General features: G+C 71.9%; 49 protein-coding genes and 1 pseudogene (1 of these 50 cut by a window edge). 20 read left to right on the plus strand and 30 right to left on the minus strand.

From position 1 onward, the window contains the following. Positions 1 to 166 precede the first annotated feature (166 nt). The 6 genes from ACIP94_RS17000 to ACIP94_RS17025 form a co-directional block, all read right to left on the minus strand. Positions 167 to 1,144 (minus strand): cation diffusion facilitator family transporter, encoded by a 978-nt coding sequence (locus ACIP94_RS17000; RefSeq protein WP_402425734.1) that lies wholly within the window; start codon positions 1,142 to 1,144, stop codon positions 167 to 169. A gap of 157 nt (positions 1,145 to 1,301) precedes the next feature. Continuing rightward, complete coding sequence (gene manA, locus ACIP94_RS17005; RefSeq protein ID WP_402425736.1) at positions 1,302 to 2,450, minus strand: mannose-6-phosphate isomerase, class I; 1,149 nt, start codon at positions 2,448 to 2,450, stop codon at positions 1,302 to 1,304. A gap of 67 nt (positions 2,451 to 2,517) precedes the next feature. Then, entirely contained in the window at positions 2,518 to 3,645 is a 1,128-nt protein-coding gene (locus ACIP94_RS17010) for an SIS domain-containing protein (protein WP_402425738.1), read from the minus strand. Positions 3,646 to 3,673: 28 nt separating this feature from the next. Beyond that, on the minus strand, positions 3,674 to 3,844 hold the full coding sequence (locus tag ACIP94_RS17015) for a Trm112 family protein (protein WP_381092520.1): 171 nt from the start codon (positions 3,842 to 3,844) through the stop codon (positions 3,674 to 3,676). A 145-nt stretch (positions 3,845 to 3,989) separates the two neighbouring features. Further along, positions 3,990 to 5,402 (minus strand): phosphomannomutase/phosphoglucomutase, encoded by a 1,413-nt coding sequence (locus tag ACIP94_RS17020; protein WP_402425740.1) that lies wholly within the window; start codon positions 5,400 to 5,402, stop codon positions 3,990 to 3,992. Positions 5,403 to 5,547: 145 nt separating this feature from the next. Further along, entirely contained in the window at positions 5,548 to 5,925 is a 378-nt protein-coding gene (locus ACIP94_RS17025) for a DUF3499 domain-containing protein (RefSeq protein WP_234511851.1), read from the minus strand. 379 nt (positions 5,926 to 6,304) lie between these two features. Here ACIP94_RS17025 and ACIP94_RS17030 point away from each other — a divergent pair, with 379 nt between their 5' ends. Beyond that, positions 6,305 to 6,754: a metallopeptidase family protein gene (locus ACIP94_RS17030; protein WP_402426233.1), complete on the plus strand. Its 450-nt coding sequence runs from the start codon at positions 6,305 to 6,307 to the stop codon at positions 6,752 to 6,754. Between the two features lie 151 nt (positions 6,755 to 6,905). Here the strand turns inward: ACIP94_RS17030 and ACIP94_RS17035 are convergent, their stop codons facing one another. The 3 genes from ACIP94_RS17035 to ACIP94_RS17045 all read right to left on the minus strand — a co-directional run bounded on the left by ACIP94_RS17035 (position 6,906) and on the right by ACIP94_RS17045 (position 12,539). Beyond that, a complete protein-coding gene (locus ACIP94_RS17035; RefSeq protein ID WP_402425742.1) occupies positions 6,906 to 8,423 on the minus strand; it encodes a DUF5719 family protein in 1,518 nt (505 codons plus the stop codon). Then, positions 8,420 to 12,058, minus strand: coding sequence for a glycosyltransferase (locus ACIP94_RS17040; protein ID WP_402425744.1), 3,639 nt, complete (start codon positions 12,056 to 12,058; stop codon positions 8,420 to 8,422). Before ACIP94_RS17040 ends, ACIP94_RS17035 begins: the two co-directional genes overlap by 4 nt. A gap of 217 nt (positions 12,059 to 12,275) precedes the next feature. Continuing rightward, complete coding sequence (locus tag ACIP94_RS17045; protein ID WP_003975777.1) at positions 12,276 to 12,539, minus strand: WhiB family transcriptional regulator; 264 nt, start codon at positions 12,537 to 12,539, stop codon at positions 12,276 to 12,278. A 703-nt stretch (positions 12,540 to 13,242) separates the two neighbouring features. Here ACIP94_RS17045 and ACIP94_RS17050 point away from each other — a divergent pair. From ACIP94_RS17050 to ACIP94_RS17065, 4 genes are all read left to right on the plus strand, one after another. Further along, the gene (locus ACIP94_RS17050) at positions 13,243 to 13,824 is read left to right on the plus strand and encodes a cysteine dioxygenase (RefSeq protein WP_402425746.1); all 582 of its coding nucleotides are present in this window, start codon (positions 13,243 to 13,245) and stop codon (positions 13,822 to 13,824) included. 234 nt (positions 13,825 to 14,058) lie between these two features. Then, positions 14,059 to 15,018 (plus strand): 2-phospho-L-lactate transferase, encoded by a 960-nt coding sequence (cofD, locus tag ACIP94_RS17055; protein ID WP_402425748.1) that lies wholly within the window; start codon positions 14,059 to 14,061, stop codon positions 15,016 to 15,018. 35 nt (positions 15,019 to 15,053) lie between these two features. After that, a complete protein-coding gene (locus tag ACIP94_RS17060) occupies positions 15,054 to 16,373 on the plus strand; it encodes a coenzyme F420-0:L-glutamate ligase (RefSeq protein WP_402426235.1) in 1,320 nt (439 codons plus the stop codon). A gap of 165 nt (positions 16,374 to 16,538) precedes the next feature. Further along, on the plus strand, positions 16,539 to 17,540 hold the full coding sequence (locus ACIP94_RS17065) for a DNA-3-methyladenine glycosylase family protein (protein ID WP_402425750.1): 1,002 nt from the start codon (positions 16,539 to 16,541) through the stop codon (positions 17,538 to 17,540). 137 nt (positions 17,541 to 17,677) lie between these two features. Here the strand turns inward: ACIP94_RS17065 and ACIP94_RS17070 are convergent, their stop codons facing one another. Together ACIP94_RS17070 and ACIP94_RS17075 are read right to left on the minus strand one after the other, a co-directional pair. Further along, positions 17,678 to 18,760 (minus strand): sugar phosphate nucleotidyltransferase, encoded by a 1,083-nt coding sequence (locus tag ACIP94_RS17070; protein WP_402425752.1) that lies wholly within the window; start codon positions 18,758 to 18,760, stop codon positions 17,678 to 17,680. A 305-nt stretch (positions 18,761 to 19,065) separates the two neighbouring features. Further along, positions 19,066 to 20,529, minus strand: a complete 1,464-nt coding sequence (locus ACIP94_RS17075) for an N-acetylmuramoyl-L-alanine amidase (RefSeq protein ID WP_402425754.1) — start codon at positions 20,527 to 20,529, stop codon at positions 19,066 to 19,068. A gap of 120 nt (positions 20,530 to 20,649) precedes the next feature. On the opposite strand from ACIP94_RS17075, the gene ACIP94_RS17080 reads away from it, so the two are divergent. From ACIP94_RS17080 to ACIP94_RS17095, 4 genes are all read left to right on the plus strand, one after another. After that, positions 20,650 to 21,417: a TIGR03089 family protein gene (locus tag ACIP94_RS17080; RefSeq protein ID WP_402425756.1), complete on the plus strand. Its 768-nt coding sequence runs from the start codon at positions 20,650 to 20,652 to the stop codon at positions 21,415 to 21,417. Between the two features lie 234 nt (positions 21,418 to 21,651). Beyond that, positions 21,652 to 22,869, plus strand: coding sequence for an LCP family protein (locus tag ACIP94_RS17085; protein ID WP_402425758.1), 1,218 nt, complete (start codon positions 21,652 to 21,654; stop codon positions 22,867 to 22,869). A 236-nt stretch (positions 22,870 to 23,105) separates the two neighbouring features. After that, the gene (locus tag ACIP94_RS17090) at positions 23,106 to 24,845 is read left to right on the plus strand and encodes an LCP family protein (protein WP_402425760.1); all 1,740 of its coding nucleotides are present in this window, start codon (positions 23,106 to 23,108) and stop codon (positions 24,843 to 24,845) included. 218 nt (positions 24,846 to 25,063) lie between these two features. Continuing rightward, positions 25,064 to 26,740: an LCP family protein gene (locus tag ACIP94_RS17095; protein WP_402425762.1), complete on the plus strand. Its 1,677-nt coding sequence runs from the start codon at positions 25,064 to 25,066 to the stop codon at positions 26,738 to 26,740. A gap of 76 nt (positions 26,741 to 26,816) precedes the next feature. Here ACIP94_RS17095 and ACIP94_RS17100 read toward each other — a convergent pair whose 3' ends face one another. Then, positions 26,817 to 27,845: a glycosyltransferase family 2 protein gene (locus ACIP94_RS17100; RefSeq protein WP_402425764.1), complete on the minus strand. Its 1,029-nt coding sequence runs from the start codon at positions 27,843 to 27,845 to the stop codon at positions 26,817 to 26,819. A 222-nt stretch (positions 27,846 to 28,067) separates the two neighbouring features. Here ACIP94_RS17100 and ACIP94_RS17105 point away from each other — a divergent pair, with 222 nt between their 5' ends. Then, positions 28,068 to 29,450 (plus strand): LCP family protein, encoded by a 1,383-nt coding sequence (locus ACIP94_RS17105; protein ID WP_402426237.1) that lies wholly within the window; start codon positions 28,068 to 28,070, stop codon positions 29,448 to 29,450. A gap of 36 nt (positions 29,451 to 29,486) precedes the next feature. Here ACIP94_RS17105 and ACIP94_RS17110 read toward each other — a convergent pair whose 3' ends face one another. After that, positions 29,487 to 30,059 (minus strand): acyl-CoA thioesterase, encoded by a 573-nt coding sequence (locus ACIP94_RS17110; protein WP_402425766.1) that lies wholly within the window; start codon positions 30,057 to 30,059, stop codon positions 29,487 to 29,489. Positions 30,060 to 30,179: 120 nt separating this feature from the next. Between ACIP94_RS17110 and ACIP94_RS17115 the strand changes: the two genes are divergently transcribed. Continuing rightward, the gene (locus tag ACIP94_RS17115) at positions 30,180 to 31,442 is read left to right on the plus strand and encodes an LCP family protein (protein WP_402425768.1); all 1,263 of its coding nucleotides are present in this window, start codon (positions 30,180 to 30,182) and stop codon (positions 31,440 to 31,442) included. 83 nt (positions 31,443 to 31,525) lie between these two features. On the opposite strand, the gene ACIP94_RS17120 is transcribed toward ACIP94_RS17115, so the two are convergent. After that, complete coding sequence (locus ACIP94_RS17120; RefSeq protein WP_402425770.1) at positions 31,526 to 31,885, minus strand: VOC family protein; 360 nt, start codon at positions 31,883 to 31,885, stop codon at positions 31,526 to 31,528. A 146-nt stretch (positions 31,886 to 32,031) separates the two neighbouring features. Between ACIP94_RS17120 and ACIP94_RS17125 the strand changes: the two genes are divergently transcribed. Beyond that, complete coding sequence (locus ACIP94_RS17125; RefSeq protein ID WP_402425772.1) at positions 32,032 to 32,532, plus strand: CGNR zinc finger domain-containing protein; 501 nt, start codon at positions 32,032 to 32,034, stop codon at positions 32,530 to 32,532. Between the two features lie 180 nt (positions 32,533 to 32,712). Here the strand turns inward: ACIP94_RS17125 and ACIP94_RS17130 are convergent, their stop codons facing one another. After that, on the minus strand, positions 32,713 to 34,056 hold the full coding sequence (locus ACIP94_RS17130; RefSeq protein WP_402425774.1) for a UDP-glucose dehydrogenase family protein: 1,344 nt from the start codon (positions 34,054 to 34,056) through the stop codon (positions 32,713 to 32,715). A gap of 174 nt (positions 34,057 to 34,230) precedes the next feature. Here ACIP94_RS17130 and ACIP94_RS17135 point away from each other — a divergent pair, with 174 nt between their 5' ends. Then, complete coding sequence (locus tag ACIP94_RS17135; RefSeq protein WP_402425776.1) at positions 34,231 to 35,388, plus strand: acyl-CoA dehydrogenase; 1,158 nt, start codon at positions 34,231 to 34,233, stop codon at positions 35,386 to 35,388. Positions 35,389 to 35,587: 199 nt separating this feature from the next. Here ACIP94_RS17135 and ACIP94_RS17140 read toward each other — a convergent pair whose 3' ends face one another. Continuing rightward, a complete protein-coding gene (locus ACIP94_RS17140; RefSeq protein ID WP_402425778.1) occupies positions 35,588 to 35,710 on the minus strand; it encodes a hypothetical protein in 123 nt (40 codons plus the stop codon). A gap of 2 nt (positions 35,711 to 35,712) precedes the next feature. On the opposite strand from ACIP94_RS17140, the gene ACIP94_RS17145 reads away from it, so the two are divergent. The 3 genes and pseudogenes from ACIP94_RS17145 to ACIP94_RS17155 all read left to right on the plus strand — a co-directional run bounded on the left by ACIP94_RS17145 (position 35,713) and on the right by ACIP94_RS17155 (position 36,946). Continuing rightward, positions 35,713 to 35,952, plus strand: a complete 240-nt coding sequence (locus ACIP94_RS17145) for a hypothetical protein (RefSeq protein ID WP_402426239.1) — start codon at positions 35,713 to 35,715, stop codon at positions 35,950 to 35,952. Next, a pseudogene (locus ACIP94_RS17150) lies at positions 35,924 to 36,223 on the plus strand (DUF6879 family protein); the annotation flags it as partial. The gene ACIP94_RS17145 and the pseudogene ACIP94_RS17150, both read left to right, overlap by 29 nt. A gap of 207 nt (positions 36,224 to 36,430) precedes the next feature. Next, positions 36,431 to 36,946: a CbrC family protein gene (locus tag ACIP94_RS17155; RefSeq protein WP_402425780.1), complete on the plus strand. Its 516-nt coding sequence runs from the start codon at positions 36,431 to 36,433 to the stop codon at positions 36,944 to 36,946. 41 nt (positions 36,947 to 36,987) lie between these two features. Here ACIP94_RS17155 and ACIP94_RS17160 read toward each other — a convergent pair whose 3' ends face one another. From ACIP94_RS17160 to ACIP94_RS17170, 3 genes are read right to left on the minus strand one after another with little or no spacing between them, the layout of a single operon-like run. After that, positions 36,988 to 38,169: a dipeptidase gene (locus ACIP94_RS17160; RefSeq protein WP_402425782.1), complete on the minus strand. Its 1,182-nt coding sequence runs from the start codon at positions 38,167 to 38,169 to the stop codon at positions 36,988 to 36,990. Positions 38,170 to 38,174: 5 nt separating this feature from the next. Beyond that, positions 38,175 to 38,705, minus strand: a complete 531-nt coding sequence (purE, locus tag ACIP94_RS17165; protein ID WP_402425784.1) for a 5-(carboxyamino)imidazole ribonucleotide mutase — start codon at positions 38,703 to 38,705, stop codon at positions 38,175 to 38,177. Beyond that, a complete protein-coding gene (locus tag ACIP94_RS17170; protein ID WP_402425786.1) occupies positions 38,702 to 39,841 on the minus strand; it encodes a 5-(carboxyamino)imidazole ribonucleotide synthase in 1,140 nt (379 codons plus the stop codon). Before ACIP94_RS17170 ends, purE begins: the two co-directional genes overlap by 4 nt. Before the next feature lie 253 nt (positions 39,842 to 40,094). Here ACIP94_RS17170 and ACIP94_RS17175 point away from each other — a divergent pair, with 253 nt between their 5' ends. Further along, a complete protein-coding gene (locus tag ACIP94_RS17175) occupies positions 40,095 to 40,625 on the plus strand; it encodes a GtrA family protein (RefSeq protein ID WP_402425788.1) in 531 nt (176 codons plus the stop codon). 54 nt (positions 40,626 to 40,679) lie between these two features. Here ACIP94_RS17175 and ACIP94_RS17180 read toward each other — a convergent pair whose 3' ends face one another. Together ACIP94_RS17180 and ACIP94_RS17185 are read right to left on the minus strand one after the other, a co-directional pair. Next, on the minus strand, positions 40,680 to 41,957 hold the full coding sequence (locus tag ACIP94_RS17180; RefSeq protein ID WP_402425790.1) for an ATP-binding protein: 1,278 nt from the start codon (positions 41,955 to 41,957) through the stop codon (positions 40,680 to 40,682). A 195-nt stretch (positions 41,958 to 42,152) separates the two neighbouring features. After that, positions 42,153 to 42,830, minus strand: a complete 678-nt coding sequence (locus ACIP94_RS17185) for a response regulator transcription factor (protein ID WP_402425792.1) — start codon at positions 42,828 to 42,830, stop codon at positions 42,153 to 42,155. A gap of 570 nt (positions 42,831 to 43,400) precedes the next feature. Here ACIP94_RS17185 and ACIP94_RS17190 point away from each other — a divergent pair. Next, positions 43,401 to 44,939: a peptide MFS transporter gene (locus tag ACIP94_RS17190; RefSeq protein ID WP_402425794.1), complete on the plus strand. Its 1,539-nt coding sequence runs from the start codon at positions 43,401 to 43,403 to the stop codon at positions 44,937 to 44,939. 74 nt (positions 44,940 to 45,013) lie between these two features. On the opposite strand, the gene ACIP94_RS17195 is transcribed toward ACIP94_RS17190, so the two are convergent. From ACIP94_RS17195 to ACIP94_RS17215, 5 genes are all read right to left on the minus strand, one after another. Continuing rightward, positions 45,014 to 45,211 carry a hypothetical protein gene (locus ACIP94_RS17195; RefSeq protein WP_402425796.1) on the minus strand — a complete coding sequence of 66 codons (198 nt, stop codon included), beginning with the start codon at positions 45,209 to 45,211 and terminating at the stop codon, positions 45,014 to 45,016. Positions 45,212 to 45,421: 210 nt separating this feature from the next. Then, complete coding sequence (locus tag ACIP94_RS17200; RefSeq protein ID WP_402426241.1) at positions 45,422 to 46,483, minus strand: hypothetical protein; 1,062 nt, start codon at positions 46,481 to 46,483, stop codon at positions 45,422 to 45,424. A 135-nt stretch (positions 46,484 to 46,618) separates the two neighbouring features. Then, positions 46,619 to 47,302, minus strand: coding sequence for an LPXTG cell wall anchor domain-containing protein (locus ACIP94_RS17205; RefSeq protein ID WP_402425798.1), 684 nt, complete (start codon positions 47,300 to 47,302; stop codon positions 46,619 to 46,621). Between the two features lie 166 nt (positions 47,303 to 47,468). Next, complete coding sequence (locus ACIP94_RS17210) at positions 47,469 to 48,008, minus strand: ATP-binding protein (RefSeq protein ID WP_402425800.1); 540 nt, start codon at positions 48,006 to 48,008, stop codon at positions 47,469 to 47,471. 256 nt (positions 48,009 to 48,264) lie between these two features. Continuing rightward, positions 48,265 to 48,633: an STAS domain-containing protein gene (locus tag ACIP94_RS17215; protein ID WP_402425802.1), complete on the minus strand. Its 369-nt coding sequence runs from the start codon at positions 48,631 to 48,633 to the stop codon at positions 48,265 to 48,267. 250 nt (positions 48,634 to 48,883) lie between these two features. Here ACIP94_RS17215 and ACIP94_RS17220 point away from each other — a divergent pair, with 250 nt between their 5' ends. Both ACIP94_RS17220 and ACIP94_RS17225 read left to right on the plus strand, forming a co-directional pair. After that, complete coding sequence (locus ACIP94_RS17220; protein ID WP_402425804.1) at positions 48,884 to 49,819, plus strand: RNA polymerase sigma factor SigF; 936 nt, start codon at positions 48,884 to 48,886, stop codon at positions 49,817 to 49,819. A gap of 198 nt (positions 49,820 to 50,017) precedes the next feature. Further along, positions 50,018 to 51,580 (plus strand): RICIN domain-containing protein, encoded by a 1,563-nt coding sequence (locus ACIP94_RS17225; protein WP_402425806.1) that lies wholly within the window; start codon positions 50,018 to 50,020, stop codon positions 51,578 to 51,580. 3 nt (positions 51,581 to 51,583) lie between these two features. Here ACIP94_RS17225 and hutI read toward each other — a convergent pair whose 3' ends face one another. The 4 genes from hutI to hutU form a co-directional block, all read right to left on the minus strand. Beyond that, complete coding sequence (gene hutI, locus ACIP94_RS17230) at positions 51,584 to 52,759, minus strand: imidazolonepropionase (RefSeq protein WP_402425808.1); 1,176 nt, start codon at positions 52,757 to 52,759, stop codon at positions 51,584 to 51,586. Positions 52,760 to 52,794: 35 nt separating this feature from the next. Then, complete coding sequence (locus ACIP94_RS17235) at positions 52,795 to 54,129, minus strand: formimidoylglutamate deiminase (RefSeq protein WP_402425810.1); 1,335 nt, start codon at positions 54,127 to 54,129, stop codon at positions 52,795 to 52,797. Next, the gene (locus ACIP94_RS17240) at positions 54,126 to 55,334 is read right to left on the minus strand and encodes an allantoate amidohydrolase (protein ID WP_402426243.1); all 1,209 of its coding nucleotides are present in this window, start codon (positions 55,332 to 55,334) and stop codon (positions 54,126 to 54,128) included. Before ACIP94_RS17240 ends, ACIP94_RS17235 begins: the two co-directional genes overlap by 4 nt. A gap of 68 nt (positions 55,335 to 55,402) precedes the next feature. After that, on the minus strand, positions 55,403 to 56,756 hold the 3' portion of the coding sequence (hutU, locus tag ACIP94_RS17245; protein WP_402425812.1) for a urocanate hydratase. Its footprint extends 311 nt past the window's final position; only the last 1,354 of its 1,665 coding nucleotides appear in the window; the start codon falls outside the window, past its right edge; the stop codon is at positions 55,403 to 55,405.

Raw genomic sequence — 56,756 nt, forward strand, 5'->3', positions numbered from 1 at the left:
GGTGCGCAAGAGGCGCGCCGCCGTGGCGGTGCGCAAGAGGCGCGCCGCCGTGGCGGTGCGCAAGAGGCGCGCCGCCGTGGCGGTGCGCAAGAGGCGCGCCGCCGTGGCGGTGCGCAAGAGGCGGGTCGTCCCGCCCGCACCGCCGTGGCCCTTCCACGGGTGAGGGTCAGTGGCCGGCGGTCCGGGTCGGGCCCCCGGGCGTCGCCTCGGGGTCCGGGCCCTTGGCCGCCTCGGCCGCGCTGTAGATGTCCGGCTCCAGGTAGATGACCCGCGCTATCGGGACAGCGGCACGGATACGGGCCTCGGCGGCGTCGATCGCGGCGGCGACCTGGGCGGCGGTGTCGTCGTGCCGGACTGCGATCTTGGCGGCGACCAGCAGCTCCTCGGGGCCGAGGTGGAGCGTGCGCATATGGATGATGCCGGTGACCGTCTCGCCGTCGACGGTCACCGACTCGATCTTCCTGACCACGTCCGGACCGGCGGCCTCGCCAAGGAGCAGGGACTTGGTCTCGGCGGCGAGGACGAGGGCGATCAGGACGAGCAGGACACCGATGCAGACGGTGCCGATGCCGTCCCAGATGCCGTCGCCGGTGAGCAGTGCGAGGCCGACACCCCCGAGGGCGAGGACCAGACCGATCAGCGCGCCGAAGTCCTCCAGCAGGACGACGGGCAGCTCGGGCGCCTTGGCGCGGCGGATGAACTGCGCCCAGGACAGCGTTCCGCGCAGCTCGTTGGACTCCTTTATGGCGGTGCGGAAGGAGAAGCCCTCGGCGAGCAGCGCGAAGACGAGGACGCCCACCGGCCAGTACCAGTGCTTCAGTTCGTGCGGGTGCTCGATCTTGTCGAAGCCCTCGTAGATGGCGAACATGCCGCCGATCGAGAAGAGGACGATCGAGACCAGGAAGGCGTAGATGAAGCGCTCGCGGCCATAGCCGAACGGATGCTGCGGAGTCGCCTCGCGCTGGGCCCGCTTGCCGCCGATCAGCAGCAGGAACTGGTTCCCGGAGTCGGCGAGCGAGTGGACGCCCTCGGCGAGCATCGAGGACGAGCCGCTGAAGGCGAACGCCACGAATTTCGATGCCGCGATCGCGAGGTTGGCGCCGAGTGCCGCCACGATCGCCTTGGTGCCGCCTGACGCGCTCATGTGTTCGCGTTGTCCCTTCGTTGCCGTCCCGCCCTGGCTGGTCGCACTCGCGTACCCCGCTCCAGGGCCTTTGCCCGTCCTTTGCCGGTGGGTCATTGTTGCAGCCGGGTCCGGCGGTGCTGCGCCGGACCGGCGTCGGACGGCATGCGGCTGTGGCTCAGGCGACGACCGTGGCCCGGAAGAGCGTGCCGCCTCCAAAGACCACGGTGGGTTCACCCGCCGGTACGAAGACCGACTCGCCCGGGGCGAGCGGATGTTCGCCGACGCGTACGGTTCCGGCCGTGCACAGCAGGATCTGCGGGGCCGGGCGGGTGAGGTCGTGCGTGGTGTCCTCGGGGAGCACGTAGCGGGACAGGCGGAACTCGTCGATGGGGGTCTCGTAGACCTCCTCGCCGTCGGGGGACGCCTCCGGGCGCAGCACGCCGGGGTCGCCCGCCTCGAAGCGGACGATGCGCAGCAGTTCGGGGACGTCGACGTGCTTGGGGGTCAGTCCGCAGCGCAGGACGTTGTCGGAGTTGGCCATGATCTCGACGCCGAGGCCGCTCAGATAGGCGTGCGGAACGCCGGCACCGAGGAAGAGGGCCTCGCCGGGCTGGAGCCGCACATGGTTGAGCAGCATGGCCGCGATCACGCCGGGGTCGCCCGGGTAGTGGTGGGCGAGGTCCGCGTACGGGGCGTAGGCGCCGCCGAGGCGGGCGCAGGCGGCCGCGGTCTCGGCGACCGTGTGGGCCATCTCCTCGGGGTCGGCGGTCAGAACGGCGGTGAGGACCTCGCGCAGGGCGGCCTCTTCGGGGTGCGCGTGCAGTAGGTCGACGTAGGGCTTGAGGGAGTCGACGTCGAGGCCGGCGAGCAGTTCGGCGGCGTCGTCGGGGACGCGGAAGCCGCACAGTCCGTCGAACTCGGTGAGGGCGCAGATGAGTTCGGGCTTGTGGTTGGCGTCCTTGTAGTTGCGATGGGGCGCGTCGAGGGGGAGGCCGCGGCGCTCCTCGTCCTCGAAGCCCTCCTTCGCCTGCTCCAGGTCGGGGTGCACCTGGAGGGAAAGGGGGGCGCCGGCGGCGAGGATCTTCAGCAGGAAGGGCAGCCGCGGGCCGAACCTGGCGAACGTGCGGGCGCCGAGCTCCTGCTCGGGGGACTTGTCGATCACCTCGTTGAGCGGCCCGCGCGGGGTGCGCGAGGGTGCGCCCGGGTGGGCGCCCATCCACATCTCCGCCTGGGGTTCACCGGTCGGCTCCACGCCGAGGAGGCGGGGGATGGCGGTGGTCGAGCCCCAGGCGTAGGGGCGGATGGTGTTGTCGAGGCGATCCATGGGTGTTCTTTTCTCCGTAGTCACGCGGGGCACGAGCGCCGTCGGGCGGCGACGGCGTGAGCCAAGGTCAGGCCCTCGAAGCGAGCGCCACGTAAACAGCGGCGAAATCCGTGATGGCGATCAGTTCCGCGAGGGTCTCCAGCTCGCTGCCGTCCTCCGGTTCCAGCTCGCTGATCGCCGTGTCATGGCTGAGGGCCAGCTCGCGTGCGGTGGGGGCCGCGCTCAGGCCCCCGATGGGCCGGTCGCGCAGCAGCACCACGCGTGCGTGGAGGGCCTGGGCCTCCTCGACGCGGTCGCGGAAGAAGTCCTCGGGGTCGGCGCCGGCGGCGAGCGCACCGGAGAGCAGGACGTTGTGCGAGGCGAGTGCCTCGGGCAGCTGCGCGGTGAGCGCGGGACGGCCGGCCAGTTCGGCGAGCGCGGCGGCGAAGCGACGGCCGGCGGGTGCAGCGGAGACGCCCTCCGTCCAGATGACCGGCAGGGATTCGGCCAGTTCGGCGGCGAGGGTCTTGGCTGGGTTGGAGTAGGTGGCGATGGCGGGGCCGCAGCGCTCGGCGACCTGGTCGAGGCGGTCGGCGACCTTCTCCAGGGCATCAGCCGGGGCGGAGAGCAGCCCGGTGCGGTCCAGCAGGGCGAGCAGCGGGGTGAGCAGGGCCCATAGGACGCCGGGCGCGGACGCCGCGAGCGGTTCCTCCTGCTCGTAGGGGGCGGTCGCCATCGGGACGAACAGGCCGTGCGCGCCGTTCACCGCCTCCGTGACCGGGGCTCCGGCGGGGGCCACGGCGACGACCGCGCAGCCTCGTCGGTAGGCCTGCTCGACGAGGATCCCGAGGCCCGGTTCGGTGCCGTCGGGCGTGGCGATCAACAGGAGGTCGACGGGGCCCGCCCAGCCGGGCAGGTCCCAGCGCAGGGCACCGGCGGCCGGGGCGACACCGGTCGGGTGGATGCGGGTGACCGGGCAGGAGGCGCCCGCGAGCGTTCCGAGCAGCTCGGCCACGCCCACGGAGGCGGTGCCGGGGCCCGCGATGAGGACGGCACGGGGGCGGCCGTCGGGCTTCAGTTCGGTGATCCCCGCCTCGGCGGCGTGCCGTACGGCGGTGCGGACCCGGGCGCCGGCCTCGGCGGCGCCGCGCAGCAGGGCGCGGCGGTCGGCCAGCGCCAACGCGTCGGGGTCGTCCAGCAGGGATTCGTCGAGCATGAGCGGCAGTCTCCGATCGCCGGTTCCGTCAGGCGGGGCGGCGGGCCTCGTCCACGAGCAGGACCGGGATGCCGTCCCGGACGGGGTAGGCGAGGCCGCAGTCCTGACCGGTGCAGATCAGCTCGCTGTCCTCCTCCTTGAGGGGGGCGTGGCACGCCGGGCAGGCGAGGATCTCCAGGAGGCCGGCTTCGAGCGGCATGAGGGGTCCCTTCGGAGCGAGTGCGCTTGACCTGGTCAGATTACCGCCGCGGGGGCGACGGGGTGGGGGTTGGGCGTGGCGGCGCGGTCCCGGGCGCCCCGCTCGGAAGGGGCGCCCGCCGCGGCCGTGCCGCCTGGCGCGGGGGTCAGCCGCGGATGATGGCCAGGGCCTCGTCCCGGATCTTCGCCATGGTCGCCTCGTCCTTCGCCTCCGCGTTCAGGCGCAGCAGCGGTTCGGTGTTGGAGGGGCGGACGTTGAACCACCAGTCGGCGGACGAGACGGTCAGGCCGTCCAGCTCGTCGAGGGTGACGCCCTCGCGGCCCTCGTACGCCGCCCTGATCGCGGCCAGGCGGCCCTGCTGGTCGTCCACCGTGGAGTTGATCTCTCCGGAGCCCGCGTAGCGGTCGTACTCGGCGACCAGCTGTGACAGCGGGCCGTCCTGCCCGCCGAGGGCCGCCAGGACGTGGAGCGCGGCCAGCATGCCCGTGTCGGCGTTCCAGAAGTCCTTGAAGTAGTAGTGGGCCGAGTGCTCCCCGCCGAAGATCGCGCCGGTGCGCGCCATCTCGGCCTTGATGAAGGAGTGACCCACGCGCGTGCGCACGGGCGTGCCGCCGTGCTCCCGGACGACCTCGGGCACGGACCAGGACGTGATCAGGTTGTGGATGACCGTGCCCTTGCCGCCGTGCTTGGCCAGTTCGCGCGCGGCCACCAGCGCCGTGACCGCGGACGGCGAGACGGGGTCGCCGTGCTCGTCGACGACGAAGCACCGGTCGGCGTCCCCGTCGAAGGCGATGCCGATGTCGGCGTGCTCCTCGCGGACGCGCTTCTGGAGGTCGACGATGTTCCTGGGGTCGAGCGGGTTGGCCTCGTGGTTGGGGAAGGTGCCGTCCAGCTCGAAGTACATCGGGACCAGGTCGATCGGCAGCCCGGCGAAGACGGTGGGCACGGTGTGGCCGCCCATGCCGTTGCCGGCGTCGACGACGACCTTCAAATGAGAGGGCGAAGCGCCCTCCTTGGAAGGGCGGTGGCCGGATACGGGCGGGCGGATGGAGGTCAGGTCGACCAGGGAGCGCAGGTGCGCCGCGTAGTCCTCCAGCGTGTCCCGCTCGGTGACCGTGCCGGGCGTCTGTGCGGGCTCCGGCGCGCCCTCGTCCACCCAGCGCTCGACCAGCGCGCGGATCTCGGCGAGACCCGTGTCCTGGCCGACCGGGGCGGCGCCCGCGCGGCACATCTTGATGCCGTTGTACTGCGCCGGGTTGTGCGAGGCGGTGAACATGGCGCCCGGCAGGTTCAGCGCGCCCGACGCGTAGTACAGCTGGTCCGTCGAGCACAGGCCGATCTCGGTGACGTCGACGCCGCGGGCGGCGGCCCCGCGGGCGAAGGCGCGCGAGAGTCCCGGGGAGGAAGGCCGCATGTCATGGCCGATCACGATCGCGTCCGCGCCGGTCACCTCGGCGAAGGCCGCCCCGAAGAGTTCGGCCAGCGGCTCGTCCCACTGGTCGGGGACGACGCCGCGCACGTCGTACGCCTTCACGATCTGCGACAGATCAGCAGCCACTGCCAACCCTCCTGAGGTCTTGACGATGACCCCAAACTACCTGTTGGAAGTGGCTCCCGGTGGTGGGTCCGGCGGGCCGGGCGGGCAGTTCCAACGGAGTTCATACCGGGGTTCACACCCGGACTTCACGAAGGCCGCCCGGCGCTCAGTTGTCCGGCGAGCGGAGGACCCGCAGATGGCCCCGGCGCGCGACCTCCATCGGGTCCGCCGTACGCGCGCTGCCGCCGCCCGCCTCCGCCGCGCGCTGCTGCGGGCGGGCCGCCTCGCGGACCGCGTTGGCGAGCGCCTCCAGGTCGTCGCCGCTGGGACGCGCGGGGGCCGAGCCGTCCAGGAGCCGGACGACCTCCCAGCCGCGCGGGGCGGTCAGGCGCTCGGAGTGCTCGGCGCACAGGTCGTAGCAGTGGGGTTCGGCGTAGGTGGCGAGCGGGCCCAGGACCGCGGTCGAGTCGGCGTAGACGTACGTCAGCGTCGCTACGGCGGGTCGGCCGCAAGCGGTGCGCGAACAACGACGTACAGGGCTCACGACGTTGGACGGTACCGCACTCTTGAGCGGGCCGCGACGACTCTCCCCCAGGTCACTCCACCGTGTCGTGCTGTGAAACACCCCACAGGCCCCTCCCGACGGGCCCCGGTGACCTGCGCGGAGGCCGCGGGATCCGGCCTCGAGCCGCCTTGAAACCGGTCACCACTTGCTACAAACCTTGCCAATTCTCATGAGCCCGACGGTCCGGGAGGGATATGGAATCGAGCCCAACCTTGGCTGGAATGGTCATCCTGCGACATTGCTCTACGGGCTCGACGGCATCCGGCGGCCGGCCCCGGCGAGCCGGGTGGACAACGCGGTGCGGAGGGGAGTGTGGGGCCGGGCGCCGGGCCCCGGCGGGGATTACGCTTCGTCAGTGATGGACAACGCCGTACCGCCCCGCTCCGCCGCACCCGGCCCCCGCCGCCGTGATCGTCACGGCAGAGGCATGCGCGGGCCCATCGCGCCGCCGCAGGTGCCGCTCGCCGCGAGCCGTGCCGAGGTGTTCGCGGATCTGGTGCAGGACTCCGTGGAGCGCCTGGAGCGGCGCTGGCCGCAGCTCGCCGACATCGACTTCCTCGTCCTGGAGGTGCCGCGCCTCGACGGCCCCGGGCAGACATGGAACGACGAGGCGGTGCCGCTGGGGGGCACGGTCCCGGCCGGCGACGGGCGCCGGGCGCGTGTCGTCGTCTACCGCCGCCCCGTCGAGATCCGCACCAAGGGCCGCGACGAGCGTGCCGCTCTGGTCCACGAGGTGGTCGTGGAGCAGGTGGCGGAGCTGCTGGGGCTGACTCCGGAGACGGTGGATCCGCGCTACGGCGAGGACTGACCTCCGGGGGTCCCTCGGCCCTTCGGGCCGTCACCTCATGGACAACCCGGGGCGTCACCTCCTCGGCGGCCCCGGGCCGTCACTTTCGAACAGCGCGAGCCGCCACTTCCCGAACAGCCGCGGGACGTCACCTCCTCGGCGCCCCGGGCCGTCACTTCTTCAGCAGGACGGAGAGGTCCTGGTCCGCCTCCGGCACCGCGACCGTGCCCCGGTCGTCGGGAAGGGTCTGCACGGTGAACGCCGGTACGCCCTCGATGGTCCTCTGGAGCGTACGGGCGGCGTAGACGGGTCCTCCGGAGACCGGCTCGACGGTGAGCGCGTACGTGCCCTTCAGACCGCTTGGCACGGGCGCGTCCACGTTCTGCGTCGTACCGCCCTTGATCGTGTACTCCTTGGTCGCCGCCGTGCCGCCGTCGCTGCCCGCGGACGCGGTGACCTTGACGGTGGCCGTGGCGCCCGGCGCGGTCAGCGCGAGCGTGCTGCCCTTGGCGCTGTTGTCGGCGACCGACGCGCGGGTGCCGACCGGCGCGGTGGCCGGGATGAACGCGGACTCCTGCTTGTCGCCCTTGCCGCGCACCACCCGCAGGGCGGCGACCACCGGGACCGGGGTGTCGCCGGGCGTCAGCACCAGGGAACCCGCCTCCCCACGGGTGACGTCGCCGAGGTCGACGGCGGTGGTCATGCCGGCCTTCAGATGCACCGTCTCGTTCCCGGCCGGGGTGATCTCCCCGGAGGGCGAGGCGAGGCGCACCTTGAGGTCGGCGTCGCCGTCGCCGGGCACGAAGGCGACCAGACGGACGTCCGTGGCGTCCTTGGGGATGCCGGGCAGCACCAGGGATCCCGCGGGGTCCGTCGAGGCGGCCAGCCAGTCGCCGCCCAGCTTGTCGTCGAGGGCCTGGACGGCGGCGGCGACGCGGCCGCTGCGGACGCTCACATGGACCGTGAGGTCGGGCTCCTTCGCGTCGGTGAGCGTGGACAGCAGGATCGGCTCGCTGGCGTGCGGCTGGACGGTGATGCCCTCGCCGACCGTCGACTTGAGGTTGCCGTCCTTGCCGTACAGCTCGATGTCGACGACGGCGGCGGAGCCGTCGGGGTTGGTCAGGTGCACATAGTCGGTGCGGGAGCCGGCGGTGCTGGCGCCCGGGAACCAGAACTCGGTGTCCGGGGCGGAGCAGCCGGTGCCGAGCAGCCCGCGGCCGGCCCCCGCGGCGACCTGGGTGGTCTCCTGGACCGTCCAGCCGGGCGCGAACCGTCCCGTGGCGGTGCCGATGAGCGCGGGCGTGTCGGCGCCCGAGCTGTCCGCGGTGACCGGGGTGCCGGGCTCCTTGGGGGCGACGGTCGGCGCGTCGGACTGCTTCTTGTCCTTCCCGCCCTTGCCGCCCTTGCCGGTGTCCGTGCCGTCCGCCGACTGTGCGTCGGCCACGATGAGTTGGGCCTTGCCGCTGCCGCTCGTGCCCTTCGAGACAGGCGTGAACGACGTGTACGTGGTCTCGGCGATGTCGGAGCTGCTCGGCTCGGGGCACAGCAGCCGGGTCTGCTCCACGGGCAGCCGGGCGGCCGTCGTCGCGGTGCTGCTGCCGGACGCGTCAGGCGTGTCGAGCGCGGCGAATCCGGTGACGGCGGCGAGCGCGGTCACGCCGGCGATCAGGGACAGGGTCGTGCGCTTCACTGCTGGCTCCCGTCGGGGCGCTCACTGTCGGTGCCGTGCGCCGGGTCGTAGGGCGCGGCGTAGCCCTGGTGGTACGTCGGGTCGTACGGCGCCGTGTTGCCGTAGGCGTACGGGTCGTACGGGGCGCCCTGGTAGGGGTCGGCCTGGTACGGCTGCTGCTCGTACGCGCCCTGCGCGTACTCCTGGGCGCCCTGGTACTGCTCGCCGCCGTAGGTGCCGTACTCGGTGCCGTACCCGGTGCCCGCGTAGCCCGTCGTGTCCCACTCCCCGTACGCCTGCTGCCGCGGGATCGCGACAGGCTCGAAGGCCTCGTCCTCCTCCTCGGCCGGGGCCGGGGCGCCGGTGTCCTGTCCCGCCTCCTCGGCCTCGGCCTGGGCACGCAGCCTGCGGGCCCGGCGGCCCTCGCCGCCGGCGTCCTGGGCGGGCACGACCGGCTCCTCGGGGAGGTCGTCGTCGACGTCCCGGCGGCGGCCGGGCAGGGCGAGCACCACGAGGACGACCGCGAGCGCGCCCTGCGCCCACAGCCACCCGGTGTGGCCGAACGGGGTGTCGTAGGTGACGTCCAACGTGCCGCCGGACGCGGGCAGTTCGAAGCCCTGGGCCCAGCCGTCGACCGTGGTGCGGGTGAGCGGCTTGCCGTCGAGGGTGGCTGTCCAGCCCGCGTCGGCGGTGTCGGCGATCCGCAGGATCCGGCCACCGGTGCCGGACGGGATCCGGGTGTGGATCAGGACGGGTCCGGCCGCCACGGGCTGCGGTGCGGCGGAGCCGCTGACGATCGCCGCGCGGGAGACCTCCCGGTCCACCCGCCACAGGGCGCTGCCGTCCTGCTGACTGAGCCGGCTCAGGCCGGGGGTGGCGTCCAGGACCCGGCTGACCTCCCGGGGGGCGCCCTTGCGGACGAGGACGTAGCGCACGGCGAAGCCGCCGAGTTCGTCGGCCTGGTCGGCGCCGGAGCCCGCCACGAGGTTGGCGACGACCTTGTCGAGCTGCTTGTTCTCGCCGTCCTCGGCGGCTAGTTCGGCGTCGCCGAGGCGGGCGCCGGAGCCGCGGACGAGGGTGTAGCGCACGAGCGCGGTGGACTCGCCGTCCAGGACGAGGGTGCGGGCCTGGTCGCTCGTGCCGCCCTCCTCGGCGACGAACGCGGGCACCTGCACGGGATCGCGCCGCTCCACGGGCCCGTCCGCGCCGCGGATCATCCACCCGGCGGCGATGAGCAGGGGACCCGCCACGGACGCGAAGGCGATGAGCGCGGCCACGGGCTGACGCCAGCCGAAGCTCTGCTCGGCCACCCGGTCACGGGCGCCCTCCGCGCCGATCACGGCGGCGGACAGCAGCGCGAGGCCGTAGACGAGGGTCGCGGGTCCGGCCCAGGTCGAGGCGTTGGAGAGGACCGCGAACACGAGCCCCACCAGGGCGGCCGCCCATGCCGTCCAGGCGGCTCTCCGGCGCTCGCCGCGCAGGAGGGCCGCGAGCGCGGCGAGGACGATGCCGATGAGCATCAGCCCGCTGACCGTGCCGGGGCCGCCGGGGCTCGCGCCCAGCAGATCGGAGGCGGAGGCCGCGCCCTTGCCGTAGGCGAGACCGGCCTCCCGGAAGAAGCCGTAGGGCAGCAGCGTGAGCGACCAGGGGGCGAGCACCAGCAGCGGGGTGCCCAACTGGGCGAGAACGCGCGAACCGTAGGCGAGGATCTCGTTTCTGCGCACGGCGAGCAGGGCGATGCCCAGGACCGCCGCGATGGGCCACACGATCGGGGTGAACGCGGTGGTGATCGTCAGCAGGAGCGCATACGCCCAGGTGGCGCGCCAACTGCCGCGCGCGCCGGAGGCGTGGGCGAGTCCGGACGCCGCGATGCCCGCGCGCGCGAGAAGCGGCAGCAGGACCGCGAGGACCGCGGTGCCGATGCGGCCGCCGGCGAGGGCGCCGGTGGCGGCGGGCAGGAAGGCGTACGCGATGGACGCCCAGGCGCGCAGCAGCCGGGACTCGACGAGCGGACGCGAGGCGAAGTAGGCGGTGAATCCGGCCAGCGGCACCGAGAAGACGAGCAGCACCGTCACCGCGAGTCCGGTGGAGCCGAAGAGGAGGCTCGCGAGCAGGGCGACGAGCGCGAGATAGGGCGGCGCGGAGTGGGTGCCGCCGGCGCCCAGCGGATGCCAGGCGTCGAGATAGCGCGACCACAGCTCGGAGGAGTCGGTGGGCGCGGGCAGCAGCGCGCCGCCGGCGAGCGCCCCGCCGCCGAGCAGGGCGCGGCAGGCGACCAGCGAGACAAGCAGGAGGACGGCGAAGAGCAGCGGGCCCGGTTTGCGGGCGATGCGCTTGAGCCGGGCGAACTGCTCGAGCTCGAGAAAGTCGGCGTCGTCGCCGCCCGGTCCGGACTCCAGGCCGCCGCCGTGCCGGCCGGCCGAGGAGACCTCGGGGTCGGAGCGGCCCACGAGGTTGCTCGCGACCTGTTCGAAGGTGGCCCGGACCGTCGCTCCGGGCGGCGGGAACAGCGGACGCAGCTCGCCCTTGTCGACCTGCGGACGGCCGCGCCGGCGGCGCCCGGCGATGATCCGCTCGGGCCGCAGCAGGGTGCCCAGCAGACCGCGGATCTCGTCGACGGCCTGCCCGGGCACCTTGCCGACGAGGTACGCGACCGTGCGCAGCAGGGTGCCGAGGATCAGGCGGAGCAGGATCCAGGGCAGCTGTCCCGTGCGGGCGTTGACGAGGAGGGTGTAGATGGCTCCCGCCTTGTCCACCTTGTGCGGGGAGGCCGCGGTGCGGCCCGCGCAGTCGACGGTGCGGCGCTCGCGGGAGGCCGCCTCCGCGTGTCGTACGACCGCGTCGGGGGCGACCAGGACGCGGTGGCCGGCGGCCTGGGCGCGCCAGCACAGGTCGACGTCGTCCCGCATCAGGGGCAGGTGCCGGTCGAAGCCGCCGAGCTCCTCGAAGACATCGCGCCGGATCAGCATGCCGGCCGTGGACACGGACAGCACCGGGCGGACGTGGTCGTGCTGCCCCTGGTCCTGTTCGCGGCGGTCCAGACCGGTCCAGCGACGGCCGGAGTTGGCGATGGTGACGCCGACCTCCAGGAGCTGCCGGCGGTCGTACCAGCCGCGGAGCTTGGGGCCGACGACGGCCACGTCGTCGCGGCCCAGCTCCAGTTCGTTCTCCACGACCCGCAGGAGCTGGGCCAGGGCGTCGGGTTCGGGGGCGCAGTCGTCGTGCAGCAGCCACAGCCACTGCACCGGCTCCCCGTACGGCAGCTCGGGCAGGTCGTAGGCCTCGTCCCGCCAGGTGCGGGTGACCGGGTCCCAGCCGCTGGGGCGCTTGAGGTAGGGCAGGTCGTCCGGGGTCAGCACGGCCGCGCCGCGATTCGCCTCCTCGACGGCCTGGCCGAAGCCGGTGCGCCGGGCGAGGTGCAGGACCCGGTCGCCGCCGAGGGCCTCGGTGAGCAACCGGGAGGAGTCGTCGGCGCTGCCGGTGTCGGCCGCCACGGCGTTCTGCACCGGGCGCTCCTGGCCGAGCAGCCCGGCGAGCGCGTCGGGCAGCCAGCGGGCTCCGTCGTGGGCGACGAGCACCGCGGTGACCACATGACGCGGGAACTCGGGTGTGGCAGCGGCGTCTTGATGGGTTGCCGTATGGCTGTACACGGACATCGAGGTGCGGGCCCCGGTTCGATGGACTGCGGTGGACGCCTGTGCCCTGGAGGACAGCGGGGCGTCTCGGACGAGCGACCACACTATCGGCTGGGCAGCACAGCGGCCCGCCGCCTGTGGATAACCCACCTGCGACGGGCCGCAGTGACGTCTGGGCACAAGGCCGTACGCCGTTGTCCGGGCAAGGGCGCCGGAGGTCTCCGGCGGGAGGAACGGGTCAGACCGCGGCCTTCTTGAGGCGACGGCGCTCACGCTCGGACAGACCGCCCCAGATGCCGAACCGCTCGTCGTTGGCGAGCGCGTATTCGAGGCACTCCGAGCGGACCTCACAGGCGAGGCAGACCTTCTTGGCCTCGCGGGTGGAGCCGCCCTTCTCGGGAAAAAAGGACTCGGGGTCGGTCTGGGCGCACAGCGCGCGCTCCTGCCAGCCGAGTTCCTCGTCCGCGTCGTCGACCAGCAGTTGCTGCACCAGCTCGGTCATGTGCGCCCCTCGTCAGTCTTTCGCGTCCCCGTGATGTAGCCGTTACCGATTTCGGCTGAACGACACGAGTGAAATTACAAGTGTGCCGATCCGGGCCAGTCAAGCCGAGATCTGCTATTGAGCCCCTTATTCACTCTGCGGAACCAAGGCTATGCGGAAAGTGTTCAAATCGGCATAAACCCAGACACTCAACAGGGGCCCGGATGGGCGCCCACCCCGTCACAGGGGAGGACGTCCGGACGTTCGATCTCGTTCCGACCCGAACCGCGAAGCGAACCGGATCACAGTCGGATCACGAGATCGCAACGGGGTCCGTGCGCCCGGCGGTGCGCTCCATGTGTCCCGGGTGGCCGGTGAACAAACCTTTCATCTGGCAGATGAACCGGATGAGGTGAAACACCTCCCACATTCCGGACCTCAAGTTGACAGGGGAAGTGTGAACCGATGTCCTAGTGGGCATGCTCGCGAACTCGGCACTCGCCCAGACCCGCTCCGCCGGGTCCCACGGTGCTGCCCGCGCTCGCTGTAGCTGTTGCCGTCTCGGCTGTTGAGCCTCTTCCACCGCTCCGGCCGCCCCTGAGTCCACCCGACTCGGCTGTTGTTCCCCGCCCGTATCAGGGCTTCCGCCACGCCCGTGACCCGGGCGGACGACTCGCGACATCCAGCCACCCCCGCACTCTCGCCGAGGAATGACCGCACCCCTATGAACAGCGACAGCGACCTGCAGATCGCCGGCGACATCCTGGAAGTGCCGCATCTGCTCCAGCCGCCGCGCGAGCACCCGGCCACCGTGGCCGAGTTCGCCGGTCTCGCCCGCTCCATCGCCGCCGACCGCTCCCAGTGGGAGCACCTTGTGCGGTACGACGCGACCTCCCGCTGGTACCACCGGCTGCGCACCGTTCCCCAGGCTCTCGGCTCCGTTCGAGCAGGGGAGACCCCAATCGGCTACGAGGTGTGGCTGCTGTCATGGGTCCCCGGACAGGGCAGCGGGCTGCACGGCCACGGGCGCTCGTCCGGCGTACTGACCGTCCTGCACGGCGCACTGACCGAGCGCACGGAGCGCGGCACCCGCGCGTGGGGTGCGGGGGCGCAGAGGGTCTTCGCACCGGGGTACGTGCACGAGGTGGTCAATGACACGCTGGAGCCGGCGGTGAGCCTGCACATCTACTTCCCGGGCCTGACCGAGATGCCCATGCTTCCCCCGTCCCGGCTCCGTTCGGCCGGCGGGGCCCCCGTCTCGGCGTGCACGGCGGAGCGGGGCCCGGTGGACACGGTCACCGGCTGAGCCCGGCGGCTTCCACCGCCCGCTCACGCGTCGTCACCGCCGTCCGCACGACCGTCCCACCCGTCGTCGGCCGGCGGCCACCGACCACCGGCCACCCACCACCGGCCACCGGCCACCGGCCACCGGCCACCGGCCACCGGCCACCGGCCACCGGCCACCGGCCACCGGCCACCGGCCACCGGCCACCGGCCACCGGCGCTCAACGCGCGGCCCCGCGGCTGACACACTGTTCCAATGCGCATTGTGGTTCTGGCAGGCGGCATCGGCGGTGCCCGGTTTCTGCGTGGCCTGAAGCGGGCCTCGCCCGACGCGGACATCACGGTCATCGGCAACACCGGCGACGACATCCACCTCTTCGGGCTGAAGGTCTGCCCGGACCTCGACACGGTGATGTACACACTCGGCGGCGGCATCAACGAGGAACAGGGCTGGGGCCGGGCCGACGAGACCTTCCACCTCAAGGAGGAGCTCGCGGCGTACGGCGTGGGACCGGAGTGGTTCGGCCTCGGCGACCGCGACTTCGCCACGCACATCGTGCGGACGCAGATGCTGGGCGCCGGCTATCCGCTCAGCGCGGTCACCGAGGCGCTGTGCGATCGCTGGAAGCCGGGGGTCCGGCTCCTTCCCATGTCGGACGACCGCGTGGAGACGCATGTCGCCGTCGAGCTGGACGGCGAGCGCAGGGCGATCCACTTCCAGGAGTACTGGGTGCGGCTGCGGGCCTCCGTCCCGGCCGAGGCGATCGTGCCGGTCGGGGCCGACCAGGCCAAGCCGGCCCCCGGCGTCCTGGAGGCCATCGCCGAGGCGGACGTGGTGCTCTTCCCGCCCTCCAACCCGGTGGTGTCCATCGGCACGATCCTCGCGGTGCCCGGCATCCGGGAGGCCATCGCCAACGCCGGGGTGCCGGTGGTGGGTCTCTCCCCCATCGTCGGTGACGCGCCCGTGCGCGGCATGGCCGACAAGGTGCTCGCGGCGGTCGGTGTCGAATCGACGGCCGCGGCGGTCGCCGAGCACTACGGTTCCGGGCTGCTGGACGGCTGGCTCGTCGACACGGTGGACGCGGCCGCCGTGGAGCACGTCGAGGCCGCGGGCATCCGCTGCCGCGCGGTGCCGCTGATGATGACCGACCCGGAGGCGACGGCCCGGATGGCCCACGAGGCGCTGGCGCTGGCCGAGGAGGTGCGAGGCGCTTGAGCGGCGGGCTCATCGGGGACGAGGGCGGCAGGGCCATGGGCGGCCCCGCGGCCGGCGGGGCCGAGGGGTACCGCGTCTGGGCCGTGCCCGGGCTGCCCGAGATCCGTGAGGGCGACGACCTGGCCAAGGTCATCGCCACGGCGGAGCCCGGGCTCGCCGACGGGGATGTGCTCCTCGTCACCTCCAAGATCGTGTCCAAGGCCGAGGGCCGCGTGGTCCGGGCGGACGACCGGGAGGCCGCCATCGACGCCGAGACCGTGCGGGTCGTCGCCCGGCGCGGGCCGCTCAGAATCGTCGAGAACCGGCAGGGTCTGGTGATGGCCGCCGCCGGGGTCGACGCCTCCAACACCCCGGAGGGAACCGTGCTGTTGCTGCCGGAGGACCCCGACGCGTCCGCGCGGGCCGTCCGGGACGGGCTGCGGGACGCCCTCGGCGTCGAGGTCGGCGTGATCGTCACGGACACCTTCGGGCGGCCGTGGCGCACCGGACTCACCGATGTCGCCATCGGGGCCGCGGGCGTACGGGTCCTGGACGACCTGCGCGGCGGCACGGACGCCCACGGCAATCCGCTGAGCGCGACCGTCGTCGCCACCGCCGACGAGCTGGCCGCGGCCGGCGACCTGGTCAAGGGCAAGGCCGCCGGTCTGCCCGTCGCCGTCGTGCGCGGGCTGCCGCACCTGGTGGCCGGGGACGACGGCGAGGGCGCGCGGGCGATGGTGCGCGGCGCGCGGGACGACATGTTCCGGCTGGGCACCTCAGAGGCGGTACGGGAGGCGGTGACCCAGCGGCGCACGGTGCGGACGTTCACCGACGAGCCCGTCGACCCCGGTGCCGTACGGCGCGCGGTGGCCGCCGCCGTGACCGCGCCGGCCCCGCACCACACCACGCCGTGGCGGTTCGTGCTCCTGGAGTCCGGGGAGTCGCGGACCCGGCTGCTGGACGCGATGCGAGAGGCGTGGATCGCCGACCTGCGGCGGGACGGGAAGGCCGAGGAGTCGATCGCGAAGCGGGTCCGGCGCGGAGACGTGCTGCGCAACGCGCCGTATCTCGTCGTCCCCTGCATGGTCATGGACGGCTCCCACACCTACGGCGACACGCGGCGGGACGCGGCCGAGCGGGAGATGTTCGTGGTCGCCACCGGCGCGGGCGTGCAGAACCTGCTGGTCGCGCTCGCCGGGGAGCGACTGGGCTCCGCCTGGGTGTCGTCGACGATGTTCTGCCGTGACGTCGTACGCGAGGCGCTGGGGCTGCCGGAGAACTGGGAGCCGATGGGCGCCGTGGCGGTCGGGCATCCGGCCGAGGAGCCCAGGCCCCGGCCCGAGCGGGATCCGGGGGCGTTCATCGAGGTGCGGTGAGCGCGCGGAGCGCCGGGCGCGGGTCGCCGTGCCCGGCGGGCGGGACGCGTGGGGCGCGAGTCGTCCCTGCGCGGCCCTCGCCCGCTCTACTCTCTTAGGAAACCGCACTCCTCTCCGGAAGAACGTCACTCCCGCAAGACCCGCCCGTCTCCCTAGGACCCCTCCGTGGCCGGACGCTTCCCTCCCCGCCCCACCCCCACGACACTGCGTGGTGGGGATGTCGTCGTACCCACCGGGGTGCCGCGGCAGGCCACTGCCCCGGGGCGACGGCGGACGTGGGCCCCGCCCGGCCCGCTCGACCTCGGTCTGGTGCTCGGGCCGCTGCGGCGCGGGCCCGCCGACCCCACCTTCCGGGCGACCCCCGACGGCTCGGTGTGGCGGGCCAGTCACACACCCCAGGGGCCGGGCACCCTGCGGGTCGCGCTGCGGCACGGGGTCGCCGAGGCGGAGGCCTGGGGGCCCGGGGCGGAGTGGCTGCTGGAGCAACTGCCCGAGATGCTCGGCGCGTCGGACGACCCGGAGGCCTTCGAGCCGCGGCACCGGCTGCTCGCGCTGGCGTGGAAACGGCGTCCCGGACTGCGGCTGACGCGGACGGGCCTGGTCCTGGAGTCGCTGATCCCGTCGGTCCTGGAGCAGAAGGTCACCACGGACGAGGCGTACCGGGCATGGCGGCTGCTGGTGCGGAAGTTCGGGGAAGCGGCGCCGGGTCCCGCGCCGGGGCGGATGCATGTGATGCCGGCCCCGCGCACCTGGGCGCTGATCCCGTCGTGGGAATGGCACCGCGCCGGTGTCGACGACAAGCGGGCGTCGACGATCCTGCGGGCGGTACGGGTCGCCGCGCGGCTGGAGCAGGCGACGGGGATGGAGCCGGCCGAGGCGCAGGCGCGGCTCGAGGTGGTGCCGGGGATCGGGCCGTGGACCTCCGCGGAGACCGTGCAGCGCAGTCATGGGGCGGCGGACTCGGTGACCGTCGGGGACCTGCATCTGCCGGGGATCGTCGGATACGCCCTCGCGGGAGACCGGTACGCGGACGACGAGATGATGCTGTCACTGCTGGAGCCGTACGCGGGGCAGCGGCACCGTGCGGCGCGGCTGATCCTGCTGAGCGGCTCCGTGCCGCCGCGCCGGGCCCCGCGGATGCGGCGGGGGGACATCGGGCGGCTGTAGGGAGTGGAAGGCAAGGCATCGTGGAGAGCAAGGAGTGAGGGCCGGGGAGGGCTGATGCTCCCAGCCCTCCCCGACCCTCACCCGAACCTTGCCAGGTTCTTACCTCCGGTGCCCGGCCGCGCTCCGCTCGCCGGTCCTCACTGGTCCGAGGAGAAGCGCACCGCGCCCGCGGGGATCCGCGCGTCGCACCAGACCCGTACCCCGTCCCGGAGTTCGTTGTCCGCGCCGACCACCGCGCCGTCACCGATGACCGCGCCCGTGAGGACCGAGCGTTCGCCGATCCGGGAGCGCGCGCCGATCAGGGAGTCGGTGATGACCGCACCCGGTTCCACCACCGCGCCGGAGAGCAGCGTGCTGCCCGAGATCCGGGCGCCCTCCCCGACGAACGCGCCCTCGCCCACCACGGTGCCGCCCGTCAGCTTCGCGCCCGTGGCGACCGACGCCGTCGGCAGGATCAGGCGGTCGCCACAGCGGCCGGGCACCGCGGGGGACGGGGCACGACCGAGGACCAGATCCGCCGAGCCGCGCACGAAGGCGGCCGGGGTGCCCAGGTCGAGCCAGTACGTCGAATCCACCATGCCCTGGAGATGGGCTCCGGCGGCCAGAAGGTCGGGGAAGGTCTCCCGCTCCACCGAGACCGGGCGGCCCACCGGGATGGTGTCGATCACCGAGCGGCGGAAGACGTACGCCCCGGCGTTGATCTGGTCGGTGACGATCTCCTCGGGTGTCTGCGGCTTCTCCAGGAACGCCGTGACCCGGCCCGTCTCGTCCGTGGGGACCAGGCCGTACGCCCTCGGGTCCGTCACCTTGGTGAGGTGCAGGGAGACATCCGCGCCCGTCGACTCGTGGGTCCGCACCAGGGCGCGGATGTCCAGGCCCGTGAGGATGTCACCGTTGAAGATGAGCACCGGGTCGTCGGGGCCCGAGTGGAGGCGGCTGGCCACGTTGCGGATGGCGCCGCCCGTGCCGAGCGGCTCCTCCTCCGTCACGTACTCCAGCCGGAGGCCGAGATCCGACCCGTCGCCGAAGTACGGCTCGAACACCTCGGCGAGATAGGACGTGGCGAGCACGATGTGCTCGACTCCCGCCGCCCTGGCCCGCGCCAGCTGGTGCGTGAGGAACGGGACCCCGGCCGCCGGAACCATGGGCTTGGGCGTGTGCACCGTGAGCGGGCGTAGCCGGGTGCCTTTGCCGCCGACCAGGAGGATCGCTTCTGTCACCTGTCGTCTCTGCTTCCTGCCGGGACCGGCCGAACTGTCCATCGGCCGGCCAGTCTATGCAGACCGTGTTATGAGGACCGCTAAAGGCGTTATGAGGACCGTTAGAGGCGCCTTCGATGACAGTGGGGTGTCCCTCGACGGCTGTGTGGGGAGACGTCCCCGCACACCCTCGTGCGGATGTACTCGTACGGCGTGTGCGGGACGTCTTCGGTGTCGTGCGGTGTGCGGTGTCGTGCGGTGTCGTGCGGTCACCGTACGACGTCGCGCGGGCGGTCCCGTACGACCTCCCACGACCGCCCCTGTCCTCAGCGGCCCTGGTAGCGGGCCGCCTCGGTGCGGACCAGGCCGAGTTCGCCGTAGAGCAGCCTTCCGGGGCACTCCGTGGCGAATCCGTCCCGATGGCCGGAGATCACGTTCAGTCGTACGTTCTCGCCCTTTGGGTAGAGATTGCCACCCGCGGACTCCAGATATGTCTTGGCGCGCGGATCCACGCCGAAGAGGCCGAGTTTCCACGCGGTGAGCTGGGCGAGGGCGTCGAGCGCGGCGGCCGACGGGGCGGTGGACGTATAGGTGCCGATGACAGCGATCCCCGTGGTGTCGCTGTTGAAACCGAGGGTGTGGGCGCCCATCACGGGCTTGTCCACGCCCCCCGCACGGCCTTCGTAGATGTTTCCGCACTTGTCGACGAGGAAGTTGTAGCCGATGTCCCGCCAGCCGCTGCTCACCACGTGGTAGCGGTAGATACTGCGGATGACGGAAGGGGCCTGGGAGCAGCTGTAGTTGTTGCCCGTGGCGGTGTGGTGCACGAAGGCCGCCTTCACGGTGTCCGTGTAGAGGAAGTCCGGCTCGCGCAGACTCTCGTCGGCGCCCCAGCCCGCCCGCGAGACGATGCGCGGGCGCGGTCCGACGTACGGCTGCTTCGCGCGCTCCTCCGACGCGTCTCCCGCGGCAGCCTTCCCCACCTTCTCCACCTTCGCCGTCGGCTCCTTCGCCCGCATCGACTGCATCGCCCCCGCCGCCCCCGCCGAGTCCTCCGATCCCTCCGGCTCCCCCGATGCCTCAGGCCGCTTCCAAGGCCCGGGAACCCCCAGGGCGTTGAGGGGAGCGAGACCGCCTTCGACGACGGACCCGATGGCTTCCGTGCCCGCCGCCGGGTACGGCGCGTCCATGCCCGGGTGGTCCGGCTCCTCGGCGGGGTCCGAGGACCCCGCGGGGGCGCCCTCCGCCGGCGCCTGCCCCGGGTCGACCAGTTCGACGCGCAGGCCGTCGGGGAGCTTCGGGGCGCGGGTCGCCCCGGACCCGGCCTCCTCGGCGCGCACCCACACCTGCACACCGTCCGAGGCGCCCACCCACAACGGCGCCGTCGATCCGCGCATCCGGCGCGAACGGCCCTCCCCGGTGCCCGGGTCGGGGCCGTGGTCCTGGTTCTGCGCCTCCAGCTCCTGCCAGCCGGACCACCGGCCCGTGGCGTGGGCCCGGGTACGGACCCGGACGTGGCCGCGGAGTTGGGCGGCGGGGTCGTCCCAGACGACACCGACCAGCGAGAAGGAACGCACGGTCTGCGGAGCGAGCCCCCGCTCGCTCGCGGCGCCGGGGGCGCGAGAGCCGCCGAGGGGCGCGAGAGGGAGCGACTGGGTACTGCCGGGGACGCCCGGCCCGGCGACCGCCCCGGCCGCGGTGGCCGGGGACGCGAGGGGCAGGGTGAGGACGGCGCAGCTGACACCGATCGAGAAAGCAAGGAATCCACGCATGAGTACGATCTTGGACATAGTCAGACATATATGTCCATCAAGGAACTGACGGGTCGTCGGATTCGCTCGGCCGAACCGGTGGCCCACCGCCCAGCCGCCGCGCCGCCCCGGCCACCGCCCCCGCGTACGCTTGCGCGCGTGAACCCCACCGACCGCACCCCTGCCGACCTGCTGCGTTCCGCGCTCGCCGCGGATCCCTCCCGCCCCCTGGTGACCTTCTACGACGACGCCACGGGCGAACGTGTCGAGCTCTCCGTGACGACCTTCGCCAATTGGGTGGCCAAGACCGCCAACCTCCTCCAGGGCGACCTCGCCGCCGAACCCGGCGACCGGGTCGCGCTGCTGCTGCCCGCTCACTGGCAGACGGCGGTGTGGCTGCTCGCATGCGCGTCCGTGGGCGTCGTCGCGGACATGGGCGGCGACGCGGCGGCCGCGGATCTCGTCGTCAGCGGGCCCGACACACTGGACGCGGCGCGCGCCTGCTCCGGGGAGCGCGTCGCCCTCGCCCTGCGCCCCCTCGGCGGGCGCTTTCCGCAGCCGCCGGACGGCTTCCTCGACTACGCCGCCGAGGTGCCGGGCCAGGGCGACCGCTTCCAGCCGTACGCGCCCGTCGACCCACAGGCACCGGCGCTCATCGTCGCCGGGGCGGAGTACACGGGCGCGGAGGTCGTGGAGCGGGCCCGCGCCGACGCTCCCGCCCTCGGCCTGACCGGGCCCGGCTCACGACTGCTGTCCGGTCTGCCGTACGACACCTGGGAGGGGCTGAGCGCCGGGTTGTACGCGGCCCTGGCCACGGGGGGCTCGGTGGTGCTCTGCCGGCATCTGGACCGGCTCGGCGAGGGCGCGCTCGCCCAGCGGATCGAGAGCGAACGCGTGTCGGCCACCGCCACCACCACCGCTCACTGAGCGGTCCGCCCCGGTCCGCCCCGGTCCGCCCCGCCCCGCGAGCGCCCGCGCAGGACCCGCCGTCCGCGCGGGTGGACGCCCCTCCCGCGCCCGCACGGACGAGCCGCCCCCTCCCGCGCGGGCGCGCGCCGCATTCCCCCGTTCGGACCAGCATCAGCCGCCCCCCGGCCCTGCCCCGGGCCATGGTCGTAAGAGCCCGACACGCTCGTACGCCGCAAGGGGGTGCACCCGGCAGTGACGATCCACGGCACCGCGTGGCAGCCACCCCGCCGGCGCCGGCGCTGGGTGCGCCGCTCCGCGCTCGGCCTCGCCGTGCTCGTGCTCGGGGCCAGCGGGCTCGGGTGGGCCGCGTACGAGAAGCTGAACTCGAACATCACCGCGGACAACGACGCCGCCTCCGAGCTGGCCCGGTACGAGAAGGAGCGGCCCACCGCGCTCGTGCACGGCGCGCAGAACATCCTCATCATCGGATCCGACCGGCGGTCGGGCGCCGGCAACGGCCAGTACGGGCGGGACTCCGGGACCGAGCGGTCCGACACCGCGATCCTGCTGCACCTCGCCTCGAACCGGCGCACCGCCACCTCCGTGTCCCTGCCCCGGGACCTCATGGTGGACATGCCGAGCTGCCGGCGGCCGGACGGCAGCCGCACCGAGCCGGTGTTCACGATGTTCAACCACGCCTTCGCCACGGGCGGTTCCGCCTGCACCGTGCGCACCGTCGAGAAGCTTACGAACATCCGGATCGACCACTTCATGGTCGTCGACTTCAACGGCTTCAAGGAGATGGTCGACGCCCTCCACGGTGTCACGGTGTGCCTGAAGGAGCCGATCGACGACAAGGCCGCCCGGCTGAGGCTGCCCGCGGGCAGGGTGACCCTCAACGGCGAACAGGCACTCGGCTATGTGCGCGCCCGCAAGAGTCTCGGCAACGGCAGCGACACCGAGCGGATGGAACGCCAGCAGCTCTTTCTCGGCGCGCTGGTCGGCAAGGTGCGCGGCAACGACGTCCTGCTGAATCCGGTGACGCTGTATCCCGTGCTGGACGCGGCCACCTCGGCCCTGACCACGGACCCGGCCCTGGCCAGTCTGCGCGGGCTCTACCAGCTTGTGACGGGTCTGCGAAACCTCGGCGCCGAGCACGTACAGTTCCTGACCGTGCCGCGCGCCCCGTACCCGGGCGACGCCAATCGCGACCAACTCGTGGAGCCCGCGGCACGGGATCTCTTCGCGCGGCTGCGCGCGGACCAGCCTGTCGAGGTCACCAGGGAAGTGCCGGCCGATCCGCCCGGAAGAACGAGCGAGGAGCCCGGCAGCTCCGGTGACCGCGCGGAGTCGTACGACAACGCGATGTCCGGCGGAAAGCCGCCGGTCGGCCCCGGTGTTCCGCTGCGGAGTCCCGAACCCCCGCCCACTTTCCACGGGAACACGGCCGCACAGGACGCCTGCGGGTAAAGTGCGCCCCAAGGCGGGAACGCGTGAGCTGAGAACTCTCTGAGAAATAGGGCGGATTGCCCGGTTGTAGGGGAGTGGATTTTGTCACCGCCGTCGCTGGACGCTGAACTGGGCGGATAGTGTGAGCGATCTGGTGCCATACCCGTGAGGTCCGTCCTGGGTCACGCACCGGCTGAAGAGACCCGAGCGCCTCGAGGGGAAGGCGCCGCGTGGCCCCGACGGAGGATCGGACAACCGTGGACGCGCAAGGCCGTGGGCGGGCGGACAACATCGACCCCGCAGACCAGTGGGTGCTCAACCCGAACACCGGTGAATACGAACTGCGACTGACCCCTTCCGCACCGCAGTCGGGCGTGCCGAGACCCCGCCGGGGTGCTCCCGCACCGGGTGCCCCCGGAGGCACCCGCACAGCGTCCGGTTCCCGGAGGGCGGCCCCGGACACAGCACCACCGGACGCCCTCCCCGGGCAGCGACGGCGCCGGGGGGCTCCCGAGGAGCCGCCGCCGGGGCGGCGCCGTGGGCGGACCAAGCCCAAGAAGGGCAAGGCGAAGAAGGTCCTGCTGTGGACCGGCGGCAGCATGGCCTTCGTGCTGGTCGCGGTGTCCGCGGCGGGTTATCTCTACATCAAGCACCTCAACGACAACATCACGTCCGTGTCGGACGACGGTGCGAGCACCGGCGGCTTCCAGAAGGACAAGGCGATCAACATCCTGCTGATCGGCACCGACAAGCGCACCGGCAAGGGCAACACGGGATACGGCGACGCCGGCAGCGTCGGGCACGCCGACACCAACATCCTTCTGCACGTCTCCAAGGACCGCTCGAACGCGACCGCCCTGAGCATTCCCCGTGATCTGATCGTCGACGTCCCGGACTGCCCGACGAAGCAGGCCGACGGCACCACGAAGGTCATCCCCGGCACGAAGGGCGCGCGCTTCAACACGAGCCTCGGCCAGGACGACCGCACGCCGAGCTGCACCATGCGCACGGTCACCGAGCTGACCGGCATCACCCCGGACGACTTCATGGTCGCCGACTTCAACGCGGTCAAGACGCTGACGACGGCCGTCGGCGGCGTCGACGTGTGTCTGGGCAAGGACATACACGACCGGGACTCGCACCTCAATCTCCAGAAGGGCATGCGCCATATCGAGGGCGAGACGGCACTGGCCTTCGTGCGCACCCGGCACGCCGTGGGCTTCGGCGGTGACCTGAGCCGGATCCAGTTGCAGCAGCAGTTCCTCAGCGCGTTGATGCGCAAGCTGAAGTCGAACTCCACGCTCAGCGATCCGACCAAGATGCTGGACGTGGCGGAGGCGGCCACCAAGGCGCTGACCGTCGACTCGAAGATCGACAGCATCGGCAAGCTCAAGGACCTGGGTCTGGAGCTGGGCAAGCTCAACCCCAAGAACCTGACGTTCACGACGGTGCCGGTCCTCGACAACCCCGCGGACGGGGCGGTCAAGAAGACGGTCATCCTCAACCCCAGCAAGGCGCCTCAGGTCTTCGAGGCGATCAGGGCGGACGTCTCCTTCACCGCGGTCAAGAAGCAGCAGAAGGCCACCGAGGACGCCCGGCTGAAGGGCTCCCGTTCGGCCGCCTCCGACATCCGCGTCGACGTCTACAACGGCGGCGCTCCCGGCGGCAGCGCCCAGGAAACGCTCAACTGGCTGCAGAACACCGAGGGCGTGACCAAGTCCAGCCAGCTCGGCAACGCGGGTGTCACCCTCGACAAGACGACCCTCGAGTACGCCCCCGACCAGGCCGACCAGGCACGCAAGCTGGCGGACCTCATGGGCCTGCCCGCGTCGGCGTTGAAGCCGGGCAAGAGCGAGAAGAACGCGCAGGGACTGCCCGCGATCGTGCTGACCCTCGGCAAGGACTTCAAGGGCGCCGGGGTGCCGCTGACGGCCCCCACCAAGGCGCCGGCCGTCGACTCCAAGTCCACGGCGGACAAGGTTCAGTGCGCCAAGTGACCTGAGCGGCCCGCCACGCGTCTTACACGGCGCAAGACCCGCCCCGAACAGGAGTACATCCTGTCGGGCGGGCCAAGCGTCCAACTGGACGCGGGAGACATCGGCGGGGCGCGACGGGCACCCCGCCCACGACGAAGGTCCCGGGAGCGGCGCGATCGGGCGGCTCCCGGACCGCGGGACGGACCCGCTTGCCGGGCGCAGGGTGGGGAGGCAGGGACTTGGTGCAGAGCAAGGTGCAGGGGAAGGGGGCGCGACCACGTGTCCGGGACGCCGGCGAACTGGGCTGGGACGAGAGCCTGTACGAAGCGAAGAGCGACGGCGCGCGGGACGGCGAGGGCGGCCCGCCGGCCGAACCTCGCGGCCAGGGACCGGCCGACGGCTCCGGCGGGTCCGGGAGCGGCGCGGGACGCCCGCGCCGCAGACGCCGCGTGCTGCGCTGGTCGGCGACGGTCCTCTCCGTCGTCATACTCGGCACCGCCGGGGCGGGATACCTCTACTACCAGCACCTGAACGCCAACCTCAGGAAGGACGACCTGAACATCGGCGACGCCAAGGACCGGGCGGCCGCGTCAAAACCGAACGCGGCGGGCCAGACCCCGCTGAACATCCTTCTTCTCGGGTCGGACGCCCGGGACACCAAGGAGAACCAGCAGCTCGGCGGCGCCAAGGACACCTTCGGGACGGCGCCGCGTGCGGACGTCCAGATCCTGCTGCACGTCTCCGCCGACCGCACCAACATGTCGGTGGTCAGCATGCCGCGCGACACCCTGCTGGCCATCCCCAAGTGCACCGACTCCAAGGGGCATGTCTACCCGGCGTCCGCGCAGTGGATCACGAACGACTCACTGGGCCGCGGCGGACCCGGCTGCTCGGTCGCCACCTGGGAGAAGCTCACCGGCATCCACATCGACCACTTCATCATGGTCGACTTCTCGGGTGTGGTCTCGATGGCCGACGCGATCGGCGGCGTCCCGGTCTGCGTCGACAAGAACATCTACTCGCACACCTCCTCCGGCCACGGCTCGGGCCTGAAGCTGAGGGCGGGCACCACCTACGTCAAGGGCACGCAGGCCCTGCAGTGGCTGCGCACACGCTACGGCTTCGAGGACGGCAGCGACATCGCGCGCACCAAGGCCCAGCACCAGTACATGAGCGCGATGGTCCGGGAGCTGCGCGCCAACGCCACACTGAGCAACCCCGACAAACTGCGCAAGCTCGCCGAGACGGCCACCCAGGCCCTCACCGTCGACAAGGGCCTCGGCACGGTCGCCAAGCTCTACGACCTGAGCACCGAGCTGAAGAAGGTGCCCACCGACCGCATCACCATGACCACGATGCCGTACGTGTACGCCGGGGAGCGCGTGGTGCCCAAGCCGGGGGACGCGGACCAGCTCTTCCGCCTGGTGCGCGAGGACATCGCGCTGGACGGCAAGGACACCGGGAAGAAGCCCACGGCCAAGGCGACGGCGACGGCGGCCCCGACGGACAGCGACGACAAGATCGCGGTCCAGGTGCAGAACGGCACCAGCACCTCCACGCTGGCCCCGGTCGGCGGAAGGGCGAGCACGGTGGCCCAACTGCTCGCGGGCATGGGCTTCACCGAGGCCAGGGCGGACGCCTCGACGGTGCTCTCCGAGGACAAGACGGTGATCCGCTATCCGAGCGCGGATCTCAAGGGCGACGCCGAGCGGGTCGCCAAGGTCCTCGGCATCCCGGCGAGTTCGGTGGTGAAGTCCACGGACGTCTCCGGTGTCACCCTGGTCGTGGGCGCCGACTGGCGGTCGGGCACCGCGTACAAGGCGCCGAAGGCGGACGACAAGACCCCGGAGTCGGCGAACATCCTCAACGGCGCGACGAAGCAGTGCATGACGGTGGACCCCCACTACACCTGGTGACGGCGGCCCGCGCCCCCCAGCGACGCGTCGGGCCTCTCTCCGTGCGGAGAGGCGCCCGGCGCCGTTGCCGATGCGCTCAGCGGGCGGTGAGGACCGCCGGCCGCCGGGAGGCGATGACCTTCTTCGCCAGCGACTTGGGGCTCGTCAGAAAGCCCCAGCCCCACGACATGTGCATGGTCGCGAGGGCGACGGGGATCCGCAGCCGCGCCGGCAGCGGCAGGCCCTTGCCGGCGGGGACGGAACCCAGGACGATCGCCGCGAGATAGCCGCCGGGGATCAGGAAGGCCCAGGGGGTCAGCGCGGCGCCCGCCACCAGACCGGCCGCGATCGCGCAGACCGCGGTCGGCGGGGCGAGATAGCGCAGGTTGATGGAGCCCTCGTGGTAGCGGGCGACGACATGGCGCCAACGCCCGTAGTCCTTGTACTGCTTGGCCAGCGCCCGCACGCTCGGCCGGGGCCGGTAGGACACCTTGAGCTCCGGCGAGAACCAGATGAGGCCGCCCGCCTCGCGGATGCGGAAGTTGAGCTCCCAGTCCTGGGCGCGGATGAACTCCTCGTTGTAGCCGCCCTGCTGCTCCAGGGCCTCGCGCCGGAAGACACCGAGGTAGACCGTCTCCGCCGGACCGGCCTCGCCACCGGTGTGGAAGGCGGCGTTGCCGACACCTATCCTCGAGGTCATGGCCGCGGCGACGGCGTGCTCCCAGTCGTTCTCGCCTTCGGCGTGCATGATGCCGCCGACGTTCTGCGCCCCGGTCTCCTCCAGGAGACGGACGGCGGTGGCGATGTAGTTCGCCGAGAGCATGCCGTGACCGTCCACGCGCACCACGATCGGGTGGCGTGAGGCCTTGATCGCGGCGTTCAGCGCGGCCGGCGTCCGGCCGGTCGGGTTCGGGACCGTGTGCACGCGCGGGTCTTCCCGGACCAGCTCGGCCGCGATCTCGTCCGTGCGGTCCGCCGAGGGACCGAGGGCGATCACGACCTCCATCTCGCCCGCGTACTCCTGGGCGAGGATCGCTTGGACGGCTCCGCGCAGATGCCGCTCCTCGTTGAGCACGGGCATGATCACGGAAACGGCGGGGAGTCGCACGTCGGGATTGGCGTTCATAGGAGGCTCACGTTACCGCGAACGGGGGACACCGGTGCGCGCCGCCCGGGCGCCGCCCGGGGCCCCGGATCCTGTCGGCCTACGGTGCCCAGGGATGCCCCATCCAGCTCCGCGGAGGTCTCCCCCGTGCCCACCCCGACCCGCTCGCCCGCGCGCCCTCGGCCGGTTCGCCGCTCCCCCGCACCGCGGCCGCCGGTACGGCGCAGGAAGACCGGCTGGACCATGCGGGCGGTCACCACGCTCTCCATGGTGGTGCTCGCCTCGGCCGGCATCGGGCACGCGGTGCTCACCGGCCTCGACGAGGGCATCGGCCGGATCGACCCCTTCAAGGACATGAAGGGCCGCCCCGAGGCGGGCCACGGCATGAACGTCCTGCTCGTGGGCACCGACGGCCGCGACAAGATCACGGAGAAGGAGCGGCGCAGATTCCGCCTCGGGGGCGCGCCCTGTCACTGCACCGACACGATCATGATCGTGCACCTCTCGGCGGACCGGGACCGGGCGACCGTGGTCAGCCTGCCGCGCGACTCCTACGCGGAGGTGCCGACGCACACCGGGCACCCGACCGGGCGGCGGCAGGACACCCACCCGATCCGGCTGAACGCGGCGTACGCGGAGGGCGGCCCGAACCTGACCGTGCGCACGATCGAGAACATGACACACCTGAAGATCGACCACTATCTGGAGGTCGACTTCATCAGCTTCATGAAGACCGTGGACGCGCTCGGCGGAGTCCGGGTGTGCACCCCCCAGCCGCTGAAGGACCCCTACACCGGACTGAACCTGCCGGCCGGCACCCATCTCCTGGGTGGCGGTCAGGCACTCCAGTACGTGCGCGCGCGGCATGTCGACGGCGCGTCCGACCTGGGCCGGATGCAGCGGCAGCAGAGGTTCCTGGCGGCGCTGATCGACCGGGCGACCTCCTCCGGCATCCTGCTGAACCCGCTGAGATTCCGGGAGGCGGCCCGGGCCGTGCTCGGCTCGGTGCGGGCGGATCCGGGCTTCGGCACGGACCAGTTGCTCGACCTGGGCCGGGTGATGCGGAACTTCTCGCCGCGCTCCTCGGAGTTCACGACCGTGCCGATCGGGCAGATGTCGTACGAGGTCAAGGGCCTCGGCTCGACGGTGAAGTGGGACGACGCGAAGGCGCGGGCGCTGTTCGCGTCCCTGCGCGACGACAAGCCGCTCGCCCCGCCCCGGCCGCCGCGGAAGAAGGGCCCCGCCCCGGTCCAGGTGGAGGTGGACCCGCAGCAGATCCGGGTGCAGGTGGAGAACGGGGCGGCCGTGGAGGGACTCGGCAAGCGGGTGGACGACGGCCTCGCGGCCACCGGGTTCCGCACCACGCGCCGGCCGGTGAACGCGGCGGGCCAGGCGGCGCGGCGCACGGTCATCGTCTACGACCCGCGCTGGGACCGCTCGGCGAAGTCCCTCGCGGCGGCCCTGCCGGGCAGTGAGCTGCGCGCCACCGTGGGGCAGGGGCCGACGCTGAAGGTGATCGCGGGGACCGACTTCAAGGAGGTGCAGCCGGTGCGGACGGCTCCGCCCCCGGCGGCGCCGGGCCCCGATCCGACGGTGGTGACCGGGGACGAGGTGGTGTGCCCGTAGGGGCCGGGCCGAAGCCTCACACCGCGGTCCCGGCCGTCACTCCTCGTAGCCCTGCGCGGCCCTCTCCTCCCGCAGTTCCTTGATCGCGCGGCGGCGGGCCAGCCGGTGGGTGCGGCGGATCTGGGCCTCCTGGTAGCGGCGCCGGTCCCGGTCCGTCTCCGGGAGCACCGGCGGCACCGGCCTCGGCTTGCCGTCGGCGTCGACCGCGGCGAAGACCAGGTACGCGGATCCGACCCGGGTGGGCGGCGTGGACTCGTTCCAGCGCTCGGCCAGCACCCGCACGCCGACTTCCATGGAGGTGCGGCCGGTCCAGTTGACCTGGGCCTTCACATGAACCAGGTCACCGACTCTGACCGGCTCCAGGAACACCATCTCGTCCATCGACGCGGTGACGGCCGGGCCGCCGGAGTGCCGGCCGGCCACGGCGCCCGCCGCGTCGTCGACGAGTTTCATGATCACGCCGCCGTGCACCGTGCCCAGCAGGTTGGTGTCGTTGTGGGTCATGATGTGGCTGAGGGTGGTGCGGGACGCGGAGGTGGGCTTCCCGGGTATGTCACCCGCGTTTTCGCCCGGAATTCCTGATTCCGGGGCGGGGGCCAGGTCTGTCATGTGGTCCACCCTATGCCGGGCGGCCGCCGCGGAGACTTTGTGTCAGCTTCGCAACAGCCCTGACCCCGTTTTCCGCCGCCCCTTGTCGGGCCCATACCGGGACCCTGCACACTGGGGCGCATGAACGATTGGCCCGAGGGATGGTCCGACAACAGCCGCGGCAACCGCTACGGACGCGGCAGCAGCAGCGCGCAGCCTGAGGGCGCGCGCGTGATGCGCCAGGTCCGGCGCCAGCCGGGCGGCCCTCAGGGCGCGCCGCCGTACGGCGGGGTTCCGCAGCAGCCGACGTACGACCAGGGATACGGCGGCTACGACAGCGACTACAACACCGGCCAGGTCTACGGCGCACCGGCCGGCCGTCCCCAGGGACCTGGCGGCTATGGCCCGGGGGCCACGCGCCCGGCACCGAACTGGGGCCGCCGGATCAAGTGGACCGCGATCACGCTGGTCACCCTGCTGGTGGTGACGTCGGTGGCCACGTACTTCTGGGCCGACTCCAAGCTCCACCGGGATGTCGACTTCTCCAAGGTCATCGACCGGCCGGCCGCCGGCAAGGGCACGAACTACCTGATCGTCGGCTCCGACAGCCGCGCGGGCATGTCCTCCGAGGAGAAGAAGAAGCTGCACACCGGGTCCGCCGAGGGCAAGCGGACGGACTCGATGATGATCCTGCACGTCGGCGACAACGGCGACTCGCTGATATCGCTGCCCCGTGACTCGGACGTGGAGATACCCACATACAAGGGGTCGACGTCCGGGAAGGTGTACCAGGGCAGGGGCCGTCATGTGAAGCTGAACGCGGCGTACGCGGAGGACGGCCCCGAGCTGCTGGTCCGCACGGTCGAGTACAACACCGGCCTGCACATCGACCACTACGTGGAGATCGGCTTCGCCGGCTTCGCGAACATCGTGGACGCGGTCGGCGGTGTCGAGATCACCATCGACAAGGGCTTCAAGGACAAGTACTCGGGCGCCGACTTCCAGGCGGGCAAGCAGACGCTGAACGGCGAGCAGGCCCTCGCCTTCGTCCGTACCCGGCACGCCTTCGCCGCCAGCGACCTGCAGCGCACGAAGAACCAGCAGAAGTTCCTCTCCGCGCTGGCCCATCAGGTCGCCACCCCGTCCACGGTCCTCAACCCCTTCACGCTCTACCCGACGATGAGCGCGGGCCTGGACTCCCTGACGGTCGACAAGGACATGAGCCTGTGGGACCTGGGGTCCATGTTCTGGGCGATGAAGGGGGTCAGCGGTGGCGACGGTACCTCGATGAACATGCCGGTCTCCGGCTCCACCGGCGGCAATCTGGTGTGGGACAAGGCCAAGGTCAAGACGCTGGTGGACGAACTGAAGAACGACGAGAAGGTGACGGTCTCCGGCAACTGAGCCGTCCACCGAGCAGGGGCCCCGCCGAGCGGTTCGGCGGGGCCCTTCGCGTTCCGGCGGATCCGCCGGTCACCGGGCCCCGGTCAGCAGGCGCAGAGGCAGAACGGGTGCCCTGCGGGGTCCGCGTACACCCGGAAGGTACGCGAGCGGTTCTCCGCGTCCAGCGGCCGCGCGCCCAGCGCGAGCACGCCCCGCTCCGCGGCGTCCAGGTCGTCGACCACGAGGTCGAGATGGAACTGCTGCGACTCGTCGGGGGCCGGCCACTTCGGCGGTACATGCCCGGGCGCGGCCTGGAACGCCAGCGACGGGCCACCGGGGAGTTTGAGGTCCACCCAGTCGCCCTCGTCCTGCACCGTGCCGCCCAGCACCTCGGCGTAGAAACCGGCGAGGGCACGCGGGTCGGGACAGTCCAGGACGACGACGTCCAGCTTGGCGAGCGCCATGACTTCCTCCTCGGAGACCTGATCGTCTGTGTTACCTGTAAATCCAGCCAACCGGTAACGACGCGGGTTACCCCATGCTGGCGGATAAGGGGTAACGTCGCAAGCGAAATGCGGAGAGACAACGTCGCGGGCATGAGGTCGCAGAGATGACGGACAGAGCCCCCGCTCCCGGCACCCTCGCCCTGGTGGAGGCCCTGGTCAACACCGTGGACCTGGAGTCGGGCGAGGACCGCCTGGACACTCCGGAAGGGCGCGCCGAGTTCGGCGTCACGGAGGCGGACCTGGCGGACGCACGAGAACTGCGGGAGTCACTGCGCGCCGTCTGTCTGGCGCATGCGGGGCATCCCCCGCACCGCGAGGTGACGCCCCTGGGCGTGCTGCTGGCGCGGGCACCACTGCTGGTGGCCGTCGACGAGCGGGACGGCTCGGCCTTCCTCGGCCCCGCGGACACGGGTGACCTGGCGTCCCGGGTGGCGGCCGCCGTCGCGCAGGCGCTCACCGTGGGCACCTGGCTGCGCCTCAAGGCCTGCGAACTGCCCGACTGCCACTGGGCGTACTACGACCGCAGCCCGGCCGGCAGGGGCCGCTGGTGCTCGATGTCGGTGTGCGGGGCGCGTGCGAAGATGCGGCGATACCGGGCGAAATAGGCGCACGATTCACAGGGTTGGGCACTCACCGCTCCTGCGCCCGGACCGTGGTGCAGAATGCAACAGGACGCCGGTCCGGCCGACTGAGCCTCGGCCGGACCGGCGTCACCCTTCTTGCTCTTCCCGCCTTGCTCTTTCCCGCCCCGCCCTTTCCGCCCCGCCCTTTCCGCCCTGCCCTTCCTACGCGGTCGGACGGCCCATCGCTCGGTACGTCCACCCGGCCCGGCGCCACAGCTCGGGATCGAGTGCGTTACGGCCGTCGAGGATCATCCGGGAGGTCGCCACCGTCCCCAGCTCGGCCGGATCCAGCTCGCGGAACTCGCGCCACTCCGTCAGGTGCAGCACGACGTCGGCGCCCCGGACCGCCGCCAGGGCGGAGTCCGCGTACCCGAGCGTGGGGAAGATCCGGCGGGCGTTGGCCATGCCCTTGGGGTCGTAGACCGTGACCTGGCCGCCCTGAAGGTGTATCTGCCCGGCGACGTTCAGCGCCGGCGAGTCGCGTACGTCGTCGGAGTCCGGCTTGAAGGTGGCACCCAGCACGGCGACCCGCCTGCCGAGGAACGAGCCGCCGCCCAGTGCCTCACGCGCCATCTCGACCATCTGGCCACGGCGGCGCATATTGATGGAGTCGATCTCGCGCAGGAAGGTCAACGCCTGGTCGGCGCCCAGCTCGCCCGCGCGCGCCATGAACGCCCGGATGTCCTTCGGCAGACAGCCGCCGCCGAAGCCGATGCCGGCCCGCAGGAACTTCCTGCCGATCCGGTCGTCGTGCCCGATGGCCTCCGCGAGCTTGGCCACATCGCCGCCCGCGGCCTCGCACACCTCCGCCATCGCGTTGATGAAGGAGATCTTGGTGGCGAGGAAGGAGTTCGCGGACGTCTTCACCAGCTCCGCGGTCGGGAAGTCGGTCACCACGAAGGGCGAGCCCTCCGCGACCGGCGTCGCGTACACCTCACGCAGCAGCTTCTCCGCCCGCTCGCTGCGCACGCCGACCACGATCCGGTCGGGGTGCAGCGTGTCCTGGACGGCGAAGCCCTCCCGCAGGAACTCCGGGTTCCAGGCCAGCTCGGCGTCCTGGCCCGCGGGCGCGTGCTCGGCGAGATAGGCGGCCAGGCGGTCCGCGGAGCCGACCGGCACGGTCGACTTGCCGACGACGAGGGCGGGGGCCTTCAGATGCGGCGCGAGAGAGGCGATCGCGGCGTCGACGTACGACATGTCGCAGGCGTACTCGCCGTGCTTCTGCGGGGTGTTCACGCAGACGAAGTGGATGTCGCCGAACTCGGCCACCTCGGCCCAGTCCAGGGTGAACCGCAGCCGCCCGGTGGCGCCCTCGATCCCCGCGACATGCTTGCGGAGCAGCTCCTCCAGGCCCGGCTCGTACATGGGGACCTCGCCCCGCTGAAGCATCTCGATCTTCTCGGGAACGACATCGAGACCGAGCACCTCGAAGCCCAGCTCGGCCATGGCCGCGGCGTGTGTGGCGCCGAGATAGCCGGTGCCGATCACGGTGATCTTCAGGCTCATGGGTGCTCCAGGAAACGCGGCGGTGAATCGGTGCCCGAGCATAGCCGGGCATCTCGGCGGGCAGGTTTCCCGCTGTCGCCAAGCTCACGTATCACTCGGGTGGGCGTACCCCTAAAATTTGGGTTACTTAACGGTAATTAGCGTCAGCACAGCCTCTTTGGAGCGTGAGAGACCTTGGCCGGATCGGCTGACTTCGACCTGTACCGCCCGTCCGAGGAGCACGACATGCTCCGCGACGCCATCCGCTCGCTGGCCGAGGCGAAGATCGCGCCGTACGCCGCCGCCGTGGACGAGGAGGCCCGCTTCCCTCAGGAGGCACTGGAAGCCCTCGTCGCCAACGACCTGCACGCGGTGCACGTCCCCGAGGAGTACGGCGGCGCGGGCGCGGACGCGCTCGCCACGGTCATCGTGATCGAGGAGGTGGCCCGCGCATGCGTGTCCTCCTCCCTCATCCCGGCCGTGAACAAGCTCGGTTCGCTGCCCGTGATCCTCTCCGGCTCCGAGGAGCTGAAGAAGAAGTACCTGGGCCCGCTGGCCAAGGGCGACGCGATGTTCTCGTACTGCCTGTCCGAGCCCGAGGCGGGCTCCGACGCGGCCGGCATGAAGACGCGGGCCGTGCGCGACGGTGACCACTGGGTGCTCAACGGCGTCAAGCGCTGGATCACCAACGCGGGCGTCTCCGAGTACTACACGGTCATGGCGGTGACCGACCCCGAGAAGCGCTCCAGGGGAATATCCGCGTTCGTCGTCGAGAAGTCGGACGAGGGCGTCTCCTTCGGTGCCCCGGAGAAGAAGCTCGGCATCAAGGGCTCCCCCACCCGCGAGGTCTACTTCGACAACGTCCGCATCCCGGCGGACCGCATGATCGGCGAGGAGGGCACGGGCTTCGCCACGGCGATGCGCACGCTCGACCACACCCGCATCACCATCGCCGCCCAGGCCCTCGGTGTCGCCCAGGGCGCCTTCGACTACGCCAAGGGCTATGTCAAGGAGCGCAAGCAGTTCGGCAAGCCGATCGCCGACTTCCAGGGCATCCAGTTCATGCTCGCGGACATGGCGATGAAGATCGAGGCGGCCCGCCAGCTCACCTACGCGGCGGCGGCCAAGTCCGAGCGCGGCGACAGCGACCTCACCTTCCAGGGCGCCGCCGCCAAGTGCTTCGCCTCGGACGTGGCGATGGAGGTCACCACGGACGCCGTCCAGCTCCTCGGCGGGTACGGCTACACCCGTGACTACCCGGTCGAGCGCATGATGCGCGACGCCAAGATCACCCAGATTTACGAGGGCACGAACCAAGTTCAGCGGATCGTGATGGCAAGGAACCTTCCCTAGCAGGGTTTTTGCAGGTCAGGAGCTGTTTCGGCGGTCCGGCGGGACGCCCCTGGCTTTCTGTCCGTTGCGGGCCGATCAGGGCCGTTCCTGGGCGTCGTGCTGGGGGAATCCTGGGCGGATGCCGGGCTGAAAACAGCCACTGACCTGTACAGACAACACAGCCCCCGGCATGACGCCGGGGGCTGGTGTCGTACGCGGATCAGGCGACCTCTGACGCCTCGGTGTGGTCGTCGGTGCCGGGCGCGGCCCGACCGCGCCGCTCGGCCCCTTCGAAGATGTAGTGGTAGTGCTCCCTCAGCACGTACGCACTGCTGTGGCCCATCCATTGGAATCGACCCCGACACGGACCGGGACCACTGCCCCACCGTGTGGGCCGACGCCGAAGCTCAGGAGATCTTGTTGCAGGGATGGAAACCGAGCACTGAGACTCAGGCGGACTGCGAGGCAGGTAGCCCCGCGAACGGTCCGGTGCCCGAGAGCGAAGCCATCGTGAGGATTCCGGCCCGGATGATCCCGATGATCAGGGAGGCGTGTGATGCCGTCGAGCGTGCCCAGCTTCGCTGAGCTGCTTGGCCAGTGCGAGCGGTCCGCTGTCCACCTGGAGCTGCGTGACTCCTACGCGCCAACGGATCGGTTCGAGGCATGGAAGCGGGGCGAGCGGATCAACTGGGAGGACCGCGATTCCTGGTGGCACCCCTACGACCAGTTGATCACGGACACCGTGGCCAGGGGCGTGACGATTCGCCGAGCCCGGGTGGTCTCTGAGCCGGTATCGGATTACATCCGGTGGGAGCACTACGTCACCCGCGCCAACGTCACGGCCGGTGGGGAAATGCTGGGGGAGTACCTCCTGAAGGGTATGTTCGTGCAGGTCAACGCCATATGACCTGTAAAGTACCCAGATTTACGAGGGCACCGACCAGGTCCAGCGGATCGTGATGGCGCGCAACCTGCCGTAGCGCGCGGCCCGTTGCGGCAATGCGCGGTGGTTTTCGGGGCACCCCGCGGGGTGCCCCTTTCCCTTGTACGGCAGGGTGGGGACATGAGTGATCCGGCGACGGCTCAGCTGCCGTCCTTTCCGTACCATCCGGACCCCCTGGCCACCGGTTCGGTGGTCGCCGGGGACACGGAGTGCCTGTGCTGCGGGCTGCGGCGCGGATATGTGTACGTGGGGCCCGTGTACGCGGTGGCGGACATCCGCGCCGAGCTGTGCCCCTGGTGCATCGCGGACGGCAGCGCGGCGGAGCGCTTCGGGGCACAGTTCACGGAGGTGACGGGCGAGGCGCCGAAGTCGGTGGTGCGGACCGTGGAACGGCGCACGCCGGGCTTCGCCGGCTGGCAGCAGGAGCGCTGGCTGACGCACTGCGGGGACGCGGCGGCGTATCTGGGGCGCGCGGGCGCCAAGGAGCTGGCGGACCATCCGGAGGCCGCGCAGAGCCTCCGCGAGACGCTGGGAGAGTCGTTCTACGCGTCGCTGGACGCCGACGGCCAGCCCACCGCGTATCTCTTCCGCTGCCGCGGCTGCGCGCAGCACCTGGCCTACGCCGACTTCACCTGACGGACGAGCAGGGGCGCCGACGGCAGCGGCGTCCCCTCCTGTCAGCCGTCCAGCTGCTCCAGCGTCGCGTTCGACGGGCCCCGGCGCCCCTTCAGGTCACGGGCCACGTCCTCGGCCGCGCCCAGCACCCGCACCGCGTTCTGCCAGGTCAGCTTGGCCAGGTCGGTGGCCGACCAGCCTCGGTCCAGCAGCTCCGCGATCAGGTTCGGGTAGCCGGAGACATCGCTGAGGCCGTCCGGCGTGAACGCGGTGCCGTCGTAGTCGCCGCCGATGCCGAGGTGGTCGATGCCCGCCACCTCGCGCATGTGGTCCAGGTGGTCGGCGACCGTCGCGACAGTGGCGATCGGGCGGGGGTTGCGCTCCTCGAAGGCGTGGTGCACCTTCATCGCCTCGGCGGTGGTGTCGAGGTGGTGGAAGCCGTGCGCGCGCATGTTGTCGTCCGCCGCGGCCGTCCAGTCGACGGCCGCCTGGAGCACGAACTTCGGCACGAACGTCACCATCGCCATACCACCGTTGGCGGGGAGGCGTTCGAGGACGTCGTCGGGGATGTTGCGCGGGTGGTCGCACACCGCCCGGGCGGAGGAGTGGGAGAAGATCACCGGGGCGTCCGTCGCGTCCAGCGCGTCCCGCATGGTCGTCGCGGCGACGTGCGAGAGGTCGACGAGCATGCCGAGGCGGTTCATCTCCCGGACGACCTCGCGGCCGAAGCGCGTGAGACCGCCTGCCACCGGCTCGTCGGTCGCCGAGTCCGCCCAGGCGACGTTGTCGTTGTGCGTGAGCGTCATATAGCGCACGCCCAGTTCGTACAGCCCGCGCAGGGTGCCGAGGGAGTTCGCGATGGAGTGGCCGCCCTCCGCGCCCATGAGGGAGGCGATACGGCCCTCCGCGCGCGCCGCCTCCATGTCGGCGGCGGTCAGCGCCTGCCGCAGATCCGCCGGGTGACGGGCGATCAACTGGCGTACGCAGTCGATCTGTTCGAGGGTCGCCGGCACCGCGTCGGGGAGATCGGCGCGGACGTACACCGACCAGTACTGCGCGCCGACGCCGCCCTCGCGCAGCCGCGGGATGTCCGTGTGCAGATGGGCGTCCTGGCGGTCGGCTATGTCACGGGCGTCGAGGTCGTAGCGGACCTGTTCGCGCAGGGCCCAGGGCAGGTCGTTGTGCCCGTCGACGACCGGGAAAGCGCGCAGGAGGTCCCGGGCCGCATCGAGTGAGCTGCTCACCGCGGTCACTTCCCCGTTCCGAAGCCGAATCCGCCGGCCGCGCCGTCGACCTTGGCGCGCAGCCGCTTGCCCTTCTCGGTGGCCTGGTCGTTGAGGTCGTGCTGGAAGTCCCGCATCCTGCCGAGGAGTTCCTCGTCGTGTGCGGCGAGGATGCGGGCCGCGAGCAGACCGGCGTTGCGGGCGCCGCCCACCGAGACCGTGGCGACCGGCACGCCGGCCGGCATCTGCACGATCGACAGCAGCGAGTCCATGCCGTCGAGGTACTTCAGCGGGACGGGGACGCCGATGACGGGGAGCGGGGTGACGGAGGCGAGCATGCCGGGCAGATGGGCGGCACCGCCGGCACCGGCGATGATCACCTTCAGGCCCCGGTCCGCGGCGTGCTCGCCATAGGTGATCATCTCGCGCGGCATGCGGTGCGCGGAGACGACGTCGACCTCGTAGCCGATCTCGAACTCGTCGAGGGCCTTGGCGGCGGCCTCCATGACGGGCCAGTCGGAGTCCGACCCCATGACAATGCCTACGACCGGGCTCATTCCGTGATCGTCCCTCTCAGATAGCCGGCAGCGTGACGGGCGCGCCCCAGCACGTCGTCGAGGTCGTCGCCGTAGGTGTTGACGTGACCGACCTTACGGCCGGGCTTCACGTCCTTGCCGTACATATGGATCTTCAGCTGGGGGTCACGGGCCATGCAGTGCAGGTAGGCGGAGTACATGTCGGGGTAGTCGCCGCCGAGGACGTTGACCATGACGGTCCACCTGGCGCGGGGACGGGGGTCGCCGAGGGGGAGGTCGAGGACCGCCCGGACATGGTTGGCGAACTGCGAGGTGATCGCGCCGTCCTGGCTCCAGTGGCCGGAGTTGTGCGGGCGCATCGCCAGCTCGTTGACGAGGATGCGGCCGTCGCGGGTCTGGAACAGCTCGACGGCGAGGTGGCCGACGACACCGAGTTCCTTGGCGATCGTCAGGGCCAGCTCCTCGGCCTTGAGCGCCAGCTCCTCCTCGAGGCCGGGGGCCGGGGCGATCACGGTGTCACAGACCCCGTTGACCTGCTGCGACTCGACGACGGGGTAGGCCACGGCCTGGCCGTGCGGCGACCGTACGACGTTGGCGGCCAGCTCCCGGACGAAGTCGACCTTCTCCTCGGCGAGGACGGGCACACCGGCGCGGAACGGCGCGGCGGCCTCCTCGGCCGACCCTACGACCCACACGCCCTTGCCGTCGTAGCCGCCGCGGACCGTCTTCAGGACGACCGGGAAGCCGTCGCCCTCCGCGGCGAACGCGGCCACGTCCGCCGGGTCGCTCACGATGCGGTGCCGTGGGCAGGGCACCCCGATCGCGTCGAGCTTGGCCCGCATCACCCCCTTGTCCTGGGCGTGCACGAGCGCGTCCGGGCCGGGGCGCACGGGGATGCCGTCCGCCTCCAGGGCCCGCAGGTGCTCGGTGGGCACATGCTCGTGATCGAACGTGATCACGTCGCAGCCCCGCGCGAAGGCACGCAGCGTGTCCAGGTCGCGGTAGTCGCCGATGACCACGTCATGGACGACCTGCGCCGCGGAGTCCTGGGGGGTGTCACTGAGAAGCTTGAACCTGATGCCGAGCGGGATGCCTGCCTCGTGTGTCATACGAGCGAGCTGGCCCCCGCCGACCATGCCGACTACCGGAAACGTCACGCCCCTAGGGTATCGGCCTCGCCATGGAGGCCGGATTCCGTCCTTCCCCGGGGGTTTCTTTCCGTCCTCATGTACTCGTCCACGGGCGTCGCCCACGGCCGCTGGTTAGCATGGCGGGGTTGACGGAACCGCTCGGCGCGCCGTGCCGACCGGCCGATGCGACGGATCAATGCGTCCGATCGGGGCATCCGATCGATGTATCCGACCGCTACCAACGACCGATACGACCGACCCGACGGGGGCAGGCGACACCATGGGCAGTGGTTCCACGGGCCTACAGGACCAACCCCGCGGCGCGGTGCGCCGGCAGGTCGAGCGGCTGGTGCGCGAGATCGCCAAGTTCGGGGCGGTCGGCGGGGCCGGGCTGCTGGTCAATCTCCTGGTCTTCAACCTGGTGCGCAACGTCACCCATCTCCAGGTGGTCCGGGCGAGTGTCATCGCCACGGTCGTCGCGATCGTCTTCAACTACATCGGCTTCCGCTACTTCACCTACCGGGACCGGGACAAGGGCGGGCGTACCCGTGAGATGGCGCTGTTCCTGCTGTTCAGCGCCGCGGGTCTGCTGATCGAGAACGGCGTGCTGTACGCGGCGACGTACGGGTTCCACTGGGACAGTCCGCTGCAGAGCAACATCTTCAAGTTCCTCGGCATCGGCCTCGGCACGCTGTTCCGCTTCTGGTCGTACCGCACCTGGGTCTTCCGGGCACTGCCGGCCGGGGAGGCGGTGGCGGGCGCGGAGTCGATACTCGAGCAGGCCGAACAGGGCCAGCGCATCAACCGCTGATCCCGCCCGAAGGCCCCTCGCCTCCCCCGCGGCGCTTCCCCGGGGTCTTGCGGCTCACCTGACCGTGGGCTCCGGTTCGTCGCTCGGCGGGGGCATCCTGAGCGGGGTGCGGGACAGGAACAGGCCGAAGACCGGGGGCTTGGCCTGGAGCATCTCCAGACGGCCGCCGTCGGCCTCCGCGAGGTCCCGGGCGACCGCCAGGCCGATGCCCGTGGAGTTGCGGCCGCTGATCGTGCGCTCGAAGATGCGGGAGCCCAGCTCCGGCGGGACGCCGGGCCCCTCGTCGGTGACCTCCACGACCGCCTGGTTGCCGGTGACGCGGGTGCGCAGCGCCACGGTGCCGCCGCCGTGCATGAGGGAGTTCTCGATCAGGGCGGCCAGCACCTGGGCGACCGCGCCCGGTGTGCCCACGGCCCGCAGATGCCGCTTGCCCGAGCTGACGATCGCCCGTCCCGCGCTGCGGTAGGCGGGGCGCCACTCGGCGAGCTGCTGGTGGATGACCTCGTCGAGGTCGAAGGAGACGGCGGAGCCGGTGCGGGGGTCGCGGGCGTTCGTCAGCAGCCGCTCCACCACGTCCGTGAGCCGCTCCACCTGCGTCAGCGCGATGGTCGCCTCCTCCTTCACGGTGTCGGGGTCATCCGTGAGGGTGATCTCCTCCAGCCGCATCGACAGGGCGGTGAGCGGCGTGCGCAACTGGTGGGAGGCGTCGGCGGCGAGCCGGCGCTCGGCCGTCAGCATGCGCCCGATCCGCTCGGCGGAGGCGTCCAGGACATCGGCGACCCGGTCCAGCTCGGGAACGCCGTAGCGCTTGTGGCGCGGCCGTGGGTCGCCGGAGCCGAGGCGCTCCGCGGTCTCCGCGAGATCGGTGAGCGGGGAGGCGAGGCGGTTGGCCTGGCGCACGGCGAGCAGGACCGCGGCGATGATCGCGAGCAGTGCGACAAGGGCGATGATCAGCAGCGTGCGGCCGACTTCGCGGGTCACGGAGGAGCGGGGCTCCTCGACCCGTACGGTCTCGCCCTGCTCGCCCTTGGCGGTGGAGTGGATGACGTCACCGGCCGGTTTGACGCCCACCTGGATGGGCCCCTGGCCGGGGATGTCGATGACCGCGTACCGCTCCCCGGTGACCTGCGCCTTGAAGATCTCGCGGTTGACCTTCTCGTGGCCGAGGAGCCGGCTGTCCACGATGCTCGCGAGCCGCAGCGCCTCGGAGTCGACGCGTTCCTGGGCGCTGTTGCTGATCGTCCGGGTCTCGACGATCACGAGGGAGACGCCGAAGACGGCGATGACGACGAGGACGACGGCGAGGGTGGACTGGATGAGACGACGACGCACGAGGCCCTCCGGGCGGTGGCTTTACGACGACCAGTGTGCCCCGGACACGCCGGCACCCCGCGAGGGGCGGCGGTCCCCGGCGGACCCGGAGCCGCCGTCGTACGGCTCAGCCGGCGTGGACGCGGCCAGGGCGGCGCTACGCGCATAGCCACGCGCGTCGCGTCCCGCCCTCCCGGCCGTGCCCGGCGGCAGCACCTAGTTCTTCTCGAAGCGGAAGCCCACTCCCCGCACCGTGGCGATGTACCGCGGGTTCGCCGCGTCGTCGCCCAGCTTCTTGCGCAGCCAGGAGATGTGCATGTCGAGGGTCTTGGTGGACGACCACCACGTGGTGTCCCAGACCTCCCGCATCAGCTGGTCGCGCGTGACGACCCGGCCCGCGTCCCGGACCAGGACCCGCAGCAGGTCGAACTCCTTCGCCGTGAGCTGGAGCTCCTCGTCGCCCATCCACGCGCGATGGGACTCGACGTCGATGCGCACCCCGTGCGTGGCGGGCGGCTGCGCGGGCTCGGTGGCGCCGCGCCGCAGCAGGGCCCGCACGCGGGCCAGCAGTTCGGCGAGCCGGAAGGGCTTGGTGACATAGTCGTCGGCGCCCGCGTCGAGACCGACGACGGTGTCCACCTCGTCGGCCCGTGCGGTCAGGATGAGGATGGGGACGCTGTGACCCTCCGCGCGCAGCCGGCGGGCCACCTCCAGGCCGTCCATACCGGGCAGCCCGAGGTCCAGCACGACCAGGTCGACGCCGCCCTGCATTCCGGCGTCGAGCGCGGTGGGTCCGTCCTCGCGCACTTCGACCTCGTATCCCTCCCGGCGGAGGGCACGGGCCAGCGGCTCCGAGATGGACGCGTCGTCCTCGGCGAGCAGTACACGGGTCATGGGGTGATGGTAGTCCGCCCGCGACCTGAGCAAAGGTGTGATCGTGGGTGTGACCGCGCGCGGTCGTTCTTACTTTCGGCCGCGATCACCCGGTGGTCCGCCCCTTGGTCACGGAGCGCGTTCGCGCCTGCGCCCGTGCGATGAGATCCTGACATGGGCCTTCGAAAGAACGTCCGGGTTCCACTCTCGCCTGTGATCCCTGTCTCAAGTCCTTCCTTATCCGGCACTGTCATGCCGTAAGGTGACGGAAACGCCTGTAGCACGACCATGGACCTTTGGCGGGTACTCGTCGCTGAAGGTCTCTTTTGCGTGCGGGCTGGCTCCCACCAGCCTTGAAAGGAAAGACCTAGGGCCGGGCCCCGGGCGCATCGACGCGCTCGAAGGCGTGGATCCCGGTGACCGCCGTCCGCCGTTCCGTGACCCGGAGCGGGCACCCCGTGGGCGTGGGGGTGGACGGCCGGCCCGCCGGTGCCGGCCGCCCCATACCGGGTGCGCATGCCCCTTGAGCTCTCGACTCCGCCGAGCAGAGGGACCCCCACGGCAGCGCGCCCCGACCAGCAAGGAACGACCATGGCGTCCAGCCTGACGAAGGACTCGGTCCACCCGGGCACACCCGGATCCGAGAAGACCTTCTTCGGCCACCCCCGCGGACTGGCCACCCTCTTCATGACCGAGATGTGGGAGCGCTTCAGCTTCTACGGCATGAGGGCTCTGCTCGTCGTCTATCTGCTCTCCGGCGGCCCGGACGCCAAGAAGGGCAGCATGGGCGGTGGCCTCGGCATGGACCTGGCCACGACGACCGCGATCTACTCCGTCTACCTGTCGATGGTGTACCTGCTCGCCCTGCCCGGCGGCTGGCTCGGCGACCGCCTCTGGGGTCCGCGCAAGACGGTGGCGATCGCCGCCGTCACGATCATGTCCGGCCATGTGGTGCTGGCGCTGCCCGGCGGACAGGGACCCTTCTTCGCCGGTCTGGCCCTGGTCGCGCTCGGCTCCGGTCTGCTGAAGGCCAACATCTCCACCATGGTCGGTCACCTCTACAAGGGCCCGGACGACCCGCGCCGCGACGGTGGCTTCACGATCTTCTACATGGGCATCAACGCGGGTGCCTTCTTCGCGCCGCTGATCATCGGTACCGTCGGCCAGCAGGTGAGCTGGCACCTGGGCTTCGGTCTGGCCGCCGTGGGTATGGCGATCGGCCTCGTGGCCTTCCTCGTCGGCACCCGCACCCTGAGCCCGCAGAGCAGTGTCGTCCCCAAGCCGCTGGACGCCGCGGAGCGCGCCTCCTGGCTGCGCAAGGGCCTGCTCTGGCTGATCGTCGCGGCCGTCTTCTACGGCATCGTCGGCGGCACCGGCCACTTCACCCTGAACTGGGCGATGATCCCGCTCACCGTCATCGGCCTGATCATCCCGGCCGGTGTGCTGCTGCGCATCAAGCGGGACAAGGAGCTGTCGACCGTCGAGCAGTCGAAGATGACCGGCTACATCTGGTTCTTCATCGCGGCCGCCGTCTTCTGGATGATCTACGACCAGGGCGGCTCCACGGTCCAGGCCTTCGGTGAGACCAAGGCCTCCGGCTCGCTGCTGGGCTTCGACTTCCCGTCCTCCTGGTACCAGTCGCTGAACCCGGTGTTCATCATGGCCCTGGCCCCGGTCTTCGCCTGGTTCTGGGTGTGGCTGAACCGGAAGGGCAAGGAGCCGAGCACGGTCACGAAGTTCGCGGTCGGCCTGTTCTTCATCGGCGTCTCGTTCTTCTTCTTCCTGCTGCCCCTGGGCATGGCCACCAACGGCACCCTGGTCAGCCCGATGTGGCTGGTCGGCATCTACCTGATCCAGACCGTCGGTGAGCTGTGCATCTCCCCGGTCGGCCTGTCGGTGACGACGAAGATGGCGCCGGCCAAGTACGCCAGCCAGATGATGGGCGTCTGGTTCCTCGCGGTCACCGCGGGCGACTCGGTGACCAGCCTGCTGTCCAACCCGGCCGTGGCCGGCGTGGACCTCAGCGGCACGGGAGCGGTGGCCGTTGAGGCCGTGCTCGCCGCCCTCGCGGGCATCGCGGTCTACATGTACCGCCGGAAGGTCAAGTCCCTGATGGGCGACGTCCACTGACGTCCCCCGGGCATACGGACAAGGGCCGCCGCACCCCACGGTGCGGCGGCCCTTTTCCGTCCGCCTCGGCCCGGTCAGGCCTTCGTCCCGACCTTCCACGACCGGGTGAAGCTGCTGAAGCCGCACACCACGCTCGGCTTCTCACCCGGCTTCTCCCACGGGCCGAACACGGTCCACGGGATATCGTGCGGGGTGCCCCGGCCCCGGATGACGTCGCAGACGAGGACGAGGGGTGCCGGCCGGCCTTCCTGCCCGATCCCGACTTCGCGCACGTCGACATCGCCTTGGGGCGGCCGAGGTCCGGACGGACCTCGGCCGAGCACTTGTACGTCGTCCCAGCCTCCTAGGCCGGTGCCGCCGCGTGCGGACCCGTCCCCGTTGATCATGAAAGCAGACCAGACGCCGTCTTCTGAGCGCCGCCGTTTGAGGGGCTACAGGCCGCTCTCCCCCGATGTCGAAGAGACGGATCCCGGTCACCCGCGCTACGGGTCGTCCGCCTCCGTCGCACTGCCCGGGTCCGTGTCGGGGGTGAACCAGGGCAGCGCCGCGGCGGGGCTCGGTGCGGGGGCGGGCCGGGAGGTGCGCGGCCTCGGCGGGCGCCGGGCGAGCCCCGGCAGCCGCAGACCACGGTGGCGTGCCGCCCGCGCCTCCGGTGTGCGGGGCCGTACCCGGTCCACGACGGCCATGCCGAGCCGGAACACGGCGGTCGGCACGACCACGCAGGCCAGGATCCAGAAGACGGTGACGCCCCAGGGGCGGCCCACGCCCCACGGCTGCTCGGTGAGGACCCTCCCGCCGTACTCCAGGGAGACCGTGTAGTCGCCGTGGGCGCCCGCCGGCAGATCCACCGGCAGTGCGATGCGTGCCCTGCCGCCGGGCGCGAGGGTGCCGTGCCACTGCCGCTCGTCCCACTGTGGGGCGAACACCCCGCGGGAGGTGCCGACCCGGAAAACCGGGTCCTTCACCGGCGAGGGCCCGGTGTTTGCGACGGTGCACACGAGCGTGCGGGACGCGGGCGCGCCGAACCAGGTCAGCAGCCCGTCGCCACCGTCGAGCCGGGTGCCCGTCAGCACCGACAGGCGTCCGGAGGCGGACCCGGCGGGCAGGGGCTCCACCGCGTGCCCGGCGACCTGGAAGGCGGCGTCGGCGTCCGCCTCGGCCCCGGTGACCGTGGCGGCATGCACCACACAGGGGCACGGTACGGGCGGCTCGGCGACCGGAAGCGTCCGGCGGAACCTCCCCCGTGCGTCGGCGGTGACGGCCCGCCCGTCGGCATTGGCACAGGAACCGGTGCCGCCGGTCACCCCCCGGGACGGCGTGGACTGACCGCAGATCAGGAGCGTGAGCAGGGCCTCGGGCCGCCAGCCGGTGCCGGTCACGGTGATCGAACCGCCCGCTCCGGCCTGGGAGGCGGACACGGCGACGGTCGGGCCGGCGGTGGGCCGGGCGGGCGCCGCGAGGGCCACCGCAGCGAGCGCGAGCACCGCCGCCAGCGCCACCACAGCGAGCGCGAGCACCGCCGCCAGCACCACCGGAGCGAGCATGAGCACCGCTGCCGGGATACACCGCTTCATGTCAACGCTCCCGTCAACCGGGCCTCGCCGCACGGCCCATGCACCGCTCCGGCCGCGGCGGGCGGCGCCCGTGACGTCGTAGGACCGCACCATGGAGCGCTGCGCTCAGTGGCGTGCCGTCTGGCTGCGGCGGGTCAGCCACAGCACCCCGGCCGCGCCGGCCAGCAGGACCGTGCCGCCGAGGGTGCCGAGGGCGATGACGGAGTCGTCGGGGCCGGTCCGCGGAAGCTGTCCGCCCCCGTCCGCGCCGCTCCCGGCGGAGCCGGAGGAGTCGCCGCCCGCGGCGGTGACGTCCAGGCGCAGGGACGGACCCGGGTGGTTGGTGGGCGAGCAGGTGGTCGTCGTGCCGAGCGCCTTGATGGTCAGCACCCCCGCGGTGAAGGTGACCTTGCCGGCCTTCTTCGGGGTGTAGGTGCCACTCAGGTCGTTGACCTTGATGGGGGTGTTCGCGGGGATCGCGGTCTGGTTGGCCGGGCCGGTGACCGTCAGGGTGCCGCTGTCGGCGCCGCCCAGCTCGATGGTGGCGCTCGGGTTCATCGCGCCCTTGCCCAGTTCGACCGGGCTGGAGGAGACGCCCTTCTGCCAGGACATGGTGATCCTGTAGCCGTCACCGCTGCTCACGCCCTTGATGTCGATGGGCGACACGGCGGTCTTGACACCGATCGGCGTCTGGCAGCGGTAGTTGACGTCGACGACATCGGCCCGGGCCGCGGGCGCGGCCAGAAGCACCGCCGAGCCGGCGAGGGCCGCGGCGGACGCGAGGGCGGCGGTTCGCTTGTGGTACGGCACGGTCCCTCATTCCTGACGGCACATCAGATGGGCCGTCAAGGTACGCCCGGGGCCTTGCGGAGGGAAGACACAGAGCACGCCGGATCTGTGGTGATCCGGCGCGTGTGGAGTGAGGCGTTCGTGCCGTAGGGAGAGAGGTTCGAACCGGGGGCGCCCCGTAGCCGGGTCAGGCGGGGGCGCCCAGCTCCGCCCATACGGTCTTGCCCGCCACACCGGTCGTGCGCACGACCCCCCAGTCCAGACAGAGCCGCTGCACGATGAACATGCCATGGCCGCCGGGGCGCCCGGCTCGGTGCGGGGTGCGCGGGGCGGGCTGGCCCGGGCCACGGTCGGCGACCTCGATGCGCAGCACCTTGTTGTCACAGGCGATCCGCAGCTCCTGCGGGCCCTCGGCGTGCAGGCACGCGTTGGTGACGAGTTCGGAGACCACGAGCAGCACATCCTCGGCGGCGGCCCGCTGGTCGGCGGTGGCGGCGGGCAGCCAGCCCCATGCATGGAGCGCCTGGCGCGTGAAGTCGCGCGCAAGCGGGACGACGCCGCTCTGGTCCTCGAAGCTCAGCGTGCGGACCTCCCGGGCCCGGGCCGGCGCCTCCTCGCCGGGTACGCCGGACGGGGCGCCCTCGGCGGGCTCCCGCGCGGACGTTCCGGAAGCGCCGCCGGCCTCGGGTCCGCGGTCGCCCGGCGAGCAGGGCCGGGTGGTGCTCATCAGCGCTTCACCTCACCGATTCACCAGTTCACGATGGAAGTATCAGTACGGGGACGGACGGCGTTCTTGCCGGTTGTTGCTCGTGCTGCGCGCGGGGGCTCTCCTTCTGCGGCCCGCCGGCGGGCCGCCGACATGTTCAGCATGTCTCCTGCCCGACCGGACCGATGGAACACCCATGGATTCGGCCCGAACCTGTGACACCCGTAACGCACCGGTCACAGAGGGGAACCCCGGGTGCGCGCGCCCGCACACCGCGCTACTCGGCCAGGGCCGCGTCCAATGTGTCATGGACTGTGAAGACGGCGTCGGCCCCGGTGATCTCGAACACACGGGCCACCACCGACTGCATCCCGACCAGATGGATACCACCGCCCGCAGCCTCGGCCTTCAGCCGGGCGGCGAGCAGCACATTCAGCCCGGTGGAGTCACAGAACTCCAGCCGTGAGCAATCCACGACCAGGCGCGCGAAGCCCTTGCCGAGGCAGTCCTCGAGCGGCTCACGCAACAAATCGGCGGTGTGGTGATCCAGCTCACCCGCCGGGGTCACGACGGCACTCGTGCCCTCTTGTCGCACCTCGACCAGAAGCCGGCCCGACTGTGCGCTGCCGACCGTCCCGCGGTCCATGCCGTGTCTCTCCCGACGTCGTCGCTGTTGATGGACGCCCTCGAACACTACGCCTTCCTCACGCTTCCCGACACCCGAACAACCCCCTCAAAACGGACATTTCCTAATGAAATGCACTTGCGGGGGGCTACCGAAAGCGGGTAGGGCTAGTAGGGACACCCGTACGACACGGCCGGCTTTGGAGGCGCCGCACACCGCAGTGCACGTACAGGCATCGGCGGCCATATGCCGAGAACGATGGAGGACATTCATGTCACCCCGGCTCGACGCATCGCAGACCCAGAGGGCGACGTCGGCACCCTCTCCGGTACGACCGGACGCATACCCCACAGCCGGCCCCGCACACCACGACGGCGTTCCCGCGCCGCGCGGCCCGGTCGATCTCGGCGGTCTTCCGGAGATCCCCCCGTACGACGAGGTGGGGGCCGTGGACGCACGGGCCCTGTCCAAGACGCTCTTCGAACGGCTGGAGTCGCTCGAGGAGGGCACGCACGAATACGCGTACGTCCGCAACACCCTGGTCGAACTCAACCTGGCCCTGGTGAAGTTCGCCGCCTCCCGCTTCCGCTCCCGCAGCGAGCCGATGGAGGACATCATCCAGGTCGGCACCATCGGCCTGATCAAGGCCATCGACCGATTCGAGCTCAGTCGTGGAGTGGAGTTCCCCACCTTCGCGATGCCGACGATCATCGGCGAGGTCAAGCGGTTCTTCCGTGACACATCGTGGTCCGTGCGCGTTCCGCGACGGCTCCAGGAACTCCGCCTCGATCTGGCGAAGGCCGGCGACGAACTCGCCCAGCAGCTCGACCGCGCGCCCACCGTCACGGAACTGGCGGAGCGCCTCGGCCTGTCCAGAGACGAGGTCGTCGAGGGCATGGCGGCGTCGAACGCCTATACGGCCAGTTCCCTGGACGCACAGCCGGAGGAGGACGACTCCGAGGGCGCGCTCGCCGACCGCATCGGGTACGAGGACCACGAGCTCGAAGGCATCGAGTACGTGGAGTCGTTGAAGCCGCTGATCGCCGAACTGCCGCCCCGCGACCGGCAGATCCTGTCGCTGCGCTTCGTGGCCAACATGACGCAGTCGGAGATCGGCGAGGAGCTGGGCATCTCGCAGATGCATGTGTCGCGCCTGCTGTCCCGGACGCTGGTGCGGCTGCGCAAGGGACTCACGGTCGAGGAGTGAGCGAGGCCGCCCGCGGCACACCCAACCCGGCCTGCCCGGCCGGGGGTTGCCGCGGGGCGGTCCCGGCAGCACACCTTGGGTTACCCGGGGACACCCCTTTCCTCAGGAGTGCTCTTCCACCACTATGGTCACCCACCCAAACTGGCTGGTCCGTCAGGAACACGGCGGACGGCCGTCGGGGCGCGAGGAGGCAGGTGGATGGGCCGGGCCGACGGGACCGACAACGACGTCGAGGCCGCAGGCGGGATGCACGCGGACGCGTCCGATGTGCGGCTCGCCGAATTGCTTCAGGCCGGCACGCCCGACGTCTATCCGGCGTTGCAGGAGGTGCGCGCGCGGCACCGGCCGTCCGTGCTCCGGTACGCCCGGCTGTGCACGACGAGCGAGACGGCGGCACGGCAGCTCGCCGCCCTGGCGTTCACCCTCGCGGCCAGGGAGACGGCACGCGGCAGCGACCCCGGTGTCCCGCTGCGGCACCAACTCCTGCTGCAGACCGCGCGGCTGGCCGCCGCCTGGGCCCGCGACGAGCGGGCGGGCGGCCTCGACCCCGCCTTCCTGGTGGCCCTGGGACCGGCGGGACCCGGCGGCCCCGTCCCGCCGATGCTCGCCGCGTACCAGTCCCTGCCGTCCCGCTCCCAGGGCCTCGTCTGGCACGGGATCGTGGAGGGGGAACCCGAGGACCGCACGGCGGTCTTCCTCGGCCTCACCCGCGAAGACGTCGCCTACGGCACCCGGCAGGCGCTGGCGGCCCTCGGCCGGGCGTCCCTCAGATCCCGCCTGGCCGCCTCCTTCGATCCGCGTTGCGCGGACTTCCGCCGGCTGATCGAGGAGTCCGTACGGCCGGACAACCCGCGCTACAGCAGCGACCTGCACACCCATATGGCGCGCTGCCCGCACTGCACGGCCGCGTTCGAGGAGCTGTCCGCGCTGCGCGACCAGCCGCGCACCACGCTCGCGGAAGGACTGCTGCCGTGGGGCGGCACGGCCTATGTCACCCGCCGCGAGACCGAGCCCCCGGCCGAGCCTCCCGCCGGCCCCCGTGCCGGGACCGCCGGCTGGTCGCACTCCCGCCGGCTGGCCCTGGCCTCGGCGGGCCTCGGCGTGGCCCTCGTCCCCCTGCTCCTCTTCCTGGTCTCCTCGGGCAACTCCGCGGAGCGGCACTCCGTCCAGACCGCCGCGACCGCGGCACCCCCGAGCCCCCCGCCGGTGACGGTGACGGCGACCGTCTCGGCCACCCCGCCGAAGCCGAAGCCCTCCCGGACCTCCGCCTCCCCGTCCCCCTCCACGAGCCCCACGCCGTCGAGGACGGCACATCCGAAACCGTTCCCGAAGCCGACCCCGCGCCCCGCCCCGGCCCACGCGCCGAACGGCACCTTCGCGCAGGTGGTGAACGTCGCCACGGGCCTGTGCCTGGAGGTCGCCGGGGACTTCGACGACGGCACGGACGTGGTCATCGTGCCCTGCACGTCCTCCCCCAGCCAGCGCTGGCGCGTCGACTCCGACCGCGAAGTCCTGCAGTCGTCCGCCGACCCCGACTACTGCCTGGACAGCCGCGGCTCCGTGGACAACGGCCTCGGGATCTGGGAGTGCGACTCGGTCTACGGCCGCAACGGCCGGAACCTCAAGTTCAGCGTGGACGACAACGGTGTGATCAGCCCGGCCATCGACTACGACACCGCGCTCACCGCCGACGACTACGGCCTGTCGCTGTCGCCGCTGACCGGGGACGCGGACCAGCGGTGGCGGGCGGGCGCGACCTGACGGTCAGGCCATCCGGACGCCTCGCCGCCACACACCGGTGACGAGCGGTACGCCCGGCCGGTAGGCCAGGTGGACATGGCTCGGGGCGTCGAGGAGGGCCAGGTCCGCGTACGCGCCCGGGGTGAGGCGGCCGATGTCCGTGCGGCGCAGGGCCTGCGCCCCGCCCGCCGTGGCCGACCAGAGGGCCTCGTCCGGAGTCATCCCCATGTCCCGCACGGCCAGCGCGACACAGAACGGTACGGAGGACGTGAAGGACGAGCCCGGGTTGCAGTCCGTGGACAGGGCCACGGTGACGCCCGCGTCGAGCAGCCGGCGGGCGTCGGGCCATGTCGCGCGGGTGGAGAACTCCGCGCCCGGCAGGAGCGTGGCGACGGTGGTGCTGTTGGCCAGCGCGTCCACGTCGGCGTCCGTGAGATGGGTGCAGTGGTCGGCGCTGGCCGCGTCGAGTTCGACGGCGAGCTGCACGCCGGGGCCGTAGGACAGCTGGTTGGCGTGGATGCGCGGGTGCAGGCCCTTCGCCTTGCCCGCGGTGAGGATCGCGCGGGCCTGGTCGCCGTCGAAGGCGCCCTTCTCGCAGAAGACGTCGATCCACCGGGCGTACGGGGCGCAGGCGTCGAGCATCTCACCGGTGACCAGGGCCACGTAGGCGGCGGGGTCGTCGGCGTAGTCCGGGGAGACGATGTGCGCGCCGAGATAGGTGACCTCCTCCGTGTGCGCGGACGCGATGCGCAGGGCCCGCGCCTCGTCCTGCACGGTCAGGCCGTAGCCGGACTTCGTCTCGAAGGTGGTGGTGCCCTGGCGGAGGGCCTCGGTGAGGTAGCGCACGAGGCCGGCCTCCAGCTCCGCGTCCGTCGCGGCGCGGGTCGCCGCCACGGTCGTGCGGATGCCGCCCGCCGAGTAGCCGCGGCCCGACATACGGGCGTTGAACTCCTCGGTGCGGTCGCCCGCGAAGAGGAGGTGCGAGTGGGAGTCCACGAAGCCGGGGATCACCGCCCGGCCGCCGGCGTCGACCCGGTTGTCAGTGGGGGGTGCTTTGCTGGACTCACCGATCCACGCGACGCGGTCGCCGTCGATGGCGACGGCCGCGTCCCGGATCAGTCCGAGGGGGGACGAGTCACCGAGGGAGGGGTCGTTGGTGACCAGGCTGGCGATGTTGGTGATGACCGTGCTGCTGCTCATGGGTTCCTCGTGGGTGGCCGGGCCGGTGGGGGGCGTCAGGCGCGCAGGGCTTCGACGGCGTCCGCCAGCGCCCGCGGCACATCCGGTACGCGGGTGTGCGCCCCGTCGCGGACGACATGGCGTCCGCCCACGACCGTATGGCGCACATCGGCCGCCGTCGCGGCGAATACGGCCGTCTCGGCGCCCAGCCGCGGCAGCGGTCCGGCGGTCCTGACCGAGTCGAGCGCGATCGTCGTGAAGTCGGCGGGCGCGCCGGCCTCCAGGACGCCCGCGTCCTGCCAGCCGAGCGCCGCGTGCCCGTCGGCGGAGGCGGCCCGCAGCAGCGCCGCCGCCGTCCAGTGGCCGCGGGTGCGGGTGCGCAGCCGCTCGTTCAGCTCCATGGCGCGCGCCTCCTCGAACAGGTCGATGACCGCGTGGCTGTCGGAGCCCAGCGAGAGCGGGGAGCCGGCCTCCTGGAGGGCCACGGCCGGGCCGATGCCGTCCGCGAGGTCCCGCTCGGTGGTCGGGCACATGCAGGTGCCGGTGGAGGTGGAGCCGATCAGCCGGATGTCCTCGTCCGTGAGATGGGTGTTGTGGACGCCGGTGGTGCGCGGCCCGAGGACGCCGTGGTCGGCGAGGAGGCGGGTCGGGGTGCGGCCGTGGGCCTGCCGGCAGGCGTCGTTCTCCGCCGTCTGCTCGGACAGATGGACATGCAGCGGGGCCCGCCGCTCCTCGGCCCACCGCGCCACGGTCGCCAGCTGGTCGGCGGGCACGGCCCGTACGGAGTGGATGGCCGCGCCGATCCGGGCGTGCTCCCGTTCCTTGAGAACTGAACAGCGTTCGGCCCAGGCCTCGGCGGTGCCGTCGGAGAAGCGGCGCTGGTGGGTGTCGGGCGGCTGTCCGAAGCCGGAGGACAGATAGGCGGTGTCGAGGAGGGTGATGCGGATACCGGCCTCGGCGGCGGCGTCGATGAGGGCCTCGCCCATGGCGTTGGGGTCGGCGTACGGGGTGCCGTCCGGGGCGTGGTGGACGTAGTGGAACTCGCCGACGGCGGTGATGCCGGCCAGCGCCATCTCCGCGTACACGGCGCGGGCGAGCGCGTGGTACGTCTCGGGGGTGAGCCGGTCGGCGTATGCGTACATGACCTCGCGCCAGGTCCAGAAGGTGCCGGAGCCGACCTGGACGGTGGAGCGCAGCGCGCGGTGGAAGGCGTGCGAGTGGGCGTTGGCGAGCCCGGGCAGGGTGAGCCCGCGCAGAATCTCGGCGTCGGGCGGCGGGGTGCCGGCACCGGTGCGGACCGAGGCGATACGGCCGTCGGCGACCTCCAGGGCGACGCCCGGCTCGACGACGGGGTCGAGCCAGGCGTGCTCCAGCCAGTACGTCTGCGTCACCTGCGGACCAGCCCTTCGAGTACGTCGGCGAGTGCGGTCACCCCGGCCAGGCAGTCGTCCTCGGTGGCGTACTCGGCCGGGGAGTGGGAGACGCCCGTGGGGTTGCGCACGAACAGCATGGCGGTCGGGATGCTGCCGGAGAGGATTCCGGCGTCGTGTCCGGCACCGGTACCCAGGACGGGGACGGCCAGTCCCGGGTCCCGGTCCCGGCCGAGGATGCGGGCCAGTTCGTCGCGCAGCGCGTGGTCGAACTCCACCACGGGCGTGAAGGACTCACGGACGACGTCGAGTTCGACACCATGGGCGTCCGCGTGCTCCCGGGCCGCCTTCTCGATGCCGGCGACGACGGCGTCGAGGCTCTCCTGGCCGGCGGCCCGCGAGTCGAGCCAGCCGCGCACGAGGGAGGGAATGGCGTTGACGCCGTTCGGCTCGACGGTGATCTTGCCGAAGGTGGCGACGGCACCGGCGAGTGCGGCCTCCCGGCGGGCGGCGAGGACGGCCTCGGCGTACGGCAGCATCGGGTCGCGGCGGTCGGAGAGCCGTGTCGTCCCGGCATGGTTGGCCTCGCCCCGGAAGTCGAACCGCCACCGCCCGTGCGGCCAGATCGCGCTGGCGACGCCCACACGGTCGCCGCTCAGGTCGAGGGCCCTGCCCTGCTCGACATGCAGCTCGACGAACGCGCCGATGCGGCCGAGCCGCTCGGGGTCGTGCCCGATGGCGTCGGGGTCGTGGCCGGCGACCTCCATGGCCCGCGGCAGCGTGACTCCGTCACCGTCGGTGAGCCGGTGCGCCTGCTCGACGGTCAGGTGCCCGGCGGTCAGCCGCGATCCGACGCAGGCGAGCCCGAACCGGGCGCCCTCCTCGTCCCCGAAGTTGACGATGGCGAGGGGCTTCGCGAACTCGACGCCCCGCGCCCGCAGTTCGTCGAAGGCGGCGAAGGAGGACACCACCCCGAGGGGCCCGTCGAAGGCGCCGCCGTCGGGCACGGAGTCCAGATGCGACCCGGTGACCACGGCGTCCCCGGCGGCGGGGTCCCCGTACCAGGCCCACTGGTTCCCGTTCCGGTCCACCTCGTGGACCAGCCCCCGGGCCCGGGCCTGCTCCTCGAACCAGGCCCGGCACTCGGCATCCGCACCGGTCCAGGCGAAGCGCCGGTAGCCGCCGGAGCCGGAGTGGCGGCCGATGGGTTCCAGCTCCCGCCACATCGTGTGGAAGGAGCTGCCGGACCCGGGCCGGGGCGTCCCGGCCCCGTCCCGTCCGGCTGCACCGTGTGTCACGCGTCGTCACCTTCACGCATCGGAACCCGCACGCCCCGCTCCCCGGCCACCGACTCCGCGATGTCGTACCCGGCGTCGACATGCCGGATGACGCCCATGCCAGGGTCGTTGGTGAGCACGCGGCGGATCTTCTCCCCGGCGAGCCGCGTGCCGTCGGCCACCGTCACCTGACCGGCGTGGATGGACCGGCCCATGCCGACCCCGCCGCCGTGGTGGATGGACACCCAGGACGCGCCGGAGGCCACGTTGACCATGGCGTTGAGCAGCGGCCAGTCCGCGATCGCGTCGGAGCCGTCGAGCATCGCCTCGGTCTCGCGGTAGGGAGAGGCGACGGATCCGCAGTCGAGGTGGTCGCGGCCGATGACGATCGGCGCGGCCAGCTCCCCGCTCGCCACCATGTCGTTGAACCGCTCACCGGCCTTGTCCCGCTCGCCGTAGCCGAGCCAGCAGATGCGGGCGGGCAGGCCCTGGAAGTGGACCCGCTCACCGGCCATTTTGATCCAGCGGGCGAGGGACTCGTTCTCGGGGAACAGGTCGAGGATGGCGCGGTCGGTCTTCGCGATGTCGGCCGGGTCGCCGGACAGCGCCGCCCACCGGAAGGGACCCTTGCCCTCGCAGAACAGCGGCCGGATGTAGGCGGGCACGAAGCCGGGGAAGGCGAAGGCGCGGTCGTATCCGGCCAGTTGGGCCTCGCCGCGGATCGAGTTGCCGTAGTCGAAGACCTCGGCGCCCGCGTCCATGAAGCCCACCATCGCCTCGACGTGCCTGGCCATGGACTCACGGGCACGGGTGGTGAAGCCGGCCGGGTCCTTGGCGGCGGAGGAGGCCATGTCCTCGAAGGCGACACCGAGCGGCAGGTACGACAGCGGGTCGTGGGCCGAGGTCTGGTCGGTGACGATGTCGATGGGGGCGCCCATGGCGAGCAGCTGCGGGACGAGTTCGGCGGCGTTGCCGAGGACGCCGATGGACAGCGGCTTGCGCTGGTCGCGCGCCTCGACGGCCAGCTGGAGGGCGTGCTCCAGGGAGTCGGCCTTCACATCCAGGTAGCGGTGCTCGATGCGCCGCTCGATGGCGCGCGGGTCGCAGTCGACGCAGATCGCGACGCCGTCGTTCATCGTGACGGCCAGCGGCTGGGCGCCGCCCATGCCGCCGAGTCCGGCGGTCAGGGTGATCGTCCCGGCGAGGGTGCCGTCGAACTTCTTGGCGGCGACGGCGGCGAAGGTCTCGTAGGTGCCCTGGAGGATGCCCTGGGTGCCGATGTAGATCCACGAACCGGCGGTCATCTGCCCGTACATGGTCAGGCCGAGGGCCTCCAGACGGCGGAACTCCTCCCAGTTGGCCCAGTCGCCG

It is taken from the genome of Streptomyces sp. NPDC093261 (assembly GCF_044753645.1).
Classification (GTDB): domain Bacteria; phylum Actinomycetota; class Actinomycetes; order Streptomycetales; family Streptomycetaceae; genus Streptomyces.

Excerpts from the sequence above, each read along its gene's own strand:
- ACIP94_RS17000 (WP_402425734.1), bottom strand. The coding sequence starts at position 1,144 with ATGAGCGCGTCAGGCGGCACCAAGGCGATCGTGGCGGCACTCGGCGCC.
- manA (WP_402425736.1), bottom strand. The coding sequence starts at position 2,450 with ATGGATCGCCTCGACAACACCATCCGCCCCTACGCCTGGGGCTCGACC.
- ACIP94_RS17010 (WP_402425738.1), bottom strand. The coding sequence starts at position 3,645 with ATGCTCGACGAATCCCTGCTGGACGACCCCGACGCGTTGGCGCTGGCC.
- ACIP94_RS17015 (WP_381092520.1), bottom strand. The coding sequence starts at position 3,844 with ATGCCGCTCGAAGCCGGCCTCCTGGAGATCCTCGCCTGCCCGGCGTGC.
- ACIP94_RS17030 (WP_402426233.1), top strand. The coding sequence starts at position 6,305 with ATGGACAACGCCGTACCGCCCCGCTCCGCCGCACCCGGCCCCCGCCGC.
- ACIP94_RS17040 (WP_402425744.1), bottom strand. The coding sequence starts at position 12,058 with ATGTCCGTGTACAGCCATACGGCAACCCATCAAGACGCCGCTGCCACA.
- ACIP94_RS17045 (WP_003975777.1), bottom strand. The coding sequence starts at position 12,539 with ATGACCGAGCTGGTGCAGCAACTGCTGGTCGACGACGCGGACGAGGAA.
- ACIP94_RS17050 (WP_402425746.1), top strand. The coding sequence starts at position 13,243 with ATGAACAGCGACAGCGACCTGCAGATCGCCGGCGACATCCTGGAAGTG.
- cofD (WP_402425748.1), top strand. The coding sequence starts at position 14,059 with ATGCGCATTGTGGTTCTGGCAGGCGGCATCGGCGGTGCCCGGTTTCTG.
- ACIP94_RS17060 (WP_402426235.1), top strand. The coding sequence starts at position 15,054 with ATGGGCGGCCCCGCGGCCGGCGGGGCCGAGGGGTACCGCGTCTGGGCC.
- ACIP94_RS17075 (WP_402425754.1), bottom strand. The coding sequence starts at position 20,529 with ATGTCCAAGATCGTACTCATGCGTGGATTCCTTGCTTTCTCGATCGGT.
- ACIP94_RS17100 (WP_402425764.1), bottom strand. The coding sequence starts at position 27,845 with ATGAACGCCAATCCCGACGTGCGACTCCCCGCCGTTTCCGTGATCATG.
- ACIP94_RS17105 (WP_402426237.1), top strand. The coding sequence starts at position 28,068 with ATGCGGGCGGTCACCACGCTCTCCATGGTGGTGCTCGCCTCGGCCGGC.
- ACIP94_RS17110 (WP_402425766.1), bottom strand. The coding sequence starts at position 30,059 with ATGACAGACCTGGCCCCCGCCCCGGAATCAGGAATTCCGGGCGAAAAC.
- ACIP94_RS17115 (WP_402425768.1), top strand. The coding sequence starts at position 30,180 with ATGAACGATTGGCCCGAGGGATGGTCCGACAACAGCCGCGGCAACCGC.
- ACIP94_RS17120 (WP_402425770.1), bottom strand. The coding sequence starts at position 31,885 with ATGGCGCTCGCCAAGCTGGACGTCGTCGTCCTGGACTGTCCCGACCCG.
- ACIP94_RS17125 (WP_402425772.1), top strand. The coding sequence starts at position 32,032 with ATGACGGACAGAGCCCCCGCTCCCGGCACCCTCGCCCTGGTGGAGGCC.
- ACIP94_RS17130 (WP_402425774.1), bottom strand. The coding sequence starts at position 34,056 with ATGAGCCTGAAGATCACCGTGATCGGCACCGGCTATCTCGGCGCCACA.
- ACIP94_RS17140 (WP_402425778.1), bottom strand. The coding sequence starts at position 35,710 with ATGGGCCACAGCAGTGCGTACGTGCTGAGGGAGCACTACCACTACATC.
- ACIP94_RS17155 (WP_402425780.1), top strand. The coding sequence starts at position 36,431 with ATGAGTGATCCGGCGACGGCTCAGCTGCCGTCCTTTCCGTACCATCCG.
- purE (WP_402425784.1), bottom strand. The coding sequence starts at position 38,705 with ATGAGCCCGGTCGTAGGCATTGTCATGGGGTCGGACTCCGACTGGCCC.
- ACIP94_RS17175 (WP_402425788.1), top strand. The coding sequence starts at position 40,095 with ATGGGCAGTGGTTCCACGGGCCTACAGGACCAACCCCGCGGCGCGGTG.
- ACIP94_RS17185 (WP_402425792.1), bottom strand. The coding sequence starts at position 42,830 with ATGACCCGTGTACTGCTCGCCGAGGACGACGCGTCCATCTCGGAGCCG.
- ACIP94_RS17190 (WP_402425794.1), top strand. The coding sequence starts at position 43,401 with ATGGCGTCCAGCCTGACGAAGGACTCGGTCCACCCGGGCACACCCGGA.
- ACIP94_RS17200 (WP_402426241.1), bottom strand. The coding sequence starts at position 46,483 with ATGCTCGCTCCGGTGGTGCTGGCGGCGGTGCTCGCGCTCGCTGTGGTG.
- ACIP94_RS17210 (WP_402425800.1), bottom strand. The coding sequence starts at position 48,008 with ATGAGCACCACCCGGCCCTGCTCGCCGGGCGACCGCGGACCCGAGGCC.
- ACIP94_RS17215 (WP_402425802.1), bottom strand. The coding sequence starts at position 48,633 with ATGGACCGCGGGACGGTCGGCAGCGCACAGTCGGGCCGGCTTCTGGTC.
- ACIP94_RS17220 (WP_402425804.1), top strand. The coding sequence starts at position 48,884 with ATGTCACCCCGGCTCGACGCATCGCAGACCCAGAGGGCGACGTCGGCA.
- ACIP94_RS17225 (WP_402425806.1), top strand. The coding sequence starts at position 50,018 with ATGGGCCGGGCCGACGGGACCGACAACGACGTCGAGGCCGCAGGCGGG.
- hutI (WP_402425808.1), bottom strand. The coding sequence starts at position 52,759 with ATGAGCAGCAGCACGGTCATCACCAACATCGCCAGCCTGGTCACCAAC.
- ACIP94_RS17240 (WP_402426243.1), bottom strand. The coding sequence starts at position 55,334 with ATGTGGCGGGAGCTGGAACCCATCGGCCGCCACTCCGGCTCCGGCGGC.